The following is a 57,671-nucleotide window of genomic DNA, read 5'->3' as shown; positions in this document are numbered from 1 at the left end:
CCCCGGAAAGGTTTGCAATGGCAAAACAGCTGCCAAAGCGCGACCTTGAGAACGTGGGCCTGGGCGTCACGGGCGCGTGCGTAGCGCTCGTGACGCTTGTCGTTGCCGCGCTCATCTTTATGGTCGCCCAAAAGGGCCTCTCGGCTTTTCTCAAGGACGGCGTTTCGGTCGTCGAGTTCTTTACCGGCACCAAGTGGGACCTGGCCAACACGGCCAAAAACGGCCTGCCCTATACCGGCGCCCTGCCCCTGATCGTCACCTCGTTTGCGGTCATGGTGCTCTCCACGCTTATCGCGCTGCCCATCGCCATCGGCTCTGCCATCTTTGCGGTCGAGATTAGCCCTAAGTTTGGCTCCAAGGTGTTTCAGCCGCTTATTGAGCTTTTGACCGGCATTCCCTCGGTCGTCTTTGGCCTGGTCGGCTTTCACGTGGTCGTCGGTCTTATGAAGAGCGTTTTCCACGTGAGCACGGGCCTGGGCATCTTGCCCGGCGCCATTGTGCTGGCCGTCATGATCTTGCCGACGATGACCACCCTTTCGGTCGATGGCCTGCGTGCCGTGCCCGATAGCTACCGTCAGGGTTCGCTCGCGCTGGGCTACACCCGCTGGCAGACCATCTGGCACGTGGTGCTCAAATCCGCCATGCCGTCGCTCATGACCGCGGTCATCCTCGGCATGACCCGCGCCTTTGGCGAGACGCTCGCCGTGCGCATGGTTATCGGCGGTATCGAGGCCATGCCGACGTCGCTGCTGTCGCCGGCCTCCACCATCACCACCACGCTCACCACGTCTATGGCGGTCTATGCCGAGGGCTCGGCCCAAGACGACGTCCTGTGGGCGCTCGGTCTGCTGCTGATGGGCATGAGCCTCATCTTTATCCTGATCATCCACCTTATCGGCCGCAAGGGGGCGAAGGCTCGTGGCTAGCACGCGCATTCATATCGACGAGGCGAGACTCAGGCGCGTCCAAAAGCAGGACCGTATCGCCACGGGCGTGCTGACGGCAATCGTCGCCATCGTCATGCTCATCGTCGTCTCCATGGTGGCCTATATTCTGTTCGAGGGCATCTCGACGCTGTTCCAGCCGGGATTTCTCACGCAGCCCGCGCGCGCCAACGGAACCCAGGGCGGCGTGCTCTATCAGCTGTTCGACTCGTTCTATCTGCTGCTGATCACCCTAGGTATCTCGGTGCCCATCAGCTTGGGCGGCGCGGTTTTCCTGGTTGAGTACGCGCCGGACGGACCCATCCGCGACATCGCCTCCACCGCCATCGAGACGCTGTCCTCGCTGCCTTCCATCGTCGTCGGCATGTTCGGCTTTCTGGTGTTCTCGGTGCAGCTGGGCTGGAAGTACTCCATCATCTCCGGCGCCGTCGCGCTCACCATGTTCAACATCCCCATCCTGGTGCGCGTGATCCAGCAGGCGCTCGAGGACGTGCCGCAGGCCCAGCGCGATGCGTGCCTGGCCATGGGCCTCACCCGTTGGGAGGCCACGCTGCACATCCTGATCCCCGAGGCCATGCCCGCCATCGTGACCGGTATCGTGCTTTCGGCCGGCCGCGTGTTTGGCGAGGCCGCGGCGCTGCTCTTTACCTCGGGCATGAGCTCGCCGGTGCGTCTGAACTTCTTGAGCTTTAACCTGTCGAGTCCCACTTGCGCCTGGAACGTGTTCCGCCCCGGTGAGTCGCTCGCCGTGCACATCTATAAGATCTACGGCGAGGGCAGCCCCGAGGCACAGCAGATTGTTTGGGGCACCGCGGCACTGCTGATGATCTGCGTGCTGCTGTTTAACGTAGTCGCCCGTATCGTGGGCAAGCAACTGGCAAGGAGGATGACGGCCGAATGAGCGAGATAAATGCAACGCCCGCAACCGAGGCGGCCGCGTCCGAGACCCAGGACTTTTTGTCGAGCGTGGGGGAGAGCGAGAAGCGCGTGCGCGTAAGCGGCAAAGCCGTGAGCGACGAGGTCGTGCTTTCCACCAAGGATGTCAACGTGTACTATGGCGACCACCATGCGCTGCACGATACGTCGCTCGACTTTCACAAGGGCGAGATCACGGCGCTCATCGGGCCTTCGGGCTGCGGTAAGTCGACCTTTTTGCGCAGCCTCAACCTTATGAATCGCGAGATTCGCGGCTGCCGTGTGGAGGGCGAGATCAACTACCGCGGGCGCAACGTGAACACCAAGACCGAGAACACCTACGAGCTGCGTCGCTCCATTGGCATGGTGTTTCAGCAGCCCAACCCTTTCCGCAAGTCCATTCGCGACAACATCACGTTTGCGCCCAAACGCCACGGCATTACTGACCGCGACGAGCTCGATCGCATGGTCGAGGAAAGCCTGCGCGGCGCGGCGCTGTGGGACGAGGTCAAGGACAAGCTCGACAAGAGCGCCTACGCGCTTTCGGGCGGCCAGCAGCAACGCCTGTGCATTGCGCGCACGCTGGCGCTCAATCCCGATGTGATTCTGTTTGACGAGCCCTGCTCGGCGCTCGACCCTATCTCGACGCTGGCAATCGAGGACCTGATGTCATCGATTGTTGCCGATCGCGCCATCGTCATCGTGACGCACAACATGGAGCAGGCGTCGCGCGTGTCCAACCGCACGGCGTTTTTCTACATGGGCGATATGGTCGAGTACGACGAGACCGACGAGATTTTCCAACGGCCCAAGGATAAGCGGCTGAATGATTACCTCACCGGCATGTTCTCCTAGTCCGGGACATGCTTGAGGCCCGCGGCGGCCATGCTTGCCGCGGGACTGATTGGAGAGGCGGGTCATCTCTTGCGGGAGATGGCCCGCCTTTTTGCTCTGCGACCGAAACGACCACCACAAAGGGGACAGGCACCTTCGTGGTGGTTTGGGGTGGGGCTCGCTGCTATCATGGACAACGTTGAATTTCTACGAAGGAGCAGGGCATATGGCGATTCTTTTGGGATGCGATTCCGTCAGCCTAGAGTTTCCCACCAAGCATATTTTCGAGAGCGTGACGCTCGGCGTGGACGAGGGCGACCGTATTGGTATCGTCGGTAAAAACGGCGATGGCAAGTCGACGCTGCTGAGTGTGCTCGCCGGCACACTGGAGCCCGACGACGGCCGCGTGACGCATCGACGCGACACGACGATTGGTTTGCTCGGCCAAAAGGACAACCTGGTCGATACCGACACCGTGCATCATGCCGTCGTCGGCGACACGCCCGAGTACGAATGGGCGTCGAGCCCGCGTACGCGCCAGATCCTGGCCGGCCTTATTAGCGATGTGCCCTGGGAGGGCACGGTGGGCGAGCTTTCGGGCGGTCAGCGCCGCCGCGTGGACCTCGCGCGCCTGCTGATCGGCGACTACGATGTGCTCATGCTCGACGAGCCCACCAACCACCTGGACATGCGCACCATCAACTGGCTCGCGCGCCACTTAAAGGCCCGCTGGCAGCGCGGCCAGGGCGCCATGCTCGTGGTCACGCACGATCGTTGGTTCTTGGACGAGGTCTGCACCAGCATGTGGGAGGTCCACGACGGCCAGGTCGACCCCTTCGAGGGCGGCTACTCCGCATATATCCTTCAGCGCGTAGAGCGCGACCGCATGGCCGCCGTTACCGAGGAGCGCCGTCGCAACATGGCGCGTAAGGAGCTCGCATGGCTGAGCCGCGGCGCACAGGCGCGCTCCACCAAGCCCAAGTTTCGTGTGGAGGCCGCTCGCGAGCTCATCGCCGACGTACCGCCCGTGCGCGACGAGCTGGAGCTCAAGCGCCTGGCGGTGAGTCGCCTGGGCAAGCAGGTTATCGACGTGGTCGACGTGGACGCCGGCTATGCCGATACCGACGGCGCGCCCAAGCAAGTGCTCTCCGACGTGACCTGGCTCATTGGTGCGGGCGACCGCTATGGTCTTTTGGGCGAGAACGGCGCCGGCAAGTCCACACTGCTCGATGTGATTCAGGGCAAGATCGCGCCCCTGCGCGGCCGCGTGAAGATTGGCCAGACGGTGCGCTTTGGCGTGCTGTCGCAGCAGCTCGAGGAGCTCGAGCCCTACATGGGCGACACGATCCGCGAGGTGCTCAGCAACTACAAGAAGTACTACGTTATCGATGGCAAGGAGACCTCGCCCGAGAAGCTCTGCGAGCGTCTGGGCTTTACGACGCAGCAGCTCTGGAGTCGTATCGGCGATCTTTCGGGCGGACAGCGCCGTCGCCTGTCGCTGCTGCTGACGATCCTGGACGAGCCCAATGTGCTCATCCTGGACGAGCCCGGCAACGACCTGGATACCGACATGCTGGCGATTGTCGAGGACCTGCTCGATGGTTGGCCCGGCACGTTGATTCTGGTAACGCATGACCGCTTTTTGATGGAGCGCGTGACCGACCAGCAGTGGGCGCTGCTCGACGGCCACCTGACGCACATGCCCGGCGGCGTCGACCAGTACCTGCGCCTGTGCAATGCCACCGCCGAGGGCGAGCCCGTGGGTGCGCCGAGCGCCAAGACCGGCACGTTCGACACCGGTGCCGCGGCAGCTGCGGCCGAAAAGCCCAAGGCGAGCGGTCAGCCCAATGGCCTTTCCAATGCCGAGCGCCAGAAGCTCCGCCGCGAGGTGAGCTCGCTCGAGCGCAAGATGGAGACGCAGCGCGCTCGCGTGGAGGAGGTCGAGGCCGCGATGGCTCAGGTCGACCCCACCAACTACACGGCGCTGGGCGAGCAGCAGGCAAAGATCGACGAGGCTCACGCCGCTATGGACGAGCTGGAGATGGCGTGGCTCGAGGCGAGCGAGAAGCTCGAGGGCGAGGAGTAGACGAGGATGATCAAAGCCGCATTTTTCGATATCGACGGCACGCTACTGAGCTTTAAGACGCACCGGATTCCGGCGTCGGCGCAGCAAGTGCTCGACAGCTTTCACGAGCAGGGGATCGCGTGCGTGATCGCCACAGGCCGTCCGACCTACCAGATGCCGGATTGGCTGTTCGATCTTGGTTGGGATGCGTACATTACGCTTTCGGGCCAGCACTGTTTTGATGCCGAGGGCGTCTACCGTAGCTGCCCGATTGACCCGGAGGACGTTGCGGTGATTGTGGACCAGGTGGCCGAGGGGCGCTACGACTCGCTGTGCATGCAGGGCGAGAACTCGTTTGTGAACCGCCTGTCCGAGCGCGTGGTGACGGCCGGTAACAACGCGGGAATCGTCTACCACGAGGAGCCGTTTGAGCACGCCTTCGATGCGCCGGTTTACCAGTTTTGCGCCTTTGTGGATCCTGCCGACGAGCATATCGTGACCGACGCCGTGTCGCATTCGCTCACCACGCGCTGGTGCGACCTGTTCTGCGACATTATTCCGGCCAACGGCGGCAAGGACCTGGGTGTGGCGGCGACGCTGGAGCGCCTGGGCATCGACGCGAGCGAGGCGATCGCCTTTGGCGATGGCGAGAACGACCTGTCGATGTTTGCCGCCGTGGGCACGAGCGTGGCCATGGGCAACGCGCAAGACACGGTAAAGGCTGCGGCGAGCTACGTGACGACTGCCGTGGACGACGACGGAATTTACAACGCCGCAAAGCACTTTGGGCTGCTATAGCTGCGGCTCGGCACTTGGGGACGTTCCTTTTCTGCCGGCAGTTGGGGACGCCCCTTGCGCGTTGTGTGCCGCGTCGCCCGGCCGGACAGCCACGCATGCTACAGGTTCTTGACACCCATCGCGCGCATGGCGTTCAGGATGGCGATGATCGCCACGCCCACGTCGCCAAAGACGGCGAGCCACATGTTGGCGATGCCAAGCGCCGCGAGCACCAGAATCAGCAACTTAATGCCCAGTGCAAAGATGATGTTCTGCCGAACAATCGTCATGGTCTTGCGAGCCACGCGGATTGCACGGGAAATGTTGGACGGCTTGTCGTCCATCAGCACAACGTCCGCTGCCTCGATTGCGGCGTCGGAGCCCATGGCGCCCATGGCAATGCCCACATCGGCACGGGTGAGCACGGGCGCATCGTTGATACCGTCGCCCACAAAGGCGAGCTTGCCCTTGCCCGATTCGGTCGCCAGCAATGCCTCGACGCGCTCGACCTTGTCACCTGGCAGAAGCTGCGCGTGGAACTCATCGACTCCCAGCTGATTGGCCACGGCGGCGGCCACTTCCTCGCGGTCTCCCGTGAGCATGACGGTGCGCTTGACGCCGGCGGCGTGCAGCTCGCGAATCGTTTGCTCGGCATCGGCCTTGACGGTGTCGGCAATTACGATGTGACCGGCATAGACGTCATCGACCAGCACATGGAGGATAGTGCCGACGACCTCGCAATCGGGCGCTTCGATGCCGACCGCGGCGAGCATCTTGGCGTTGCCGACGACGACGTGCTTGCCGTCGATGTTCGCCGTCACGCCATGGCCCGCGTCGTTGGTGGAGTCGCATACACGCTTGGGGTCGAGTTGGCCCTGGAAGGCGGCGCGCACCGACTGCGCGATGGGGTGGTCGGAGAACGACTCGGCGAGGGCTGCGACTTCAAGCAGCGATTGCTCGGTATAGCCGCCCTCGGGGTGCACCGCGACGACCGAGAACGTGCCGTTGGTGAGCGTGCCGGTTTTGTCGAAGACGACGGTATCCACATCGGCGAGCGCCTCGAGGTAGTTGGAGCCCTTGATGAGAACTCCCAGCTTGGACGCGCCGCCGATGCCGCCAAAGAAGCTCAGTGGCACGCTAATTACGAGTGCGCACGGACAGCTGACGACGAGGAAGGTCAGGCCGCGTAGGATCCAATCGGACCAAGCACCGGTCACCAGGCCGCCGCCGAGCGCGAGCACCGCTGCCGCGCCGGTGACGGCGGGCGTGTAGACGCGGGCGAACCGTGTGATGAAGTTTTCGGTGCGCGCTTTCTTCTCGCTGGCGTTTTCCACGAGCTCCAGGACGCGCGCGACGGTGGACTCGCCAAAGGGTTTGGTGGTGCGTACGCGGATAAGACCCGTCATGTTGATGCAGCCGCTGATGATATCGTCGCCGGTCTTGGCGGTACGGGGGACCGACTCGCCGGTGAGGGCGGCGGTGTCGAGCTGGGTTACGCCCTCGACGATAACGCCGTCGATGGGCACGCGCTCGCCGGGCTTGATGACAATGACGGTGCCGACGGCGATGTCATCGGGAAAGACCTGCTCGAGCGTGCCGTCAGCCTGCTCAACGTTGGCGTAATCGGGCGCGATGTCCATCATGGCGCTGATCGATTTGCGGCTCTTGCCCACGGCGTATGTCTGGAACAGCTCGCCGACCTGGTAGAACAGCATAACGGCGGCGCCTTCGGCCATGTGCGGGTCGGTATCGGGGAAGAGCACCGTGGCAAACGCGCCGATGGTCGCGACGGCCATGAGGAAACTCTCGTCGAACGCCTTGCCGCGGCGGATGTTGCTGAATGCCTTTTGGAGCACGTCGTAGCCGGCAATCAAAAACGGCACGAGGAACAGCACAAAGCTGGCGTAGATGTTGCCGGGCTCTCCAAATGCGATAGTGAGGGCGCCGAGCTCATCGAGGGCGTACACCACGACAAAAATACCCAGCGCTACCAGGATGCGGTTGCGTTTATGCTCGAGTGACTCTTTTTTCTTGCGCTTCTTCTTTTTCTTCTTGGGGTCGGCGGTGGCCATGACTCGTATCCTCCCATTTGAATGTATGAACACTCGCTCATGTAATTTCGCGAGCAAAGGCCGCGGCAAGCGCGGCCTTGCGTATCAGCGTATGCGCAGGCTAGAGAATGATCTCGCAGTCCGGCTCGGCGTCGGCGGTGAACTCCACGACGCGATCGAGGACCTCGTCGAACTCAGCGTCGTCGGCTTCGAGCGTCAGCTTCTGAGTCATAAAGTTGACCGAAACGGATTTGACGCCCTCGAGCTTGGCGAGTTCGTCCTGAAGCTCACGCGCGCAGTTGGCGCAGTCGATCTCGTCGAGCTTGAACTGCTTTTTCATGATGGGTTCCTTTCCCTGTATTTGCGGCTTGGGTGCAGGCCGCGCTGGTACCGTGGTTGGTCGCTATTCGCAGATGTGGCTCATGCCTTGGTTGAGCATGGTGTAGACATGATCGTCGGCGAGCGAGTAGAGGATGTTGCGCCCGTCGCGCCGGAATTTAACCAGGTGCGACTGTTTGAGCGTGCGCAGCTGGTGCGACACCGCGGACTGCGAAGTCGCAGTCGCTTCGGCGATGTCTGCCACGCAGAGCTCGCGGCCCATGAGAGCGTAGAGGATCTTGATACGCGTGGTGTCGCTGAAAACCTTGAACAAGTCGGCAAGGTCGTACAGCAGCTCCTCGTCGGGAAGGTCCTCGGGCGAGCAAGTGGTGGGGATGTCGGGCACGATGGCGGTGTCGATGTCGGTCCTTATTTCATCGGCGTGTTCGCTCATTGCAATATCCTTTCATATGAACATGTGCTCATATAACTTACTTCCGAGTATATGAGCGCATGTTCATATGTCAATATAATTTGCGAAATTTTTTGCTGTCGATTGGCCCCAGAGGCGGCTAAGGGCATTGGTTGGTGCTGATAAGGCCGCCGATGCCAACGTGGGTATCCTAGCGACGTGCAAAAACGGGAGTTTTCAGCATCGACGAGGGGTTATTTATTGCATGATACGGCGTCGTTTGCCGCCACAGGGCTTTACTGGAGTGCAAATGGCAATAGATATTCCTCAGCTGTTGCCTAACTTACATCGAAAACAGCGGCTTCGGTGCAAAATGGGGCAATTCGGCCGCCCTCGGATACTCGGCTCTGCTGAAAACTCCCGTTTTTGCACGTCGCCGGGATACCCACCTTGTCAGTCCGCCTCTGTTCTGGCCCCGTACACCCTGCCTTCGGGTGTGGAGGTGCTTGTTTGGGCGAACTCCGGGCAATCCAGCTCGATGACTTGCATGTCGTCGATGGCCGGGACATCGTTGATCGTCGGGTCGTCCAGCGAGATGCCCTCGAGCACTGCGCGCTCGAGCTCAAGTGCATTACCCTGCGCTGCGTCTTGACGGAGGAGCTCCTCAATACGCTTCTTTTCCTCGATAAATCTCCTGAGCACAAATTGTCGCAGCTCTTCTTGCTTGATTGCGAAATCTTTGGGCAGGCGCGATGGGCGAATGCCCTCCTTTCGCTGGATTGCCTCCATAATCCTGGCGAAGGCGCTGGCGTGCATAAAGGAATAGCGACTGACGGTAATGATTCCGTAGCCCATGGACGCCAGCGCGTTCTTGCGCTCTTCGTCAATGGCGCGGTCTTCTTCGGCATCGTGCTGAAATCCGTTGTATTCGATGTCGGTTCGGGATCGCTTGAGATATGCATCCATATAGAACTTTTCGCGCCGCGTGAGATTCTTTGCAGCAGCTGTGACCTTTACTTCGTAGTCGGTCTCGATCTCGCTAATGCCAAGACCGCCCTCGCGCCTGGGTAGCGTGAGCATCATGACAAACGCCGTTTCCATCGGCGATCGGCATCCGTCCCGCACGCATTGGATGGCTTTTCGGGCAAGTTCGAGGCCCTTGCAGTCGATGAGGGAGTTAAAGAAATGTTTAAGGCTCGAAGTCGAGGTGAGCGCGAAGCGCTCGGTATAGGATGTCGAGGCATCGTGCCCAAGGGAATAGGCGCCACACAGTTCGAAGTAGTACTCCACAAGTTCTCGAAAGGGAAGATAGGTTGCGGCCTGAAGCGCACAGAGTTCGACGCCGACAATATAGATGTCGTCGGCAAGCTTGATAAAGCGCGAGCCCGCGAATCGCTTGGATGATACGTGGCACTTGCAGCCCGTCATGCTGCGCACGTTTGCGCGCTCGAACACCGTTGTATCGAGCGGGGCATCGTTATCCAGAGCGACGTTGTGCCTGGCGAGCCAGTCGGCGGCAGAGTCGAGCAGCTCCTTGCTGGGGCGCGCCCCGTAGATCTTGGCAGGGCTGCAGGGCTCGGTGCCAATTGCGGATACCGAGTATGCGGCTTGGTAGACCGCTTTTGCCGTGTTATGTGAAAGTACGATACTCATACAGATAGCATGGCAGACCAGGCAGCGGGGTTCGCAATGAATGCCAAGGCAAAATGGCGCGGCATAACAAAAGCTGTCCAAGCGCTTGACGTCAATGATGGAGAAAGATGCTATTTGGAGCATTGTCGCAGCTCGCTGGCTACGCAGACCTCCACAACTGATGCTGGTCAGCATCGTTTTGATGCAAAGGCGGCGTCAACAAAAATGTGCAATTTGGCTTGAACATGCGCAGATGAAGTTCTTGGTTATGCGGCGGCTAGACATCGGGGGCTGGAGGGCCGCGTTGTACGGCGCGAAAAACAGGTCGATATCCGCTTGGACATCGGCCCGTATTGCGTCGCTTGAGAGGAGCGCCTCGGCGTGTCGCTTTTGCGCGGGGCGCTATGGTCCGGCAAGTATTGCTCGCGAATGGCGCCTCTGCTTGGCAATCTACTTGGCAAACAGGTTCTTGAGGTTGAACTCGGCCTGCACCGTGCGGAGCATGAGGTCGGTGTCGTCGAGGCCCAGGTGCTGCTCGTTGGCGTCGGGCGCGAGGGTGCCGCGACGGCGTGCCCAGTTCTCGAGCGCGGCGGGTGCGGATTCGTGGGGGAGCGAGCGCACGTCGGCGTCCAGACTGCGGCAGATCTGGCGCGAGTCGATGACGATAATCTTGCCGGCTCGGCGCGCCTCGGCATAGCCGTCCAGATGGATCTTGAACCAGCTGTCCTCAAAGGCGGCGTTGTGCGCCATGTACGGGTATTTCTTCATGAGCTTGAGCAGCTGCTTTTGCAGCTCCTTGTTCTCGCGGAAGGGCGTTTTGCCGTCGATGTCGTCCCAGGTGATGTGGTGGATATTCGACAGCGGCACATCTTCGCCGCGGTAGATATCGGGCAGGCCGCAGTAGTGTGCCTCGGCGTCGTGCGGGACGGCGTCGCTGGTGAGCTCCATGATCTCCCAGCCCACGTTGATGATGTAGCCGCGCTCGGGTGCACGGCCGGTGGTCTCGATGTCGATGCCGAGCACCGTGCCCTGGATGGGCTTGCGGGCGTACGCCACGCCGAGCGCATCGCGGTCGCCGCGGATCTCGCGCATGACGGATGCGGCGGTGCGCTTTTGCATCTTGCCGATGGCGGCGCAGGTATCGGCGTCGGACAGGCCGCGCGAAAGCGTCGCGGGCGTCACGTTGCGCAGGCGCGCCTCGCCAATCTGGTCGCATAGGTCGCGGTTGCGGTCGGCCAGGTCGCGCACGGTGGCAAAGTCGAAGCCAGGGTCGCCCTCGGCGGTAAAGTACTCGGTCTCGAGCACCTTGAGGGCCTCTTCGCCTTTTTGACGCTCGGACTCCATGGCGGCGTGATCGCCATAGATGAACATGGGGATAAACGGCTGGCGCTCGTATTCGAGTGCTTGCGAAACGTTCATATACTGCTCCTTGGACGGGCCGCGTCGTGCGGCTCGGGGTCATTGAGATGTGGCGAGATGATAGTTTACCACAGGCAACTATTGGCATCACGCCTAGGACAACTACAATACCCTAGTTGACCGCTAGGACTTTTACAATGCTGCCGAAAGACACGAAAGGTTCCATCCGTCATGGATTTGCTGATTGATATTTTGCTCGACGCCGGCAAGGACACGCTCTCGCTGGTGCCGTTCTTGTTGGTGACATATCTGGCCCTCGAGACGTTAGAGCATGTGGCAGGCGATCGTGTCAACGGCGCCATCAAGCGTGCCGGCGCCGCTGGCCCCGTGGTTGGCTCGTTGCTGGGCATGGTGCCGCAGTGTGGCTTTTCGGCGATGGCGGCAACGCTGTACGCCGGTCGCGTCGTGACGTTGGGCACCCTGGTGGCGGTGTTTCTCTCGACCTCCGACGAGATGCTGCCACTGCTGCTTGCCGAGCAGGTTCCCGTGCAGACTATGGCGATGCTTTTGGCTTCGAAGGCGCTGATCGCGCTGGTCACGGGCTTTATCGTGGATGCCGCCATTCGCGGCCTGCGTCGCAACGCCCGTGCTCATGCGGCGATCCGCCGTACCGTGTTGGGAACCGCTGCCAATCCGGCGCACGTTAACTGCGCGCATGACGATCACAGCGGCGGTGACATCATCGACGAGGTGGCCGAGGCGGGCGTGAGCGCCGACCACATCCATGAGCTGTGCGAGCGCGATCATTGCGGTTGTGATGAAGACGAGGCCGACCGTGACCACGGACATGGCCACGACCACGGACACGAGGGCGAGCACGAACACCACCACGGTCACTCCCACTCACACAAAGGCGCGCCCGTCCTGTCGATTATCCGCAGCGCGATCTCGCACACCGTGCAGGTTTCGGTATTCATTTTTCTGGTGACGCTGGTCCTAGTCGCCGTGCTCGAGACCTTTGGCGAGTCCGCAATCGAGCAGTTCCTGCGCGGCAACGAGACGCTCGCCGTCCTGGGTTCGGCGCTTGTCGGCCTCATTCCCAACTGCTCGGCGAGCGTGGTCATTACGCAGCTGTATCTGGAAGGCGCGCTGCAGCTGGCACCGATGCTCGCCGGCACGCTCATTTCTGCCGGCGTGGGTTACCTGGTACTGTTCCGCACCAACCGCAGCGCCCGCGAAAACGCCGTGTTCCTGGTCATGATGTACGTCATCGGCGCCGGCTGGGGTCTTATCCTTTCCGCCTTTGGCCTCTAAGTAGATGTTTGAGGTATCCCGTAAAAACTGGGGCATGCCTCAAACATCTACCGCCATGACCGGCGTCGGATGCGCGCCAATCGCCAAAACAAAAAGGTAGATTTTTAGGCATGTCCCAAAAATCTACCTTGGTTAGCGCAGCAGGTCGGTGAGGTTGCGCTTAAAGCGGGCGCGGTCTTCGCTGGTGAAGGCTGCCGGTCCACGGGTGCGACCGCCGGCGCGGCGCACTTTCTTTTCTTCGTGACGAATAAACAGCTGCATATCGATGGTGGCTTTGTCGTACACGCGCCCGCGCACGCCGATGGCGGCGGCATCGCGACCGAGCACCATGCTCGCCAGGCCAATGTCCTGCGTCACGACCACATCGCCTGCCTGCAGGCGTTCGACAATGGCAAAGTCGGCGCTATCGGCGCCTACGCTCACGTCGAGCGTTGTGACCCAAAAGCCACGTTGCGCGTGCTCGGCATCGCGCGGGTCGTCACGGCGAATGTGCCGCTCCAGGTTTTGCGTGCTGTTGCCGGCGACAACCACGGCAACACCCGCCCGTCGCGCGCAGTCGATCGACTCACGCGTGACCGGGCAGGCGTCGGCATCAATAAACAGCGTTCGCGGCATCTAGTGCACCAGCTTGCCAAAGCGGATAGCGCGAATAACCAGCGTCACGCCAAACACCAGGAGCGCAGCGCCGGTAAAGATGACGAGCATCTTTGCCGACCACAGCGGGTAGATGAACACGAACACGCCGGCGATGATGGAGAGCGCGCCGCTCAGGATGGCGAGGGCGCGGTTGGAAGAAAGCTCGGACTCCAGAATCGACATGATGCCCTCGACAATCCAGCCAAAGCCGGCCACGACCACCACAAGCGTGCTGAGCGTCGCGGTCGAAAGCGCCTGGTTGCGCAGGATCACCACGCCGCCCAAGATGATGAGCAGGTTGGCGAGGATGCTCGTGACGCGCCAGCCGGCGGGCAGCAGCGGCTCAAAAATGGCGGTGAACAGCCTGACGCCAGCCGTGATCACAAAGTAGAAGCCCAGTACGGTCGTCAAAAAGACGAGGGTCTTAGCGGGTGCAAACAGCAGCGCGATGCCGGCGATGAGCGCGATGACACCCGTGGCGGCGTAGATCCAGCGCACGGCTTTAATCGCCTTGCCTGCCATGCTTTTCTCGTCAAATCCAAACAGATTCGATTGCTGGTCGTCATTCTTAAAGATGCCCATGAGGCCTCCTTTCTGTGCGGCGTAAGCCGCGATCGTTACAACCAGTATCGCCTAAAGGAGCTGGCGTATGGGCCGGGGAGGGCGAAACGCAGCCCAAAGGCCCCGATTTGTTTCCGTTGTTCCCCACGTCGCGATTTTCTATTCAACAGGTGTAGAACATTGCAGCTCTGTTCGTTATTGCCTGCGTTTTAGGTTAGATTTTCCTAAGAACAATTGGCTTTTTGGGGGTCCCTATGAACGAAGCAGTTCCCGTGGTGCCGTCGAGCGCCGAGTCGATGGCAAAGCAGGGTTGCGAAAAGCTTGGTCTGGATGCGTTTGATGCGCTGGTCCGTCGCGCCCGCACATGCCGCCGTTTTGACGAGTCCATGCGCGTGCCGCGCGAGTTTTTGCTCGAGCTGGCAGAGCTGGCGCACCTGGTCCCCTGTGGCGCCAATGCTCAGCGCTTGCGTTTTCATGTGGTGAGCGGTGCCGAGGACTGCGCTCGCGTGTTTGACGAGCTCGCATGGGCCGGGGCGCTCAAGGACTGGCCGGGTCCTGCCGAGGGCGAGCGTCCGACCGGCTACATTGCAATTCTTGCCGAGCGCACCGTTCCCGGCAAACCCGCCGCGCCTATCACCGAGGTCGACACGGGCATCGCGGCTCAGACGATGATGCTCGCCGCGCGCAGCGCAACGCCCGAGGTGGCGGCTTGCATGTTCAAGGCCTTTACGCCCCGCGCGATCGATGCGATGGGGCTCGACGGCGACAAGTACGAGCTCAAGCTGATCATGGCTTTTGGCGTGCCGGCCGAGACCCAGGTTATCGACGCGATCGATTCCAACCCCGACGGTTCTATTAATTACTGGCGCGACGAGGCGCAGGTGCATCACGTGCCCAAGCGTCCGCTTGCCGACGTGCTGGTGTAGTCGCGTCGTTGCGGCGCGATCCGGCGGCAAACCACCACAAAGGTGCCTGACCCTTTGTGGCGGTGCGAGGGGAGGGCGTGTGTCCGATCTGTATTTGGTTCGGCATGGGCAGACCGAGCTTAACGTGCAGAACATTTTGCAGGGCTGGCAAGACTCGCCGCTCACGGAGCGCGGGCGCGAGCAGGCACTGGCGACGCGCGCGGCGTTTGAGGCGCGCGGCATCTCCTTTGACCACGCGTATTCGTCTCCGTTGGGTCGGGCGCGCCACACGGCCGAGCTGATCGTTGGCGAGGATCTTCCCATAGAGCCGGTCGATGATTTGCGCGAGTGGCGCCTGGGCACGCTGGAGGGCACATCAAATCGCGATATGCCGCCGCAGCCCTGGGGCGATTATCCGGTGGCCTTTGATGGCGAGTCGGAAGGCGAGCTTCGGGCGCGCATGGTCGCGGCGCTGTCCCGTATTATGGCCCGACCGCAGCACGATCGTGTGCTTGCGGTCTCTCATGGCTCTGCCTGCCAGGAGTTTCTTAGATGCGTGAGCGGCGGGGGAGAGCAGCCCGACAACGGTGCCGTGCTTCATTTTGGCTATTGCGACGGGGCGTTTTCGCTCCTTGATTGGTAACGAACGAAAGGACCCCTATGAACAAAGATCTGTATCTGGTCCGTCATGGACAGACAATATTCAACCTTAAACGCATTATTCAGGGGTGGAGCGATTCTCCGCTCACGCAGTTGGGCTGCGAGCAGGCGGCGCGTGCCGGTATGTTCTTGCGTGCGCGTGGCGTTGAGCCCGATCACGCCTACACCTCGACGCTGCACCGCACCGAGCAGACTATCGCCAGCCTGTGGCCGGGCCTTGCCTACGAGCGTCTGGATGGCCTGCGCGAGTGGTTCTTTGGCGACTTTGAGGCCGAGCGCGTGATGCTGATGCCCGAGCGTCCGTGGCGTGACTTTTATCGTCAGTTTGGCGGGGAGGGCCAGATGCAGGTACGTGAGCGCATGGTGACGACGTTGACCGATCTTATGCGACGCCCGGACCATTCGTGCGTGCTCGCGGTGAGCCATGCCTCGGCCATCAAGGAGTTTTTGGACCACTCTAGGGGCGCGGCGGCCGACGAGCGCGAGCGCGTGCCGGGCAACTGCTCGGTACTGCACTTTGCGTTTGACGATGCAACCGATACGTTTGAACTGGTCGAAGTCTTTACGCAGGAGGATTACGCGCGTGAGCTGGGGCTAGAGCCGCTCGTGGCGGCAGCGGGCCCGCGGCGTGGATGACGCTGGCGTTGCGGCGCGGTTTGCCGGCGTAATTGTTTGATGCGAAAGGGGCGGGGATGCATGCGCATGTATCCCCGCCCCTTGCTTGTTGAGCTGCCGAGTCTTTGTGCTGGGCGTTTAGGCCCCGTTAGAACCGTGCGATCTGGTGAGTGAGCAGACCCGTCGGAACCTGCGGCGCGCCGCCGCTGACCTGCGCGGCGGGGAACAGCACGGCCACGGTAAAGTTGAACGGCTCTTTGCCCGTGTAGGTGCCGGCTGCGCGGGCCTCGTCTGCCAGGAGCTGCGACGCCCCTGCCAGCGCGGCAGCGTAGGCGGGGTCGTCTGCCGGCGCCGGCTCCGGTGCCTGATCGAGCATGGCTCGGATGGCGGCAACGGCGTCCTCGCGCTTGACTTCCCATACGCGATGCGTAATGCCTGCGGGATCGGTGACGGCGTAGAGCGATGCGCCCTCTTTGGCGGCGCCCAGGATGATATCCATGACGGGCGACGCCTCGTAGGCGAGCGACACGGGGCGCGGCTGCACCTTGAGCTCGGTGATCGCGCGCGCGGCGCCGAGTGCGTCGACGCTCTCGGCGGCGGCCTCGTCGCTACCCGTCAGCACGTTAACCGGGCAAATTGCCACAACGCCCGTCACGCGCCCTGGCTCTCCGGAGCATTCGTACACGTAATACGCCGCACCCGGATCCTTGAGCATGAGCCCATCGGCAATCGCACCGCGCAGGGCTTCGTTGTCACTCAGAATGCTGTCCATCGCAGGCAGCGCCTCGAGCGCACGGTCCTGAGCCGGGCGGATGCAGGGAAACGGAAGAGCTTTCATGGACAGTCCTAACGCGCGAGTCGGTTTGTTTGCGGCTTATTATGCCCCAACTTGGCTATTCACGCCCCAGAGCGTGTTGTTGGCGAGCGCGATCAGCACCCGCTGGCATCGAACGATGTCGGCGTGGGGCACATATTCGTTGGGCTTATGGGCGAGCGCGAGCGAGCCTGGGCCATAGCTCATGCAGTTGCGGTTACCCGTCTTGCCGGCAATGACGGCAGTGTCGGTGTAGCCGGTAAAGAAGCCGACGGTCGCGTCCGCGCCTGTCACGTCATCGGCGGCACGCTTGAGCGCGGCTAGAAGGGGAGAGACCGGATCGCGCTCGATGGCGGGTCGGTCGCCTGTCACGGTATAGCTTCCATGGCAACCGGGGACTGTGGCTTCGGCGCCGGCGATGGCCTGCTCTACCATGCGCGTCGCGGCGGCCGTATCGGTCGGCGGCGTCAGGCGCATATCGACCCAGACCTTGGCGCGGTCGGGCACGACATAGGGGCGATAGCCGCCCTCGATCTGTCCAAACGTGATGGTCGAAGCCCCCAGCTCATCATGCACGGGCAGCGCCGCGAACGCATGGCGCAGCGCACAGACGGCCTCGGCCATGGCGGCGACGGCATCCGCTCCCTTCCAGGGCTGGCTCGCATGCGCCGTGACGCCGGTCATCTCGATCTCGAACCATGTGCGACCCTTGTGCGCCACCTGAATCTGTCCGTCGGTGGGCTCGGTGTCCAGCACCCATTCGCGCGAGCCGACCCAGCCGGCATCGATGGCGGCCTCGGAGCCGCGCATAAAGTCCTCTTCGTCGACCGAGCAAATAAGCGAGAAGCCGCGGTGGGGCAGCTCGCCCTCTGCCGCCACGCGCTCGAGTGCGTGGACAAGCGCGGTAATGGCGCAAGCCAGGCCGCCCTTCATGTCACAGGCACCGCGGCCATAGAGTTTGTCGTTGCGCACAACCGCCCCGAGTGGCGGTGTGTCCGCGTTCCAGCCATCTCCTAGGGTGACGGTATCCATATGGCAGATGTAGATGAGTCGCGCCTCGTCGCTCACACCCGGCACGGTGACCATAAGGTTGCGGCGCCCGGGGAGTACTTCGAGCTCTGCAACCTGCACGGCATCGAGCGCAGGACTATCAAGCTGCGCCAGCTGCTGTTCAATGAGCCTCTTAATGAAGTGTTCGATCTCGCCTTCGTAGGCGCCCGGGTCCGAGCTATCAATCTTCACGAGCTCCTGCGTAAGCCGCCAGGCAAAGTGCTCATCAACCATATGCAACCTCACAATCAGTTTGTTTCCAAAACCGATTGTAAGCCACCTGGAGGATTCTCGACGTGTGCGTAGCAGTATTAACCGTTCACAGGCCGAGCCATCGCGTTTGGCGTCCGGGCAGGCTCACAAACGAAGCAATGGGTACGTATCCTTCATGGATGACATGCTGTGCGACATATCTGCCTTTCGGTATCACCGGATACCTCCACAGGTCTTGGCAATAATGCCGGACCTGCCCGATTCTGCGGACGATCCGCGCAGGGAACGCCTTTGTGAGCACCCGCTCCTCAAGCATTTCCTGGGCACTCCGCTACACGTGTTGGCGCAGGGCGTCTGCGGGCGCAAGGGCGGCCGCATTGTCAGGCATGTTTGGAACGGGGAGAGGCCGTTTGGCTCCGTGCGGCAGACAGAGTTTGGCCTTGATGTTGCGTCCCCGCTCTTTACCCTGCTGACCCTGGCTTCCTCGGTCTCAAATGAGCGCCTGATCATGTGCATGTATGAGATGTGCGGCACCTTTGCCGTGTGCAAGATTGCGCCTCAGGTAAAGTCGGCACTTGAGCAGGCGTATGGGAGCCGGTGGGGTGACGCACGGTTGGGCTGGGAAAACGTAAAGGATGCCTCGGGGAATCCAACGGACCTGTGGAAACGACCGCCCTTGATTGAGCTCTCTGAACTAACCGAGTACGTCGATAAGATCCAGGGGCTCCGCGGTGCTAAATCGTTCACGCGTGCCGCGAAATGCATTACGGGGGTTGTGGCATCGCCGCTCGAGGTCCAGGCTTCGATGCTGTTTGGCCTTACGAGGTTGCGCGGCGGCGAAGGGCTGCGCCTTACCAATAACGTTGAGATTCGCATGACGCGCAGCGCCCGCCTGATTTCGGGGCTTGATAGGCGCTACGCCGATATCCTGCTGGCAAATAAGGACGGCAGCCGAGAGTGCCTGGTTGAATGTCAAGGTAAAGCCATTCACGGATCCATAGAATCCAAGATCTCGGACTCCGATCGAACGACGGCGCTGCAAGCGATGGGATATCCTGTCGTTCTGATGACCTATGGTCAGCTGGTCGACTCCGATGCCTTCCGCGTGGTGATGGAACTCATCATGTCCTATCTCGATGTGCCGTTGAAAGACAAGACGCCGCGGCAGCAGGAGCTCGAACGGCGGCTTCGTGAGGAGATTTTTATCGATTGGGCGGGAATGTAGCCGTGCGGGTGGAAAACGGTCGCGTGAGCTAGGGTTTGGTTACGAAAAGGCTTCAATTTCGCCTTTGGAGGGCCCTAAAAATGCTATCTAGAATAAGTTGTTTCGGAAAATAGACAGTCAACTTACATTCGGCACAGAGAGATCGATTTTTACCTACTAAAGTCCCTGATAAAGCTGTTTATCAGAGCAGGTGCGCTCAGTGATTTAGGCATGACTGTCGATTATCCGAAAAAACTTATTCTGGATAGCATTTTTAAAACCAGCCGGAGCAACGAAATCGGCCCCCGTTTCGCGAAAACGGGGGCCGAATGAGCTTCATTGCCTGTCTGGCAGGCTTGGCGCCGACGCTACTTGATCACGCGTACGCGATACATCGACGGAATCTGCTTGAGCGCCTCGATGGTGCTGCTGTCCAGGTGCTCGTCCGTGTCGAACATGGTGTAGGCGTTCTCGCCGGCGGACTCGTTGGTCATACGCTGCACGTTGGCGTTGTCCTTGGCCAGGATTGCCGTGATCTGGCCGATCATGTTGGGCACGTTGGCGTGCAGGCAGGCAATGCGGCTTGCGGCGCGCGCCTTGCCCATGCTGCAGGCGGGGTAGTTGACGCTGTGCGCGATGTTGCCGTTCTCCAGGTAGTCCTTGAGCTCGCTGATGGCCATATCGGCGCAGTTGGCCTCGGCCTCGCCGGTGCCGGCGCCCGAGTGCGTGGTGATAAACGTATTGGGCATCTTGACGGTCTTGGGCGTGGCAAAGTCGCAGCTAAACCAGCTCAGCTTGCCCGCGCGCAGGGCTGCGTCGACGGCGTCCTCGTCAATGATGGTCTCGCGCGCATAGTTGATGAGCACGGCGCCCGGGGCCAGCAGGTCGATCTGCTCGATGCTGATCATGCCGATGGTGTCGGCCTTGCTGGGCACGTGTACGGTGAGGTAGTCGCAGCCGCGGCAGAGGTCCTCGAGCGTGCCCACGCGCTGCACCTCGCGGCTCAGTACCCATGCGTGCTCGACGGAAATGAACGGATCGTAGCCGTAGACGTCCATGCCCAGATCGACGCAGGCGTTGGCGACCTTGGAGCCCACGTTGCCCAGACCGATGACGCCGATGCGCTTGCCCTTGAGCTCACGGCCCACAAAGGCCTTCTTGGCCTTCTCGGCGTCGACCTGAATCTCGGGGTCGTCGGCGTTGTCTCGCACCCAGTTCATCGACTGCACCACGCCGCGGCTCGAGAGCACCAGCATGCCCAGGACGAGCTCCTTGACGGCGTTGCTGTTGGCACCGGGGGAGTTAAAGACGACGACGCCCTTCTTGGCGTACTCCTCGATGGGGATGTTGTTGACACCGGCGCCGCAGCGGGCGATGGCGCGGATGCCCTCGGGCAGCTCGTAGCCGTGCAGGTCGGTGGAGCGCATCAGGATGGCGTCGGCCTCCTCGGCGGTGCCCACAAACTCGTAGCCCTCGCCAAACTCGACCTTGCCGTCTTTGGTTATGTCGTCGATGGTTTTGATCTTGCGCATGAAAAACTCCTTAGCGGGTTTGTTTATAACAAGTGGTTTGAAGTGGCTGGTCGGCCCGCGGGTTGCGGGCTAGTTAGATCGCGGACTCAAACTATGCTGCGCTTCGAAGTCCTTCATGTACGAGGCCAGTGCCTTCACATCTTCCATGGTTACGGCGTTGTAGACGCTGGCGCGCATGCCGCCCACCAGGCGATGGCCCTTGACGTTTTGAATCTGGTGCTCGGCCGCGCCTGCGACAAAGGCCGCGTCGAGTTCGGCGTCGCCGGTGCGGAAAGTGACGTTGGCGATGGAGCGGCTGTCGGCCTGCGTGGTGCCATGGAACAGCTCGCTGTGCTCGAGCAGGTCATAGAGCAGGTTGGCCTTGGCCCAGTTGCGCTCGGCCATGGCGGCTAGTCCGCCGGTCTGCTCAACCCAACGGAACACCTTGCCGCACACGTAGATGCCAAAGGTGTTGGGCGTGTTGAGCATGGAGCCCTTGGCGGCTTGGGTCTTAAGGTCCATGTACTGCGGCGTCTGCGCAAAGGCGGGGCCATCTGCGATGAGGTCGCCGCGCACGATAACCACGGTCACGCCCGCGGCGCCGGCGTTTTTCTGCGCGCCGGCGTAAATGAGCCCGTAGCGCTCAACGTCGAGCGGCTGCGACAGAAAGCAGCTCGAGACATCGGCGACCAGCGGCACATCGCCGCAAGCGGGCAGCTCGTGGTACATGGTGCCAAAGATGGTGTTGTTCTGGCAGATGTAGACGTAGTCGATCCCGTTGCCCGCGGCCTCGGCGGCAATGCGCGCGTTGATATTGGCCATGGTGGGAATGCGGTCGAAATTGGTGTCCTTGGAGCTCGCGAGCAGCACGGCCTCGCCGTACTTGGCGGCCTCCTTGTACGCCTTGTTGGCGAAGTTGCCGGTCACGACGTAGCCGGCGCGGCCGCGGCGCATGAGGTTCATGGGGATGCCCGCAAACTGCAGCGTGGCGCCGCCCTGCAAAAACAGGACGCGGTAATTGTCGGGGATGCTCAGCAGGCGGCGCAGGGTTGTCTCGGCGTCGTCGATGATCTGCTGGTACATGCTAGATCGATGGCTCATCTCGAGCACGGACATGCCGCAACCGCGGTAGTCCATCATCTCGTCGGCGATCTCGGCGAGCACGCTTGTAGGCAGCGCAGCCGGGCCAGCTGAGAAGTTGTGCACACGTGCCATCTTCTAGTTCCCCTCGTAGTCGTTTGAACGTTCGGGATACTTTAGCACAGTGGAGCGCCAGGCGCGACCGCATCACGGTAAAACTCGACTGCGCCGCTATGATTTACAGGATGGTTACATGGGGGACTACTTGAGTAGTTTGAATCTACTCAAAGGGTTCTTTCGATGGTCCTCGATTGCCAGGATGCTGATGTTTCGCTGCTCAACATCCACGTGGTAGTACACACCGTAGTGCGCGCAAAAGAAGACCCTGCAGTCAATGGGCGGAAAGGCCGCCTGATAGTAGGGGTCGTATTCTTCGCCAAAATAAGGATGCTCGGCTAGAAAGTCGATGAGGTTGCCGATTCTGGCGTAGACTCGCTCCGAAGGAATCTCGGCATAGGCATAGAGTGCCTCGTCAGTCATGACAACATCAAAAGGCTTATCAAGTTCGTCGAGCTCCGAGTAGAACTCGACGTCTGCGTTATCCAATTTCATGGCGAGCCGCCCTGATGCGATCTGCATCTGCCTTGGCCTGTTTCCACGGTCGCACACGACCGTTTACTAAGTCGTCGTAGCCACGCGTGATGGCTCGCTGGATGCGTTCTTCGCGCTCCTGAATGGCGGTTAGTGCGCGCGTCTGCTCGTCATAGGCCTCGGCATCCATGACGACAAGCGATGCCGATCCGTTTTTGGTCAGGTAGACGGGCTCTTTGGTTTGGTGGCAGCTATCCGCTATGGAACCAAAGTTGCGTTGCAGATCTGAAATAGGCTTTACGATAGGCATATGAAACTCCTTACATAGAATCATATGTATAGTTTTATCTTGATTATAGCGTAAAGACAAATGAGGACATGAGCGAGCAACCTTGCTTGTCCCATCTGGTGGCAGAAAGACGTGTATGATGCGCGGCGCGCCCGCGAGACAGGTCCATTTTAATTGCCTTGGTGCCAAGGAAAATGAAAGGGCCTTCAGGCGTTCGCGATCGCCGTTCACCGATTAAAACTACCGCTCATCAGCATATGCACAGTTGATTTATTGCACAACAAAATGTTGCTAAACAAAAACGTTCGCAAGTGGCGTATGAAGTAATCATTGGCATAATTCTTCCTTTTTTCCAATACAGCTAGTGGGTTGTTTGGGGAATATCGGGGGGTCGTTTCTGTATGGACAACAATGCTGTGAGTGCAACAAACATTTCAATGGACGTAAACGCGTACTACGAGTCGCTCATTCTGGATGCGGTCGCGCAGGCCGATGCCCCACTGCACGAAGCGCTGGTGCGCTCGAGCGTGTATCGCACCATCAATGACTCATACGAACGTGCACTAGCCCAACTAGTTATAGGTGGCGAACTTTTATACGCCAACGGCGAGTACAGCATGGCGCCCGCTGCGGCCAAGGAGGTGGCGGAACCCGCAGGGGAGCCGGTGGCTGCTGATGCCATTGAGCTTGAGGCTGTTAAAAGCGAAGGTGCCGAGGGCGAAAACACTGGGGACGAGGACGTTGACGGCACCGTTGTTGATGATGAAAACGTTGAGTCTGAAGAGGCTGCGCCTGAGGCCGTTGAGTGCGATGCCGAAGAGCCCGAAGCCACAGAGCCTGAGACACTTGAGCGCGCGGCGGCGCCGTGGGCCGACGACGCCGATATTGCAGAGCTCGAGGCCGTTGAATCCGTTACTCCTGAGGCCCCTGCACCTAAGGCTTGCGGTCCCATTTCGTTGCGTGCAGATTCGACCCTTGTGCAGTTGAAGGTTAATGAGCGCAGCTGGCCTATTCCCGTTGCCGTGGGTGTTTCGTATGACAAGAAGCCGGCCGACGGTCTGTCTCTCATGGGATACGAGTCGCCGACGGAGCCTGCAGAGGTGGCGGACGAGCAGCAGGAGTCGGCTCAAGTCGAGCAGCAGGAGCCGGTGCAGCCTGAGTGTCCCAGGCTCACGCTGTCTTTCGAGCCGCAGCAGCTGGTTATTTCCTTCTCGGATAGCCTTGAGGCCGAGGCCGCCACCGAGCTCGAGCAGCCCGCGCTTGTGCTCGAGTCTGAACTTGAACCCATTAAAGAGACCGTGACCGTCGCGGACCCCGAAGCCGAGATTGCGCCCATTTCTGAATCCGAACCAGAGCTCGAACTTGAGCCCGGCGTCATGGCTGCATCTAAGTTTGAGCCTTCCGAGGACGCCGTTAAAAAGCTCGAGCGTCCCAAGTACCTGAGCGGCTGGGACGACCCGCGCTGTGTGTTTGATACCGAGACCCAGGTTGCCTTTCTCGACAAGCATGAGATTCACGATGTGTTTTGCCTTGTGCGCAAGTTGGGCAAGGCTGAGGACGAGACCTTACGCATTGCTTTCGAAAAGCATCTTACCGCCTATGCTTTGCCGCTATCTCCGCAGTATCGCGCGCAGGCGCCAGAGCTCGGCAGACTCTCGGGCAATGCGAGGCTGACATTTGACATCTATGGTAATCTGCGCAGCATTGGGCGTGATTACCGTGCCTACGCGAACATTAAAGGACCGATTAGCGAAACACTTAGCACGGTGTATACGAGTGGCGGCGCGCCGTTATCGCTGTGGAACCTTTCGATTACTCCGGCAATTCAGCGTAAATTAAAATGGACCCTTAAAATCTACGACCTGCCTACGCTGCTCACCTACAATGCTACGTCGTTACGGAAAAGCGGCCTCGCATCTTCTGAGGTTGGTTCGATTATCGATGCTTTAAATGAGTGGCCATCGGGTCGTTTGCAGCTGGGAAAAACCAAAGACGAAATGGAACTTGCCCGTCTGGCTGCAATAGGGGGCTGGTATCCAGCTGCCGGCACGCCGCTCGAGCGCGTCGAGGCAGTTAACCGTCTTGTCAGGGATACCATTAACCGTCTGCAGCGCGAAGGCCTTGCCGTAAACGAGCCTTCGTTCCGTCTACTCTTTTGTACCAGGCTGGCGGGTAGGCTTGCGACGGGCACTAACGAAGAGGACGCTGTCAATTCGGCGCTCGCGAGTCTTAAAAGTGAATATCCCGCCTTTAGTGCAGCGGTAAAAACGTTTGAGCGTCTGAACTTTGAGCTGCCCCAGGATCAAGAAGATATTGAGGCCAGCAATACGGAATCTAACTGCGAAAATGCAAATTCGGCAGACGACGTTATTACGTCGGTCGATGAGGTTCAACCGGGCGGCGAGGTGGATGCTCAGACGGAAGCGCTTGAAGCGCAGTCCGCTCACGAGTCTGAGCAGCCGCCGGTGCAAGATCTTACGCTGGAACAGGCGCTTAAGCTTGCCGTGGGCCAGGACATTGTAAAGTTCAATAGATGGTTCACGGATCTCGCATACCAGGACCGCATCCTGATGGGCTATATGCTCATCGATGACAAGCCGGCTCGCTGGATGGATAACCTTGGCAAGTCTGCTTGGAAAATCCGCGAGCGTTACGATGCCCTTATGGCGGGGCGACCAACGTTTGACGTCGATACATTTGGTCCGCTCTTTCATACGTATAAGCTTTCCGCCAAGGAGTTTTACGGCCTAACGCAAACCGCACAGCCTGCATTCCTGTATATGAAGCGCGTATACGGACAGGGCACCATCCCGCTTAAATATGCAAGGGTCGATAAGGACCTTGCGCCGTCTGTATGCGATGCGGTTCGCGCGTACTTTGCGAGCATGGAAACCGAAAACGCTGACGAACCGGTCGAGGAGAAGGCCGCGCCGGTGGAGCAGGCTGTCGCGCCGACACCCGAGCCCGAGTCAGCGACCGAGCCCGATCCTGCGACCGAGTCCGAGCCTGCGACCGAGTCCGAGCCAGACCAGATGCCTGACTCTGCCGCTCCGGAGCCAACTGCCGTCCCGGTCCCACAACAGCCGGCAAAGCCCTTTACCAGCAAAATCGAAGACCTCACCGGCAAAGGCCCTATGTCTATCGAGGCGTGGCTGGCGTTGCTGCCCGCCGACGATGCCGACCTGCTGCGCTGGGTCTTTAGCGACAAGCCCCTTATGGATTACCCTCGCAAGCCGGCCGGACTCGGCCCTCTGCGTCGACGTCGTGATGACCTGATCAGCAACCGTCCGCAATTGGACGAGGATCAGTTTAGTTCGTTTTACATGTGTTACGACCTTACCGTGGAGACGTTTTGCGAGATAACGCAGGCGTCTCCGATGGCCTTTGGCTATCTGAAGGCCATTAAAGTCTCGAACAGGTTTAGTCTTCGCCGAGCCGCCAATGATCCGACATTGCCGCAGGAGTGGCGTGATAGGATAGCGCAGCTGCACCGCCGTCCTGCCGCGGATACGCTTCGAGCGCCTGTAAACATCGAAAAGGATAACGCCTCTCAGCTCGAGCAGATTGCGCGTAAAAAGCTGGGCAGCTTCTCCACGCGCGGTGCCGCGCTGCGTGCCTTTGCCGAGACCGGAGCTGTTGAGGAATACCACACGCTCAAAGACATCCGCATCAAGTACCAGCGGTTTTTGGATGATAACAAGTGCGGCTTTAAACAGATGTTGGTGATGCCTTCCGAAGACACCAAGTGCTTTAACGAATTACGCGGCACCGGAAGTTTTTTGGTGGCGCGTGGCAACAAGATACGCTCCTACAAGGTCGACAGCCGCTTTACGTCCGAGTTGCGTCAGATCCTGACGCTCGCCGCCGGGCGCAATATCGAGTGCGGCGCGGGTCTTATCCTGCGCGAGAACAAGGAGTTGTGCGACCTATACGACGTGCGTGATGACGAGGAGCTCTACGAGATTATCCGCACGTACGTGCGCCCGGATACGGTGCACGGTTTGCGGACGGTTGTGTCCCCCGTGATACGCTTGGGCGAGACGGATCGCAAGCGTCAGATGCTCGATGTACTGCGCGACGCGGGCACCGAGCTGTCGCGCGAGGAGTTTGCCCAGCGCTACGCGGACAAGTACTGCATAGACACGAAGACGGTTCGCAGCAACTACCTGCGCGACATGAACGCATATCTACGCAACGATCGCTACTCGTATGTCGATGTCGACCTTTCTGCCGAGCAGCAACAATTCATCAAGGACATGGTGCCCGAAGACTACGTATCGCTGCCGTACGTCAGGGCGAGCTTTATTGCTAAGTTTGGCTCCACGTCCGGTCGTCTCATTAACGATCAGACGCTCGCGCCCCTGGGCTTGGAGGTCTCGAGAGACCTGATTGTTAAAAAAGGCGTTGACCTGCGGAAATCGTTTGAAAAACTGCTTATGTCGCGCGATAGCTTTGCCTATGGGGCGCCGGGGTTTGGTGATGAAGTCATTAACCACCAGGACTTTAGGCTGGCAATAGCTCAGCTGCTACGCAACTTCACCTTTATCGAGTGTAATCACGGTTCATTTATTTCGCTCAAGCGCCTAGAGGAGTCGGTGGGAATTGGACGTACAGACCTAAGCTCGTATGCATATGCCGTTTCTGGTCGTACGGAGTCGGGCGTGCCATTTACAGTGGCAAGCCTGCGCAAGCAGGGCTTTGAGCACAAGCTCGATGCTGTGGCAGAGGAGTGCGGCTTTGACGAGGCGTTTTTCGACTCGATTGTTGTGTACGGGCTGCCGCAAGAACAGATTAGGCGCACCCGCTTAGGCGGCACCTACATGTTCTGCCGAAAGGAAGGGAGTTTCTCCATTGCCGATGCGGTCGAATATGTCGCCAAGCAAAAGGGCCCCATTGGTGTAGACGACCTTATCGATGTGTTCCAGGACGATTACGGTGTGGTCTTTACCCCTTACGACATCATCAGGGCGGTCAAGGACAAAGACCTGTTCTACAACGAGGACCTCGACATGGTCATGCCCAACAAGGAAGCGAATGCAGCTTACCTGCGCGAGCTGTATATCAAAAACAACCAATAGGAGGAGTCAACATGAACCTGCTCGAGATGATCGGCGACGGCGTCAACATTAAGCCGACCGGTGCCAACCACAAGATCGTGATCGACGGCAAGCCCGAGATGTATCCCGTCTACAGCATTAAGCTCGAGTTCCTGCGCTATAACGTGCAAAACGACCGCATCGCCTCGTGGATTAGCCGCTATAAGGCCGAACATGGCGAGGGTGCGTTTAATGAGCTGGACGTCGCGGCCTGCAACGACATCATTGAGGGTTTTATCGTCGACAGCAATAAGGATGCCATCGAAAAGACGCAGCGTAGCATTGCCCTGCGTTCGCAGGAGCGCCCCGGCGTGGTGCTGGCCGACGGCCTGATCGTCGACGGCAACCGCCGCTTTACCTGTCTGCGTCGTCTTGCCGCCGAAAACCCAAGTTTTGGCTGGTTTGAGGCAGTTATTCTTCCCGAGAGCCTGGGTAACGATTCCAAGAAGATCAAGATGCTGGAGCTTTCGATTCAGCATGGCGAGGAAGAGAAGGTCGGCTACGATCCCGTCGACCGCCTGGTGGGCATCTACAACGACATCATTAGCTCAAACTTGCTCTCGAAGGAAGAGTACGCCCAGTGCATTGGCGTTGAGCCCAAGGAGCTCGAGAAGGAGATTGTAAAAGCCCGCTATATGAACGAGTTCCTGGAGTTTGCCAACGCCAAGGACCAGTTTCACCTGGCGCGCGAGCTCAAGGTTGCCGGCGTTATCAACGACCTGCAGGGCGTGCTAAAAAAGTGCAAGAGCGACGATCAGGAAGAGGACGTTAAGAACATCGTCTTTGCCAACATGATTGCCGAGCCGCAGGGCGACATCGTGCGCTTTGTCCGTAAGATCAAGCCGATTCTGGAGGGCCCCGATGCGGATCGCTTTATCGAGCGCGAAAACGAGCTGGCCTTTGAGGTTGCCGAGCGCCTGAAGAACAAAGAGATCGTGACCTCGACCGACATCGCCGAGATTCGCGACGATGTTCAACTGGCGACAGCCTTCCGTGAGGTTATGGAGTCGGCCGAGAACACCACCAAGATGAACAAGGCCCTCAAGTCGCCTTCGCTCTCGATCATTCGCGCCATCAGGGATCTTGATCAGGTGGAGGAATCGACCTTTGGCTTGCTGCCTGCGGACGAGATTGCCAATATCGCCGCCGAGGTCGCCAAGCTCGAGGCCAGGGTGCATATGATCAAAGACAAGATTGCGTACAAGATGGGCGGCGAGGAAGCCTAAATGAAGCTGCGCCTCTCGTATAGCGACGGCATTTCCGTCGTGCCGCTCGACATGACGGTTGAGCAGCTGCGCCGCGAGCCGGTCTGGAAGATTCGGCTTTCGGCACTGCGCCGCTATGCGCCGAGCTATCGAGAGGCGGACGTGCTCTTTCCGCTGGCGATTGACGACCCGGGCGCCAAGCGCATCGTCGAGCTGCTGCAGCAGGCGGCAAGCTTTGGTGTGGAGTGCCAGGTGGACCCGGACCTGCTGCGAGGCCTTACGGCGCGTGAGGACTATCTGCGCGAGAAGGCGCGCGTGGGTCTGCTGATCAAGGCGCACGATGAATCGGTGGCCTATCGCTTTGATGAGTTCTGCCAGGCAGAGGACACCCTGATGCAACGCCCACTTAAGGACCGCCAGCTGTGGGACGCGTTCTTTATGAGCGCCATGGGCCGCAGCGCCAACTTCTCCGTTCCCGGTTCGGGCAAAACGGCATCGGTCCTGGGAACCTTTGCGTACCTGCGCGAGCGCGACCTGGTCGACCGCATCATCGTGCTTTCGCCCAAAAACGCTTTTGGCTCGTGGCGCGACGAGTGGGCCGCCTGCTTTGGCGCCGACCGCCCGCTGCGTTCGCTGTGCTTCCACGACCCCGAGTTTCGCGGTCGTTCCACGCGCGACAAGTACAGCACCCTGCTGTTCGACTACAAGCGCTACGACATGATCCTACTCAACTACGAGTCGGTCGCGCTGGGGGAGGCGGCCGCGCGCATTGCGGCCGATCGCGCCCTGGTGGTGTTTGACGAAGTCCACAAGGTGAAGCGTGTGGGCGGCAAGCGCGCAGCGAGTGCGGTGCAGATTGCCGCGGCGGCGCCGTACTTTATCGCGCTTACCGGTACGCCGATTCCCAACTCGTTTGAGGACCTATACAACCTGCTCCACTGTCTATGGCCGCGCGACTACAACTGGTACTTTGGCATGAGCGCCAATGCCCTTAAGTCGACGAGTGAGGACGACGTTGAGCATATTAACGAGTCCATCGCGCCGTTCTTTTGCCGCACCAATAAGCATCAGTTGGGCGTGCCGCAGGCCAACGAGGACCATCTGGTCGATGTGCCGGTGGAACGCTGGGAGCAGCAGCTGTTCCAAAAGGTGCTGCGTACGCTTTCGGGTGAGCCGTTCGAGATGATTATTCGCCTGTTGCAGCTTTCGTCCGATCCGCGCATGCTGGCCGAGGACCTGAGCGCCGGCGACTATGCCGACCTGTTTGACGGCGAGGTGCAGACGGGGGCGGGCAAGGCACTGGAAGGTCTGCAGGTGGATGACCGGCCCACAGCCAAGATGGTCGCCTGCCTGGATCTGGTCGCGTCGCTGGTAGCCCAGGGCAAGCCTGTCATCGTGTGGTGCATCTTTAAGCGCAGCATTCGCAACGTGGTGCACGAGCTGCACGTGCGCGGCATTACGGCCCGTGCCATCAGTGGGTCGACCGATATGCCCACGCGCGCCCGCATCATCGATTCGTTTAAGGCGGGGGAGACGAGCGTGCTGGTCACCAACCCGCACACGCTGGCAGAGTCGGTCTCGCTCCACAGCGTGTGCCATGACGCCGTCTACTTTGAGTGCAGCTACAACCTGGTGCACCTACTGCAGTCCAAAGACCGCATTCACCGCCTAGGTCTGCCGCAAGAGCAGTACACGCAGTACCACTACCTGCGCGCTGTGTACGAACGCCGTGGCGGGTCCTGGTCGCTCGACCGCAATATCTACGAGCGGCTGCAGCACAAGGAACAGGTCATGCTCGACTCGATCGACCGCGGCACGCTGGAGCCCGGCTATACCGACGAGCGCGATCTGGAGCTGGTGTTTAAGGGCCTGTTTGATGACGGGGAACAGCGGAACGAGATCAACGACCAGGACGCCGCGGGCGATACGCAAGAACGCAAGGAGATGTAAACGATGCAGAAAGCCTTTCCCATCTTTGCCATGGAGCTGTTTTGCGACGGTTGGCTGTTCTTAACGCATTCCGACGTGACGTGGGATGGGTCGTCGCACGCCGTTAAGCGTATTCGTATCAATGCTGACAAAAGTGAGCGGCTCCTGAGCCATGCGCGCGAGCACTTTACGGATGTTCCGAGCAACATCGATTTGTGCCAATACGTCGGTGCCACGTTAGAAGAGCTCGAGAAGCATGCCGAGCCGGTTGTTCCCCGCGACGTTGTTTCGTCCCGTCTGCAGTTGCTGTTTGAGGGCGACCTGACGCCTATCACGCTGGTGCAGCTCATGTGCGTGGGCGACTGGATTTCGGTGCGTCAAGGCAATGAGGGCGAGATTCGCGTTACCTACGACGAGCGTCTGGCTCAGCAGATTTCTGGGTTCGGCCTGTTTATGGCGAGCTTTGTCGAGTCGCTTTGCTCTCAGAGCAAGATGCTGAGCGACGGATCGGTTGCCACGGTGTTCGAGGCAAGGCCGGCAACGGAGCCGGGGATCTGCGCGTTTTTGGAGACGGGTGATGCGGTTTCCGCGGAGCCCGAACCCGAGGAGGCGCTCGACGTTGAACGGGAGCCCGAGCCTGAACCTGAGCCAGAGCCTGTATCGGAAGCCGCCCCTACGCCCTCTGCAAAAGAGCAGGAAAAGCTGCGCATTGCAAGGGAGGTAAAGGCCGCGCGCGACAAGATGGAAGAGCTCGACAAGGCACGTGTTGCTTTGCTCAACCAGCTGCTTGTGCTGCGCCATAAGCATGAGCAGCTTTCCGATCAAAGTGGTTGGAGGGCAATTGTCGAGATGGAGGAAGTCGGCAGGCAGGTCAAAGATCTCAGCAGCCATGTCGACCAGATTGACAAGCAGCTGAGCGACGCGCGCCTTGCCTACGCCGAGACGCGTGCGGCGTCGCTGCAAGCGCTTAAGGAGCTGGGGCAGTAGGACAGCAACAACCCTCACGACCCGGTACTTAAACGGTATGATTGGAAGCACGTTTGCATCGCCCCGATGCAAATAAAAAGGCCCGAACCCTTGGAGTGTGTCCTGTGGATAACACCGACAAAATATCGCTGGGAGGCGTGCTCACGCGCGAGCAGTTTTTGCTGCCCGAGATGCGCATCGTCGCCGCGTTGCGTCTTGATGGCGTGAGCGACGACGAGATCATTGCGCGCGTTAAGCACGACAACCTGTTTCAGTATCCCACCGAGCGCATGCTGGCCGACCGCGCCCGCGTGTGCCTGCGTCGCTTTGATGCCGTAGCGCTCGACGAGGCGCAGTGCGCTGCCCGCGGTATCGACAAAGACACCGCCGATCAAGCGGTCACGCGCATCATGGACCTCATCGCCAACGGCATGCCCGACCAGGCGGCCCAAGCCAACCTGTTTGTCATGATGTGCCGCTACACCATGGTCCGCGAGCTCATCCAGGTGGAGATCGGCGAGCGCATGGCCGGCTTCGACTACAACTTTACCGACGTTGACCTTAACGCGTTTGTCACCCGTTTTCAGGTTGAGCACGCCGAGGCTGTCAAATGGTCGGACGCCACGCTGGGCCGTATAAAAAGCACCCTGCGCCAGATTCTGCGCAGCGCCGGTTTTAAGGCATCGCAGCGAACCGATACGCTCCAGCCCCTGCTGCTCGACCTCGACGTGGAACAGGCCATCCGCGACCTGGGCGATATGGATGCCCTGGCCGCACTCACCGGGCAGGTGATGTAGACATGGCAATAAACCAGCCGCACATTCGCCCGCGCAACCGCGCCGAGCGCATACATGAGGACTTTGACCATCGCCGCGAGGCGCTGCGCGAGCGCCTGCAAGACCAGGACTTCTTGGCCAACAAGGGCATCGGTAACGAGATCGGCTTCTATACGTTTTGCTACGACCCCTCGCTGGAGTTTGAGTGCCGCGCCTACGTGGACGAGCTCATGGCAGATGCCCAGGCCGGCAAACTGCCGTGCAACCTGGAGGTCTTTAACCTGTACGACGTGATGCTCGAGATTTGCGAGCAGCGCCGTATTTTGCGTGCGATTCCCCGGCGTGAGGCAAAGGTCGGCTCGGAGGCCCAGATCAAAGAGCTCCAGAAGCCCTGTAGCTCCAAGAGCTTTGCCCAGTACCTCTTGGAGCATACCCAGCCGCATCAGCCCGGCGACGTGATCTTGCTTACGGGCGTGGGCGAGGTCTTTCCGCTGCTGCGCGTGCACAACCTGCTCAACGACATGCTTGCCGATTTTGGCACCGTGCCCGTCGTCGTCATGTACCCCGGCAGCTTTGACGGCCGCCAGCTCAAGCTGTTCAACAAAGAGAACGCCAGCAACTACTACCGCGCGTTCGATATTTCTTAGGAGCGACAGATGATTATCCAAGACCTGTTTTCCAAGGACATCAACCGTTCCATCAATGGCGTCGTTAAGGTGCAAGATGCCAGCGACGAATCGGTGCGCCAGGAGCTCGACGAGTACGTGGTGACGCGCGAGCTGCAGGGTCATTTTGCGCACTTCTTCGAGGCGTACGACAAGGCCCTCGACGTTCCCACCGACAATATGGGCGTGTGGATCAGCGGCTTCTTTGGCTCCGGTAAATCGCACTTCCTCAAGATGCTCTCGTATCTGCTGCAAAACGATGAGATTGCCGGCAAGCGCGCCGTCGACTACTTTGATGGCAAGATCTCCGATCCCATCGTGGCCGCTCGGGTTCGTCGTTGCTGCGAGGTTCCCACCGAGGCGATCCTGTTTAACATCGACAGCAAGGGCGGCCAGTGGAAAGAGGGCGACACCTCGCGCACGGCTCTGCTGCGCGCCTTCGAGCGCGTGTTCTTTGAGCACCTGGGCTTTTTTGGCGAGGACCTTAAGCTCGCGCGCCTGGAGCAGCATATCGATAGCAAGGGCAAGACGCAGGAGTTCCGCGCCGCCTACGAGCGCTTTGGTGGCGGCAACTGGCTCGAGGACCGCGAGAGCTATAGCTACTTTGAGGACGATATCGTCGAGGCCCTGCAAGAGGTGCTGGGCATGAGCGAGCAGGCCGCGCGTCATTGGTTCGACGGTACCGAGGACGACGCCATCGCTGCCGATACCTTTGCCAAGATGGTCAAGCAGTATGCCGACAAGCGTGCCGAGGAGTGCGGCGGCGAGTTCCGCCTGCTGTTCATGGTCGACGAGGTGGGTCAGTTTATTGGCTCCGATGCCGACATGAGCACGAGCCTTATGCTGTCGCTGCAGACGCTCGTCGAGGAGCTGGGCAGCCGTTGCGGTGGCCGCGTGTGGGTTATGGTGACCAGCCAGGAGGCCATCGACGAGGTCGCCATGATCGTGGGCGACGACTTCTCCAAGATTCAGGGCCGCTTTAACACGCGCCTTTCGCTTTCCAGCTCCAGCGTGGACGAGGTTATCCAGCGCCGCGTGCTGCAAAAGAACGATGCCGCCTCGGCAAAGCTCCAGCAGGACTATGAGGCCCAGAGCACCGTGCTCAAAAACGTATTCTCCTTTGACGGTTCGCGCGGCGACCTGATTGGCTATGCCAGCCGCAACGACTTTACGGCCAGCTACCCGTTTGTGAACTATCAGTTTAAGGTACTGCCCGACGTTATGACCGAGGTGCGCAAGCACGGCGTCAAGGCCAAGCACATGTCCACGGGCGAGCGCTCCATGCTCTCGGCCTTCCAGGAATCTGCCCAGGCCATCCAAGACCAAGAGGTTGGCGCCTTGGTGCCGTTCTGGCGCTTCTTCGATACCATCGCCAAGGACCTGGAGCACGGCGTGATCCAGGTGGTCACGCGCGCCGAGCGTGCGGCCGAGGACGGCCATGGCCTTAAGGCCCAGGACGTTAAGGTCCTAAAACTGCTGTATCTGATCCGCTATATCGACTACATCAAGTCCAACGTTGAGAACATTTCCATCCTTATGGTCGATGGCATGGATGTGGACAAGGCCGCCCTTAAGGACGGCGTCAAGGAATCGCTTAACCGCCTGGTGCGCGAAAACTACGTGGCACGTCAGGGCGATGCGTACAATTTCCTTACCGACGAGGAACAGGATATCTCGCGCGCCATTAGCGAGACGCCGGTAGATGCTGCCCTGATTATCGAGGACATTAAAAAGTTGCTCTTTGGCGGTATCTATACGGCTACCAAGTTGCGCGTGGGCGACAACGACTTTCCCTTTGACCGTTATGTTGACGACTCACTCTGCGGCGCTGCCCAGGGCGGTATGAAGCTCAACGTGGTCACGGTGGCCGATGACCTCTCGCGCGCCGACGATGCCGAGCTCGCCGTTAAGTCTGCCAATATCGCGCTGGTGGTGCTGGCAGATGACATCGACTACTTCGACGATCTGCAGAATGTGGCCAAGATCACTAAGTACCGCAAGACCATCAACACCGAGGCTCTGCCGCCTTCGACCCAGCAGATTATCAAAAAAAAGAATGACGAAGCTACTTTCCTTAAGCGCGAGGCGACCAAACTGCTGGAGGAGGCCGTGTTGCGTGCCCGCGTGGCCGTGAACGGCTCCATGGTTAACATCCGCGCCACCAAGCCTGCCGACGTGTTTGAACAGGTCCTGTCAAAGCTGACGGATGCTATCTTTACCAAGGCCGACTACATTGCCGATCCCGCCAAGACCGACGAGGACATTCGCGCTACGCTGCGCGGTGCCAACCAGATGGCGCTCGACGGACAGAGCTCCCAGAACGCCCGAGCCGAAAAAGAGGTTGCGGATTTTTTGCATGCCCAGACGCGCCTGTCGCTGAATACGACCATGGGCGACCTGCAGCGTAAGTTCCAGGGTGCTCCCTATGGCTGGCTCCAAATCGACATTGCCAACGTGGTGGCGCAGCTGGTGGTTTCACAACGCGCGACCATTACGGTTGCCGGCGCCAATATTGCCCCCTCAGACCTGCGTATGGTTGCCTACCTGCGCAGGGATGCCGACAAGGCACAAGTGCGCGAGCGCGTAAAGATGAGCGACGAACTCATCAAGAAAGTCAACAGGGTGCTGCGCGAGACCTTCGATGCCAAGCGTGATATTTCCAACGAGGACGAGCTTACCGCCACGGTGGTCGATACACTTACGGGCTACAAGAACGAGTGCGTGGAGCTCACGAACAACAACTTTACGGGCTTGGCCCCAGCCTACCCGTACCCGGGCCTAAAGGTGCTGGAAGATGGCATTACGCTGACCACGCGCCTGCTGGACAACCAGAACGATGCCCAGGCGCTCTTCAATGCTTTCGTAAAGGCACAAGACGATTTGGACGATTGGAAAGAGGGCTACGACCAGGTCGTGTTCTTCTTTGAGAGCCAAAAGCCCGTCTTTGATAAGGCCGTTGCGTTTATGGGCCTTATGAAGGACGAGGGCTTCTACATGGACTCTAACGCCCAGGCGGTTGAGGCCAACAAGCGTATTGAGCAGATTCTTAAGAGTCCGCGTCCGTACCGCGAGATCTGCAAGCTCCATGACCTGATGGAGCCCGTCATGGCTGCCCATAAGCAGATGGTCGATGCCAAGCGCAAGGAGATGCTGGACGACATAACCGCACAGATGGCCCAGGTGCACGAATATGCCCAGAGCCAGGACGGCTATGCCAAGCTGGCCGAGCGCGCCATTGAGGACGCGGGCCGTATGGCTAAGTCGTTTGAGAGCCGCGTTCACGCTGCCACCAAGGCGAGCGAGCTTGCCGCGCTGAAGCAGCAGCTGATTGAGTATTGCGATCGCGCATGCGAGAACATCGATAAAGCTATCGATGAGGAGAAGGCCCGCCAGCAGCGTGAGAGCCGATTCGTAGAAGTCACGCCCAACGGTGAGACCGTTACTACGATCAAAGACCCGGGCAACGATGCTTCGGCGACCGTCGAGCCTGCACCCGCGCCTGCTCCCAAGAGGATTAAAAAGCTGCGCCTGGCCGACCTGGGCGAGCGCAAAAAGCTACAGAGCGAAAGCGATATCGATGCCTACCTTGGTCAGCTACGCGCTCGTCTGCTTGCCGAGTTGCAGGGCAACGACGCCATCCGCCTGAGCTAACCAAGGACCACCGGGGAAGGGGAGGCCGCCATGAACGATACCGCCATCAAGAACTACTGCATCTGGGCCCGCAACGAGCTCATCGCCGGCGTCGAGGCCCGCATGAGGCTCTATGGCGTGGCCGAGGGCGCAGAGCCCGCCGGCGCGACGGCGGTGGGCGGGCGCGCCCTGTCCCCGGAGGAGACCGGGTGGCGCGACGCCCTGCTGCGCGCCGCGGCAGAGGAGGGCGTCGAGCACCTGCGCGACCGCGCCGCCTACACCTGGTTCAACCGCATCGCCGCCGTGCGCTACATGGAGGTCCACGACTTCCTGCCCTCCCGCGTGCGCATGTTCACCCGCCCCGCGGCGGACGGCTCCTGGGAGCTGGGCAGCCAGGCCGCCGACGAGGCGCTCGACGTGGAGATAGAGGGGGCGGACCCGGTGCGCGTCGCCGAGCTCAAGCAGGCCGGCGAGGACGGGCCGCTGTTCCGCTACCTGTTCCTGGCCCAGTGCGCCGAGCTCTCCGGGTGCCTGCCCGGCGTGTTCCAGCCCGTGGACGCCTGCATGGCGCTGCTCCTGCCGGCAAACCTCATGGATGCGGACGGCGTCATCGGCCGCATGGTGGGCGACATCGACGAGGAGGACTGGGAAGACGTCCAGATCCTGGGCTGGATGTACCAGTACTACAACTCCGAGGTCAAGGACGCCTTCTTCGCCTCCAAGGCCAAGGAGACCCCCGACACCATAGGCCCGGCCACCCAGCTGTTCACGCCCGACTGGATCGTGCGCTACATGGTGCAGAACTCGCTGGGGCGCCTGTGGATGCTCAACAACCCCGCAAGCCCCCTGCGCGACCAGATGGAGTACTACATCGAGCCCGACGAGGCGCACGAGGACTTCATCAGGATCGCCGGCCCCGAGGACATCTCGCTCTGCGACCCGGCGTGCGGCTCGGGCCACATCCTGGTCTACGCCTTCGAGCTGCTGGCCAAGATGTACCTGGAGCGCGGCTACCGCGAGCGCGAGATCCCCGGGCTCGTCCTGTCCAGGAACCTGCACGGCATGGAGATCGACCCCCGCGCCGCCCAGATCGCGCGGCTGGCGCTGGCCATGTGCGCCCGCGAGCTCGATCGCCGCTTCTTCGGCCGCGGCGTGCAGGCCGACATCGCCGTGCTCGCCCCGGTGGCGCTGGGGGAGGGCGACGTGCCGCAGGGCAGCGCCCTGGCAAAGAAGAAGGACCTCCTCGACGCCCTGGCGCACCTGGACGAGGCGGGCTCGCTGCTCGCCCCGGGCGAGGGCGACCTCGCCGCGGTCCGCGAGGCGATAGAGCTCACCGGCGCCGACGGCCTGTTCGGCAGCAGCTCCAGGGAGAGGCTCCAGCGCGCCCTGGTCACCTGCGAGGCCCTGGCCCGCCGCCACGACTGCGTGGTGGCCAACCCGCCCTACATGGGCAGCTCCAGCTTCGGCCCCTTCATGTCCAGGTGGGTCAAGAAGAACTACCCCGACGTCAAGAGCGACCTGTGCACGTGCTTCATCGAGCGCGGCTTCAACCTGGCGAAGGACCGCGGCTACGCGGCCATGATCACCATGCAGAGCTGGATGTTCCTGGGCAGCTTCGAGAAGATGCGTTCCTCGCTCATCGGGTCCAAGTCGATCCTGTCTATGCTGCACCTGGGCCCCCGCGCTTTCGACGCCATCGGCGGCGAGGTCGTCAACGTCACGGCCGATGTCGTCTACAACGGCCGCGCGGCATGCGAGGGCGCCTACGTGCGCCTCGTCGACATCAACGGCAGCGAGGCCAAGCGCCAGAAGGCTCTCGAGGCGATTCGAAACCCCGACTGCGGCTGGTTCTACCGCCGCGACGCCGAGACCTTCACGCAGATCCCCGGCACCCCCATCGCCTACTGGGCTGGTAACGGTATGCTCGATTCTTTTTCGATGCTTACGAAACTAAAAGATGTATCAAGGCCTCATATTGGAATTCAGACTGGGGATAATGCCCGATTCATCCGTTCCTGGTGGGAAGTGTCTCGTTCGATAACCAATTGTGCAGCAAGCGATAAAGCCGCATCAATGAAATGGTTTCCTGTTTGGAAGGGGGGAGCCTTTCGAAAGTGGTTCGGCAATCTTGAAGAGGTTGTTGAATGGGAAAATGACGGCAAGAATGTCATCGGAAATGCCGAGGCAGAGCATCGCCGCGTAATGGATCTTCCTGCAAAGATGAAGCTGTGTCGAACGGTCTGCTGGTCAATGATTTCTTCTGGAAAGCCATCCTTCCGCCTGTTTCCTGAGGGCGGTCTCGTTGAACATGCGAGCTCTGGTTTCTTTGACACCCGCGTGTCTTTAATGTCAATCGTTGCTCTCTGCAACAGCTCGGTTGCTACTTCGATGCTTGATTTGATTTCCCCGACACTAAATTATGAAGTTTCCAAAATCGGTTCATTGCCACTTGCTGATGGCGTCGAGAACGATGCTTCGATTGAATTGCTTGCAAATCAGGCGGTCGATATTGCGGAACTAGATTGGGATTCGTTTGAAACCTCTTGGGATTTCAAACGCCATCCGCTTCTCTAGCCAAGTTTGATTAATCGCTCATGAGGACTGTGGGGTGCGTTCGTCCTTGTTTTTTTGACAATGTAGCCCAAGCCTTTCATCTCTGTATATACCGATCACCGACCAATTTTATTTAAATCAGGATTGATAGCCATGAACGATACCGCCATCAAGAACTACTGCATCTGGGCCCGCAACGAGCTCATCGCCGGCGTCGAGGCCCGCATGAGGCTCTATGGCGTGGCCGGGGGCGCCGAGCCCGCCGGCGCGACGGCGGTGGGCGGGCGCGCCCTGTCCCCGGAGGAGACCGGGTGGCGCGACGCCCTGCTGCGCGCCGCGGCAGAGGAGGGCGTCGAGCACCTGCGCGACCGCGCCGCCTACACCTGGTTCAACCGCATCGCCGCCGTGCGCTACATGGAGGTCCACGACTTCCTGCCCTCCCGCGTGCGCATGTTCACCCGCCCCGCGGCGGACGGCTCCTGGGAGCTGGGCAGCCAGGCCGCCGACGAGGCGCTCGACGTGGAGATAGAGGGGGCGGACCCGGTGCGCGTCGCCGAGCTCAAGCAGGCCGGCGAGGACGGGCCGCTGTTCCGCTACCTGTTCCTGGCCCAGTGCGCCGAGCTCTCCGGCTGCCTGCCCGGCGTGTTCCAGCCCGTGGACGCCTGCATGGCGCTGCTGCTGCCCGCAAACCTCATGGACCCCGACGGCGTCATCGGCCGCATGGTGGGCGACATCGACGAGGCCGACTGGGAGGACGTCCAGATCCTGGGCTGGATGTACCAGTACTACAACTCCGAGCGAAAGGCTGAGGTTGATGCTGCTGTCAAAAAGGGTGCGAAGGTTCAAGCGAACGACCTCGCCCCTAAGACACAGCTCTTTACCCCCGACTGGATCGTGCGCTATATGGTCGATAACTCCCTCGGCCGCCTGTGGATGCTCAACAATCCCCAAAGCCATCTTCGAGAGCAGATGGCGTATTACATCGAGTCCGATGCGGAGCACGAGGACTTCATCCATATCTCTGGTCCTGAGGACATTACGTTCTGCGACCCGGCGTGCGGCTCGGCACATATCCTTGCCTATGCATTCGAGCTGCTGGTGCAAATGTATCTTGAGCGTGGCTACCCCGAGCGTGAGATTCCTGAGCTTGTCTTGACGAAAAACCTGTACGGCATGGAGATTGACCCACGTGCCGGACAGTTTGCCAGCTTGGTTCTAGCCATGTGCTCCCGTGAGCACGACCGCCGTTTCTTTAAGCGCGGTGTATCTGCGAACATTCTCACCCTGAAGCCCGTCGTATTCGAAGAGGGCGACCTTCCTGAAGGGTGCGCGCTTGCCAAGAAACGTTCCCTCTTGGACGCCCTTGCCCATCTTGACGAGGTCGGATCGCTCCTTGTTCCCGATGGCGCGGATATCGCGGCGATCAGCGAGGCGATTGAGCTTTGCGGCGGCTTGCAAAGTGGCTTGTTCGCCGGCAATACGCAAGAGAAGCTTAAAGATGCGCTTGCCGACTGCGAAGCGCTGTCTTCGAAGTTCTCGTGCGTGGTCGCTAATCCTCCTTACTTGGGTAGTTCTGCATTCGATCCATTCATGTCTAAGTGGATAAAGAAGAACTACGCCGACGTGAAGAGCGACCTGTGCACATGCTTTATCTCGCGCATTTTCTCGCTCACGGAGGAAGCAGGCCTTGCGGGCCTTGCAACGTCGAATAGCTGGATGTTCTTGTCGTCTTACGAGAACCTACGCCAGCAATTGGTTGCCACCAAAACTATTGATAGCTTGGTGCAGCTTTCTGTCCACGGATTCCATGGTATCGCTGCCCAGGTATGCACATTTGTAATTAGGAACAAGCACGTCGCAGGCTATCGCGGTGGCTATATCAGGCTGAATGATTTTGATCATTGGACGCTGCAGGAAGGTAAGACCCTCGAGGCGATCCGAAACCCCGACTGCGGCTGGTTCTACCGCCGCGACGCCGAGACCTTCAAGCAGATTCCCGGCACCCCCATCGCCTACTGGCTTGGGCAAGGGGCACGTCTTTCTTTCAAAGAAGGATTACCGCTTTCCGCAATCAGTTCGCTTGCTCAGGGGTTAAAGTGCGGTGATACTGATCTCTTTGTTCGGTGCTGGTTTGAGTGCTCGTATCGGGACATTCTTGGCGTTGCAGGGAATCCATCTCGGGCCAAGTGGCATTTTATGCTTGACGGGGGCGACTACAGGAAATGGTCAGGAAATCAGACCGACGTTGTTAACTGGTCAGATGATGGATATGAGATTAAGACTAATAGGGATAAAAATGGAAAAGTTAGAGCACGTGTCCAAAATGAGAGGTTTTATCATAGAAACGGCACATTAACCTGGTCCGCACTTACAAGTGGTCCAATTAGCGTTCGAGCCTGTTCGGATAATTCACTCTGTGGCGGAGCGGGCTATTACATTGTTCCGAACGACCAAGAGGAAAGGCTTTTCATTCTTGGGTTGCTTAATAGCTCTATAGCGCAATATCTCAAGCTAGGACTGAGTCAGACTCTCAATAATGAAGTTGGAGACCTTAAGCGCATTCCTGTTTGTAGACAAGATTCTTCTAGCGATGAAATTGCGGAAATAGTTCAAGAATCTTATCTGGCATCCGTTTCTGACTGGGATTCGTTTGAAACTTCATGGGATTTCAAACGCCATCCGTTGGTGTAGGTGTTTGTGATGACCCTAACTGAGCAATACGCATTCCTAAACTGGCGTATGGACAAGCTGGATCGCTCTCAAAACTATGCAATGATGGCAGAAGGCTATTGGAAAGCTGCAATTAGGCTCCTTGATTCCCTCTTGGGTGACAACGCAGGACACGACGCTGACGCAATAGTCTTTCCAATACTGTTCGATGCTCACCAGTCGTTGGAGCTGTACCTCAAGGCAACTCGAATAGCCGTTTGTGAGGCAAAAGGTGCCAATCCATGGAGCGTCAACATTAAATCTATCCACGATCTTGATAAATTGACGTCTTCTTTGAACTCGGCTCTTGGCATCGGTGACGAGCGGCTCACGAGAGCCAAGGAAACAACTGCTTATTTTGAGCTTGTTGACCTTTTGGAATCTGTTGGCGATGATAGCGAGGGCGGCTACTACGTCGACTTCGCTCGTTATCCGGAAAAGGAATCCGGCAAATCATACGTTTTCGTAAGAAGCGACAGGTTTGTATTAAAACTTGAAGAGTTAAAGGGCATTATTAACGACGGATGCCAGTTTATGGAAGGATTTTACTGGCTTTGGCAAGAACGGATCGATACTGTTCGGTGCATGAAAGCTGATTTGGAGTAAGGATCATATTCATAGAGATCATGGCGGCATAAATGAACTAGAGCACCATTCAGAAGGAGTCTTGGCTGGATTGTCAGACGAGTCATTGGGCCTTGCGGCTGGTTTGGGATATATCTCAAATTCATATGTATTTGTGCGTGCGGGTGAATGTTGTGATTAACCAGGGTCGAACCACGGCTTTCGAGCTTTCAAGATTGATTGCGCGAGGTCTCGAATTGGACATCGCTATTTACAAAGAGGTTGGACGGGATGCGTTCTTTGAATTCAGCCCTGATGACGATGCGGTATATGTTGCGAACGTTCCTTTGCAGGATATTGAAGAGAAGGAGAAAAAAGCTCTAAACACCGCTGTTTCTTATGAGATTTTGCTGTCGAAGGCAAGGGAAATAGCCAGGGATTGTTCGTATGGCATGGATTATAGGGACTGCTTTCTGTATTGCGTTTTCGCTACACTCCATGAGTTTGGACACTTTGATACCCGTCAGCGTCTTTTGGCTTCCGATTATATGAGGCTCGCAAACGAGCGTGAACGTCTTCTTGCGCAGCTCAAGACCAAGCTTCAAATAGCTTCCAACCTTAATCGTGACGAAAGAGATAGTTGGCGCGAATACGAGCTCGGCTATAGGAACATTCCTTTTGAAAAAATTGCCGATGACTATGCCGAGAAGCTGATGCCTGAGGTTCTTGCTGCGCTCATTGCAAAGGATTGAGCTTATGAAACAAAATGAGTCACTTGAGCTTCGCTGCGAAATGGCGACCATGCATGACTTCTTTCTAAACAAGATTGACGATTCAATTGAGGGAGGGCTGTATTTTGAAGCGGCTTGGTTAATCTATTCATGTCTCGAAAACCGGTTCTTTCGCGTCCTAGATAAATACAAGCGTAAATGTAAGTATTGCATTAAGGGTGGCAAATGCCGCAAGGGGAGTAATCAGCTCGCGATATCGACCAAGGTCAATTGTGTTGAGAGACTGCACAAGGCAAAGGTGGAGTGCATTAGTGAATCGTTTTCGAACGAATTATTTGATGAGGTCAAGAAATGGATTAAATTGCGTAATAATTTAATGCATAACCTCTTATCTCTTGAACATTACGAAGACCATTTCGATAACGATTTTAAAGATCTTGCTTTAAGCGGGAAGAGAATCGTCGAAGACGTTTACGGAGCTTGTGCAAAATTCAGGGAGTCGTTCTTCCAGCCTGATTATGAATTTGTATTTCCGGAGTCATGTATGGAGGAGTGTCCCTGTAAACCTCGAAAACAGAAGACGGCTGAGACTGGGTAGCTATTATGACGCTCTGCTAGGCTTCTCTTCTGGGCACTTCCGATTGCTGTCTTTGTTATGTACATAGATGTATGTTTTCTGTCTCAAGGGAAAGCTGTTCAGGCGGCAACACCGGCGCTCTATCTTCCGTTTCTGGAGGTCATGGTGCAGAATACCGGCCATAAGAAAAACGATTCAACCGCTTTACAAGGGGACTTCTCTTTACGGGATGCCCTCTATTTTTATGTCGTGACAATCGAAAAGTATTGCATTGCCAGCCGGTGTTATATTCGACCCCAACGGTTGTAGCTCAATACCTACCGCTCGCACTTGTTGCTCAACAAATGATGAGGTTGATGGGCTAAGTTGATGGCAGTGTTCGGCCAATGCGAGGGGATAGAGGGGATCGAAGTCCTCCTCGTAAACGCCCCAAAGGAAGTCGAATATCTTCAGAAACCTAAGCGAAAGGTTAATCCAAATGGATTTGGTGACTTCTTTTTTCCACCTGCTGTCCGATTATTGCGTTTGCTTTGACGATGGAATGATCACTTGGGACGGTCATCATCACGCTGCGACCGGTTTGCATGTCGATAACGAAAAGGTGCCCGAGCTTACCGAGTTTGCCACGCAGGGCGGCTTTGATGATCTGAATGATTACCTCAACTGCTTTGTCGACGGTTTTCTGAATAACCTGGTTGAGGCCGATGAGGATCTCATTGTTCCCAGGAGCGCAATCCACGAGGCGCTTTACCCTATGCTTCGAGAAGGGGATTTGACGGGCCTTGTTTTGGCTGATTTCTGCGGCTGTAACAAGGCGCTCGTAATCGACAATCCGGCCCCCGATGCGTATTGCGTAATGTATGACACGCGAATCGCTCGCGGTATTCCGCAGTTCTTCAACTTGGTCACACGCATGCTTTGGGATATGCGCCAAGGGCTGCGTAGCCAGCAAGGCGCCTCGTTTAAGGTGACGTTTGTTGCGGCGAGGAACGTCGATTTATCTATGCTGGTCGTAGACGACGTGACGGACGTTCCGGGCGTGCAGGAAAAGCCGGCAACGATGATGGTCTACTCTGCTCCGACGATTCAGCTGGACACCTCGGCCTCAGACGGATGCGGCGCGGCGTCTGCCCCTGCGGGAGGGGAGCGGCCTGGTAACGCAGGCGGTGATAAGAAGGTTGCTGCAAACGAGGGCGACCGTGTATGGGGCAATGCGTTTTCCGTGGCGCTTCCCGATGGCTGGATTGTCGATTCCGACCCCAGCCAAAAAGATACCTTTGTTTTAAGCCCCGCTTCGTCCAACAGGCGCATGGAAGGGGCTCAGGTTCTTTATTCGTGGCGCCCTGAAACACCAGAGGAAATGCGCATCATGGACCAGCTTGAGGTTCGTCGCGCTGTGGTTAGGAACATCCACTTCCCTCCCATAAACAACATGGTTCCCAGAGGACTTGAATATCACGAAGTTCAGGGTGATGGGTGCATTGTCGCTGTCGTTCAGGTTGGCGTGGGACTTCCTGGCATGGATACGGGGATTGGCCTGGAGTTCTATGTCTACCCTCTATACCGTGACAACGACTGCATGCGCGTGACGTTCTATTCATGGGATCGGGATCGTGTTGATGAGGCCCGCACGTTTGTCGATGGACTCGCGTCGACCGTTCGTCTTAATAAGGTGGAGCCTCTCAGTTGGGACATTGCGTTTAAGAAATGCTTTGAAACTAAGGTCGAGCCTGAGGAGTTCAGGGAGCTTGCATTCCAGGGCGTTTCTCTTTTGATTTCTATTCGCCAAGGTGTTTATACGTCAGCAGTATACGAGACCAGTTTGCTAGACGGTAATACTGCGCTTGATAGGGAGAATGCCGGTTTAAAGGCTTTGGCTCAGCTAAATGCGGATTCCGAGCGTTATCTGGATCGCATTCTTGACGCGGTCGATGCCCAGGAGCGCTTCTACGGAAAAGAGAGCTCCGTATATCAGGACATTCGCTCTACCGCAGCTAATGTTATTGATGTTGCTTTACTGAGGGCATCTAATTGCGACCTCGAAGACGGGCGTAACGCAGAGGCCATCCTTGCCCCTTCCGAGCACATGCGTGAGATTCGCGCCCGCATTGGACTGGACCCGGCGCCGGCGCCCGTTGCGCCGGAGAAGAAGGCCGCGCCGGAGAAGAAGGCTGCTGCGCCCGCCAAGGAGGAGAAGGCGGCTGCGCCCGCCAAGGAGAAGAAGGCTGCTGCGCCGGCTGAGGAGAAGACCGCAGAGCCTGCCAAGGAGGAGAAGGCGGCTGCGCCTGAGAAAAAGAACGACGTGGTCATCGAGAAGAAAAAGGCCGAGGACGAGAAGCCTCAGCCGTTCCAACCAAAGTCTTGGGCAGAGGACGAGACGAGGGATAGGGTCTACGCGCTTGCCGATCGATGCAATGAGATGCGCGGCGATTATTTTGACGCCAAAGCGAACAAGGCGAGGCGCCAGCGCGAGCTAGATTCGATTGTCGACGATTTGAATGAGGCAATCTCAAAATTCGATTACTTTCGGGACCTAGAGCGCAAACGAGAGCAGCTGGCAGAGCTAAGAAACAACCTTAATAATGAGGCCTCTAGCTGCGAGAAAGAGCTTCAGTCGTTTGGATTGTTCGACATTAGCAATAAACGTCAAGCAAAGAAGAAGCTCTCGGATCTTACCGAGCATATAGAAAAGGTCGATTCCAGCCTTAAGGCGATCGAGGTCAAACTCTCCAAGGGCTCAAGTAAGCTCGTCAAAGCAAAGGTCGATGAGTTGCGACAGCAAAAGAGCGATGCCCAGCTAGCGTTTAAAGAGGCCGAAGCGAACTTCGAACAAATAGAAGCCGAAAAGAAAGAGCGCAGGGCTAAGCTCGAAGCATTCTGTGCCAGCGTGCCAAAAAGTGACCGATTTGATGAATGCTATTGGGATGCCGATTGGCAGATGCGACAAGCGTACGATCGCAAGAGGAAGGCTAAGACCGATCCGGAAAACAAGCGGCTTGCGAAGCAGTTTGCGCAAACAGTTGACGTTGGGGAAGTATTTACTTTATATGACATGATGGACGCTGTTGACGGAATAGATACGTTCTCAAAAGCGGGCGTTGTTTGCTATATGTATGACAGGACTCATTCAGTAAAAAAGGTTGCTCCGATTAACAATCGCACTGCTTATGTGTTGACCGATAAAAGGTTCATGGATATATGGGACGATTGATTTTGAAGCAGAAGTCGGATGTATTTTGCAGGGGCATCTCTAGGGATGCCCCTCCCGTTTTTATGTCGAGCCAGCATTGGATTCAGGCATAAAAAATGCCGGGGGGAAGCCCCCGGCTCTTGGAGGTCCCTCTATTCGAGGGTACCAACCTTTTTATACCACGAGACGAGGAGTCTATTCAAGTAGAAATTATAATGACCAAACACATGTTCGTCAATCTGCCTGGGGTTTTAGGAATATGCCGTGGTCTGGTCTGAGATAGTGGGTCATGTTCGTTCGTGCTGTTTTGGTTGGGGTGCTGCGGCTATGGCCCTATGGCTACCGCTCGCACTTGTTGCTCAACAAATGGTGGGGCTGGTGGAGTAAGTTAATACATACTGGCTGCGCAGCGGGGTTCGCCTGTAGTGGGCGTGCCCTCAAAATGGTGTCTCAGAATGCTCTGCATAGGGCGCTATAAGCTTTGCCGTCGGGTAGACTTGTCTATGTTGACTTAGCTAGTTTTATTGGGCTTTTAATCGGTCCTGATTGGATGGGATAGAGATATGGCAACGTTGCTCGCCGATAAATACGAGGCTCGCAAGGCCGAGGTCAATGCTCGCTTTGAGCAGCTTCGCGCTAACGAGGAGGAGCTCAACCGAATCTTTGCCAAGATCTACAACATGGAGGGCGAGGTGCCCATCGAGGTCGAGGACAAGTACGTCTCGGTGGCGCGCATCTTCGATACCGCCGACGAGATTCCCGAGAGCTACAAGGGCAACAAGTACGTGCGCACCAAGCGCGACGAGATTACCTCGCTTATAAGCTATGCCGTGGGCTGCATGTTTGGTCGCTATTCGCTGGACGTGGACGGTCTGGTCCTCGCCGACCAGGGGGCCACGGTTAACGACTACCTGGTCAAGATGCCCGATCCCGATCACGTGACCTTTATGCCCGATGGCGACAATGTGCTGCCCATCACCGATGACGAGTACTTTGACGACGACATCGTTCGCTACTTTATCGACTTTGTGCGCACCGTGTACGGCGAGGAGACGCTCGAGCAGAACCTAGCCTTTATTGCCGAGGCGCTCGGCGGCAAGGGTACCTCGCGCGAGGTAATTCGCGCCTACTTTTTGAAGGACTTCTTTAAGGACCACTGCCAGACCTACAAGAAGCGCCCCATCTACTGGTTGTTCGACAGCGGCAAGAAGAACGGCTTTATGGCTCTGGTCTACATGCACCGCTATACGCCCGATCTGCTGGCGCGCATTCGTACCGACTATGTGCACGAGCAGCAGGAGCGCTATCGCTCGCAGATCGCCGACGCCGAGGACGCGCTGGCCACGGCCGAGCGCGGTGAGAAGGTCGCGCTGACCAAGCGCATCAAAAAGCTGAAGGACCAGCTGACCGAGACCGTTGCCTACGAGGAAAAGCTGCATCACCTGGCCGACCAGATGATCAAGATTGACCTGGACGACGGCGTTAAGGTCAACTATGCCAAGTTCCAGGATGTGCTGGCAAAGATAAAATAATGCACACGTGATTACGCGTTACGCGAATTGTTTTGACCGGTATGACAGTGGGATTGTTAGATGGCAAAGTTCGATGTAATTGAAGAGCTGGCGGCGCGCTTTGAACAGCCGCTGCCCGATTGCCGTGAGCGCCGCGTGGTGGTGTGGCACGACGCGGAAGGCGAGTTTGCCGCCACGTTTGCCGAGCTTGCCGAGGGCGGCTTTGGCGAAGCGGTAGAGCAGCGCCTGCCGCGTCCGGTGCGCTTTGTGGAGGCTTGCGACGGGCATATGTTTGAGGTCAAGCGCCTTATCGCCCGCGAGGACACCACGAGCGACATGCTGGTGTATCGCCAGCAGGGGCGTGGCGGCCTCGAGGGCGATTGGCTGGCCGATGTTGAACTGTACGCCGATCAGTTCTCGGCGGACTATCTGTCGCTGCTGGCCGATCAGCTGGGGGCCTCGAACGCGCGGGATATTCGCAAGGCACTGCAGGCGCACAAGTCGTTCTTTGCCGCCAAGGGCCGCGTCGCCAAGTTTTCTAAGTGCATGCCCGCGCCTGCGTGCGCGGCCGATGTTGAGCTGGGCCTGCTGGCTGCCATGTTTGGCGGCTCCGATCCCAGCGCTGCCACCATGCCGTTTATTGTGCGCGCATGCCTGACTATGCTGCTGCGCGATGGCCCGGAGGCACTGGCGGAACTGGCGCAGAAGTTTGAGGCCGCCGATAGCCTTGCAGCCTTTGTGCGTCAGCGCACGGGCTTTGAGGGTACGCTGTTCGAGCGCGATTCGCTCCAGGATTTTGCCGCCCATGTGCTGCTGACGGCCTCAGCCTCGCTGGTGCCGGCGGCTGCGCTGCAAAAGCTTTCCAACCATATTGCGCCTGCCTATGCGCCGTATTGCATTGCCGTTGTCCGCGAATGGGCGGGCGATGCTGCGGCGTCTGATGACCTGCGCGAGATTTGCGAGCTGGTCCAGGACGCGTGCGGCCTGCGCCATGTGTTTGGTGCTCTGCCTACCGACGATCTGCTGCGCCTGGATGTATTCCCGTGCGTTGATGAGGCCATTTTGAGCGACCTGCTCGCCTCGCTGGCGCAGGGTGCCGATCGCGTTGACGAGGCGCGTCGTGTTGCCGCGGCCCGTCGCGACCTGTGCTGGTACGACGATGTCGCCTGCTACTACCAGGTGCTTTTGGCGCTGGCCGACATGGCAGCCTTTAAGCGCGACCATGCGGGTGGATTCCATATTGCCCAGGCGGCCGAGGTATGGGAGACCTATACCACAGATTGGTGGCGCATGGATGCTGCATACCGCGCGCTGCGCCAGGCCAACGAGCGCTGCAAGCTGCGCGGTGTCGACCTGTTGGAGGAGCCCGAGCGCCGCGCGGTCGAATGGGCCGAGAACAACTACGTTAACTGGTATCTGACCGAGAGCAACGCGTGCTGGGCCAATGCCGCCCAGGCGCAGTGGCGCGATGCCGGCTATGTTGGGGGCATCGCTCGCCAAGACCTGTTTTATTGGGAGACGCTGCCCACGTATACCGGTAGTGCCAAGGCCAAGGTGGTCCTGATCAGCGATGCGCTGCGCTACGAGGTAGCGCAGGACGTGGCTGCCGCTTTGGAGCGCGAGCGCGGCGGCGAGGTGCGCATGGGTAGCGTGCAGGCGATGTTTCCCTCTATTACCGAGATGGGCATGCCGGCGCTGTTGCCGCATCAGGCCATGACGCTCAACATGGAAACGGGCGCCGTGCTGCTCGATGATATGCCGACGGGTTCTACGGTCGATCGTCAAGCGGTTCTGCAGAAGGCCGCGCCTACGGGTCGTGCCCTGAGTGCCGCAGCGTATCTGGACATGTCTGCCGCCGACCGCAAGGAGCTGCTCAAGTCCAGCGAGATCGTGTACCTGTATCACAACAAGATCGACGCGACGGGGGAGAAGCTCGCCACCGAAAGCGATGTGTTCGATGCGTGCGCCGAGAGCGTGGACGAGCTGGTCTCGATCGCCAAGCGCGTGTGCACCGACGCGCCAGGCGCCCGCGTGACGATTACGTCCGACCACGGCTTTTTGTACACGGCCAACGAACTGCCGGAATGCTTGTTCCTGGGCAAGAACGACCTGCCCGACGATCCGGTGCTGTTTGGCAAGCGCCATGCGGTGGTCGCTCAGGGCGACACCTTGGCTGATATCGCTAACGGCGCGGACGGTAGCCCGTGTTTAGCCATGAACATGGACCATGTGGTGCCGGGCGGCGGCTACGTTGGCTTGGCTCCGCGCGGGATCGTGCACTACAAGCGACCCGGCGGAACCAAGCGCTACGTGCATGGCGGCGTGAGTCTGCAGGAGCTCGTGGTGCCGGTGGTCGGGTATCGCCGCCTGAGTGCGTCCTCAAAGGAATTCGTTGATACGCAGACTGCGAAGCTGCGCGTGCTGAGCGAGAGCCGCCGCGTTACCAACTCGCTGTTTGGCATTAAGTTGCTGCAGGAGGAGGCCGCTACGGGCAAGGTGCTGCCGTGCGAGTACGAGCTGGTGTTTACCGACGAGACCGGCAACGAGGTGAGCGATGTTGCTCGCGTGCATGCGGACATGACTTCGCCCAACCCGCAGGACCGCGTGGTCGAGGCTCGATTTACGCTTAAGACGGGTGTGTCGTTTGGGTCCGGCTCGTCCCATTTGCTGGTTTGCCGCGACGCCCAGTCGGGCAAGATCGTTTGGCGCGAGACGTATACCATCGCCGTTTCGTTTGCCCCTGTTGCTGACTTTGGTTTTTAGGAGTGTGCCCTATGATTGATAGCCATGACGACAATCTGTGGGAAGTTCCCTCGATTGATGTGGGTGTGCCTGCGGAGGCTGCGGCGTCCGTTGAGGCTGCGGCGCCTGCCCCGGAGCCGGTTGCTGCCGCGCCCGTTGAGGCTGCGGTGAACGCCGAGGACGAGTCCTCGACCGATGGCTATGACCAAGCTGTGGCCGAGGCTCCCGAGGATGAGGGCTACGACATGGACGGGCTGGACGGCAAGCTGCTCGAGCACTTTGCTGGCAAGATCGTGCGCAAGGACCTGACTGCCCTTATGAAGCGCGGCGCCAACGTGCCAACCTTTGTGCTTGAGTATCTGCTGGGCATGTACTGCTCAACCGATGACGAGGAAGCCGTGGCAGAGGGCCTGGATCGCATCCGCAGGATCCTCACCGATAACTACGTGCGTCCCGACGAGTCCGAGCGCATTAAGTCCAAGATTCGCGAACTGGGCCGCTTTACCATCATCGATAAGGTGACGGCCAAGCTCGACGAGTACAAAGACATCTACGTGGCGTCGTTTGCCAACCTGACCATCGAGCCGTTTGTAATGCCGGCCGAGTACGTGCGCGACTATTCCAAGATTCTGCAGGGTGGCATTTGGTGCATTATGAGCATCGAGTATCGTCATCCCGTGGATGAGGAAGACGAGTTTGGCATGGAGGTCTTTGGCGACGATGCGCCGCGCCGCTCCAAGGCCAAGCGCAAAAAGCGCGGCCCCGAGGACTCTCCGTTTAGTGTGGCGTCGCTCACGCCCATCCAGATGCCCAACCTGGACCTGGATGCCATGATCGACGAGCGCCAGTATTTCTCGCGCGACGAGTGGCTCAACATGCTGTTGCGCTCCGCTGGCTATGAGCCCAGCGAGCTTTCCGAGAAAGAGCGCATGCACTTTATCGAGCGTATGGTGCCGCTCATCGAGCGCAATTACAACCTGTGCGAGCTGGGTCCCCGCGGCACCGGCAAGAGTCACATTTACAAAGAGGTCTCGCCCTACGCCATCTTGCTCTCTGGCGGCCAGACCACCACGGCCAACCTGTTCGGCCGCATGAACTCCATGCGCGCCGATCGCGTGGGCCTGGTGGGCCACTGGGATTGCGTGACGTTCGACGAGGTCGCCGGTATGCGCTTTAAGGACACCAACGCCGTGCAGATCATGAAGGACTACATGGCGAGCGGCAGCTACGCGCGCGGCCGCGACCAGATTAACGCCGATGCCTCTATGGTCTTTGAGGGCAACATCAACGACACCGTGCAAAACGTCCTTAAGACCACGCACCTGTTTGATCCGTTCCCGCCGGAGTTCAACAACGATTCGGCCTTCTTCGACCGTATCCACTATTACCTGCCGGGCTGGGAGATTCCCAAGATGCGCTCGAGCCTGCTGACCGGGCATTATGGCCTGATCACCGACTGCCTGTCGGAGTTTTGCAAAGAGATGCGCCGCAAGGACTTTACGCACCATATCGACCGTTACTTCCGCTTTAACAGCGACTTTAACAAGCGTGACGAGATCGCCGTGCGCAAGACCTTTAGCGGCCTGGCCAAGCTGCTGTTCCCCGACGAGGCCATGGACAAGGACGACGTGCGCTGGCTGCTGGATTACGCCATCGAGGGCCGTCGCCGCGTAAAGGAGCAGCTCAAGATTATGGCGGGCGTTGAGTTTATCGACGTTAACCTGGGCTATATGGATGCCGACAACCCGCAGGACGTGCACGTGGTGCGCGTGCCCGAGCAGAGCGAGGACACGCTGATTCCCGACGGGCCGCTGCTGTCCGGCCACGTGTTTGGCGTGGGCAGGTCGCAGGGCGGCGAGGTTGCCGTGTACAAGCTGGAGAACAAGGCCGTTGCCGGCGAGTGCAAGTTTAAGCACGAGGGCGTGGCCTTTAACAAGCCGGTGCGCGATACGCTGGAGGCCGCGTTCGACAACTTTGTGAACCTGGCGAACCGCGTGGCGCCGGGGATGCACATTGGCTCCAAGGATTATCTGCTGTTCTACAACGACCTGCAGAGCAAGGGCCTGTCCGAAGAAGTTTCACTCGCCGAGTTCGTGGGCCTGTGCTCCGCGGCGTGCAACCGCCCGGTGATGCCTGCGCTGGCGATTCCGGGAATCTTGCGCATGTCGGGCTCTATGGACGAGATCCGTGGGCTCGAGGACATTATGCGCGTGGCCAAAAACGCCGGCGCCAAGCGCGTGATTTTGCCGCTGAGCGCCATCGCCGGCCTGCAGAGCGTGTCGTCCGAGATTATCTCGGGGTTGAGCCCGGTGTTCTACATGGATGGTGACCCGGTCGACGCCGCGAAAAAGGCACTGGATCTGTAGGAGTGCGGGTGAGTGGGGCGTTCGGTGTTCGGGTGCACCGCGTACATGTTGGTGCGTAGTGCGTGAGGAGGCCTACCGTGGCAGACGAGCGTTCTGTTGGTGAGCTGCTCGACGAGCTGTTTGGCTTTGAGTCGGTAGCCAAGCGCCAGGTGGCGCTTGAGCAGTACGATCGCGGGGAGCTGGTGCGCAAGGCGCGCTCCCGCGAGCTGCTGAGCGTGCTTAGGGGCGTCGAGGCTGCCGAGCGCGCTGCGCGCGACTCTGCCGTGCGGGCTGTTGATACGTACGTGCGCCGTGTTGAGGGCACTGCGCTTGAACGCGCTCGCAAGCAGGTGGGCATTGTCGGTCCGCTGCAGATGGAGCGCCGCTATGCTGCCTTTTTGCGCATGGATGACAAGGCCGAGCTACTGGCCCGTTTGGAGCAGACGCTCGCGTTTATCGAGGTAAAGCTGCGTGCGAATACGGCGGACAAGGTCCGCGCGGCGTACGATGCCGCGGGGGCTATGGTGCTACGGGACGCGGCGCGCCTGAATGGCGTGCGCGTTGTGGATGCCGTGCCTTTGGATGCCGACCTGCTGTGTACGCAGCTGGAACAGTTGCGCTGTGCCGCCGATGCGACAGACCTTGCGGGTATGATCACAGCGACGTTTAAGTCCGAGCTGAGTGCGACAGGGTCGCAGGGCGCCAGCGGGTCTGCGAGTGATGTTGCTGGCGATGTTGCTGGTGACGTGGCGTTGGAGCGTGAACTTACCAACGTGCGCGGCGCTGCGCAGAGGGCGCGCTTGGCCGCGCAGGCGTATCGGGCCGAGCGCGCCGCCCGCATTGCAGGGAGCACGGTTGAGCCTTCGGGGCTGCCGAAGCCTGCGTGCGTTGCGTGCGAGGCGGCGTGCGATGCCGGTTTGCTTTTCGAGTTGCTCGCTCAGGTTAAGAAGTCGTTTGAGACCTACCGTCGTATTGTTGCCGACGGCGGGTTGTTCTGCGCGTTTGGCTCTGGCTCGCCGCATGGGATTTGCAGGGGCTCGAGCTATTTCGACTACGATTCTCGGCTTGACGAAGACGTGCTGGTGGGCGAGTACGACGGCGCTACCAGGCATGATGTTCGGCGTGAGGTTCCGATTCCCGAGCTGGTGGATGAGGCTTCTGCCGAGGGCGGCGACTCGCTCGAGGTTGCCGTGGCACGCATGCGGGAGTTTAACGGGCGCCGCTACGATGGTGTGCTGGACGAGGACCCCGCGCGTCATGTGAATGCGTTTTGGTATGGACTCAAAAAGCTCAGCCAGTATTGCGAGGCCGCCGTGCGTGTGGACGAACGCGCTTGGGATTGCTTTATCGATAAGGTGCAGTTCGCCTACGATGAGCCCGTGGGGCGTTTGGCTGTGCAGATGGACGACAAGCAGATTGCGGCTTTTGTTGCTGCTGTGGATAAGCTTAGCGCTGCTGAGTAGGGACCTGGCTCGGCAGGAGGTTTCACCATGAAGATAGACGTTGATGTAGACCAGCTGCGCGAGAGTCTGCTCGATCGCGCGGGGAGTGCAGCAGGCGTGGGCTTTCCGGCTGCCATGCTCGACGTGATGGATATCGAGGACGAGTCGCCCCAAGAGCTCCTAGCCCGAGCCGAACGCGAAGGCCTCGACCTCCGTGATTTTGCCGCGGGCGACGATGACTAGGGTAGCTAATTTGAGACGGAGCGTCTGCTCCCGCAGCTGCGCGAAAATGCATGATAAGCCGTTCCAATGGAGCCTAATGAGGTCGCGACCGTTCTATTTTGACCGCACGCCGGCTAAGTGAGTAGGCTTTATTGGAAATCCCGAGCACACGACTAATTTGCTTCAATAAACCCGCAGGTCACAGACTTGTACTTTGGTGACGTGGTCGGCGATTCGGTAAAAGTCTACTCACTTAGTTTTGAGAGGCGCTAATTGTTCGCAACGAGACCCCAGCCGGGGCGATTGGTGCTCAAATGTAGTCAATTCGGGATGGCTGTCCCTTGCCGCTACGACGCCAGCGTGGCGATGACGGCTTTGTCGCCGGCGTATATATGGGTGTTGCCGTCGGGGATGATCGTTTGGCCGTCGCGCTTGAGCATCACGACGATAAAGGGGTGCTTGCCTTGTGGCACGTCGCGCAGGCGCTGGCCGGCCAGACGCCCGTGGGGAGTCACGGTGACCTCGCGCAGCGTAACCTCGGCACGCTCTTCAAACGTCGGGGCAGCCATCACCAACAGGTCACCTTCCTTGATCACAGTATCCCCGTTGGGAAGTACCGGATGTGCACCGTCGCGCAGCACCAGGACGACGAGCATGTTCGTAGCGTTGCCAATATCGGCAAGCGAGCGCCCGGCAAACGGATGCCCCGCGCCAACCTTGAGCTTAACAAACGACATGCCGTCCTCGTCGCGGTAGTCGTTAAACGTGCGGCGTACATCGCCGGCCGCATCGATCATGTCGAGCTTTTTCGCCACCGCCGGCAGCAGCGAGCCCTGCACCACAATGCTCGACACGGCAATCACAAAGACCAGGTCAAACAGGTCATGTCCACCGGGAACGCCGGCCACCACGGCAAAGAGGCTAAAGACGACCGAAGCCGCGCCGCGTAGGCCCGCCCAGCTTACGAGCGCTACCTGGCGAGGGTTTGTCTTAAAGGGCGCCAGGAGCAGACCGACGGCGATGGGGCGGCTCACGAAGAGCATAAACGCCATGAGCGCCAGGCCCGGTAGTAGCATTTGCGGCAGGCGCGCGGGCGTCACGAGCAGCCCGAGCAAAAAGAAGATGGTCATTTCGGCCATCTCGGTGAGGGTGTCAAAGAAGTGCGCCAGCTCGACCTTACCGGTGATGTCGCTCGCACCCAGCACAATGCCGGCAAGGTACACGGCTAAAAAGCCGTTGCCGCCCAGATAGCTCGGCAGCGCGTAGGCGACGATCGCCACGGCGAACAAAAAGATGGTCTGCGCGCCCTCGGCTGTTGCGTGTGCGCGCTCGATCAAGCGGCCCGATGCCCAGCCGATGACAAGGCCCAGGCCCACACCCAGGATGATCTGCTTGGCGAGCAGCACAGGGATGTTAATGTCGCCGCCCGCCGCGAGCGTGGCGAGTACCGCGGTGAGCATGTAAGCGACGGGGTCGTTGGAGCCCGATTCGACCTCGAGCAGCGAGTCGGTGCCACCTCTCAGCGACAGACTGTGCTCGCGCAGCACGCTAAAGACGCTCGCTGCGTCGGTCGACGCCACGACCGAGCCCAGCAGCAGGCCGCCGATCCAGTCGAAGCCCAGTGCGAAGTGCGCAAAGGCGCCGGTGATGCCGGCGGTGACGACGACGCCGAGCGTGCTCAGCAGCACCGCGGGCACGGCGACAGGTTTGGCGCGGTCGATGTTGGTGTTAAAGCCGCCGTAGAACATGATGAACAGCAGCGCCGTGCTGCAGACGGTTTCGGTGAGCGCATAGTCGCTAAAGTCGATGTGCGCCGGCCCGTTGACGCCCAGCAGCATGCCCAGCGCGATAAAGATGAGCAGGGTGGGGAAGGGGAGCTTTTTGCCGACGGGTTTGATGGTCAGGCACAAAATGATGACGAGGCCTATAAAGAGAAGTATCTGGTTCATGGATAGTGTCCGCTCCTGGGAGGTTGGCGTGGCACGGTCAGTTATCTGCGGTTATTTGTACCCAAAGATGGTGGGTTATGGGGGTGGATTGCGGGCGTGCGCATTTTCGACACGAGGCT

The 57,671-nt window shown here is 59.2% G+C and carries 42 protein-coding genes; 28 read left to right on the top strand and 14 right to left on the bottom strand.

Translation table 11 applies throughout. The features are described from left to right. The first annotated feature begins 17 nt into the window (after window positions 1-17). The 5 genes from pstC to ACTNDJ_RS01735 all read left to right on the top strand — a co-directional run bounded on the left by pstC (window position 18) and on the right by ACTNDJ_RS01735 (window position 5,556). Window positions 18-926, top strand: coding sequence for a phosphate ABC transporter permease subunit PstC (gene pstC, locus ACTNDJ_RS01755; RefSeq protein ID WP_427795762.1), 909 nt, complete (start codon window positions 18-20; stop codon window positions 924-926). Further along, window positions 919-1,845 (top strand): phosphate ABC transporter permease PstA, encoded by a 927-nt coding sequence (gene pstA, locus ACTNDJ_RS01750; RefSeq protein ID WP_427795763.1) that lies wholly within the window; start codon window positions 919-921, stop codon window positions 1,843-1,845. Before pstC ends, pstA begins: the two co-directional genes overlap by 8 nt. Further along, window positions 1,842-2,714: a phosphate ABC transporter ATP-binding protein PstB gene (pstB, locus tag ACTNDJ_RS01745; RefSeq protein ID WP_427719562.1), complete on the top strand. Its 873-nt coding sequence runs from the start codon at window positions 1,842-1,844 to the stop codon at window positions 2,712-2,714. The genes pstA and pstB overlap by 4 nt, the downstream gene beginning before the upstream one ends. 205 nt (window positions 2,715-2,919) lie before the next feature. Next, entirely contained in the window at window positions 2,920-4,779 is a 1,860-nt protein-coding gene (locus ACTNDJ_RS01740; protein ID WP_441083249.1) for an ABC-F family ATP-binding cassette domain-containing protein, read from the top strand. A gap of 6 nt (window positions 4,780-4,785) precedes the next feature. Beyond that, a complete protein-coding gene (locus tag ACTNDJ_RS01735; protein WP_441063030.1) occupies window positions 4,786-5,556 on the top strand; it encodes a Cof-type HAD-IIB family hydrolase in 771 nt (256 codons plus the stop codon). A gap of 98 nt (window positions 5,557-5,654) precedes the next feature. Here ACTNDJ_RS01735 and ACTNDJ_RS01730 read toward each other — a convergent pair whose 3' ends face one another. The 5 genes from ACTNDJ_RS01730 to ACTNDJ_RS01710 all read right to left on the bottom strand — a co-directional run bounded on the left by ACTNDJ_RS01730 (window position 5,655) and on the right by ACTNDJ_RS01710 (window position 11,367). Further along, the gene (locus tag ACTNDJ_RS01730) at window positions 5,655-7,607 is read right to left on the bottom strand and encodes a heavy metal translocating P-type ATPase (RefSeq protein WP_441063031.1); all 1,953 of its coding nucleotides are present in this window, start codon (window positions 7,605-7,607) and stop codon (window positions 5,655-5,657) included. A gap of 100 nt (window positions 7,608-7,707) precedes the next feature. Beyond that, entirely contained in the window at window positions 7,708-7,926 is a 219-nt protein-coding gene (locus ACTNDJ_RS01725) for a cation transporter (protein ID WP_117583778.1), read from the bottom strand. A gap of 63 nt (window positions 7,927-7,989) precedes the next feature. Beyond that, window positions 7,990-8,358, bottom strand: coding sequence for an ArsR/SmtB family transcription factor (locus ACTNDJ_RS01720; protein WP_427747430.1), 369 nt, complete (start codon window positions 8,356-8,358; stop codon window positions 7,990-7,992). Window positions 8,359-8,769: 411 nt separating this feature from the next. Next, window positions 8,770-9,969, bottom strand: coding sequence for a hypothetical protein (locus ACTNDJ_RS01715; RefSeq protein WP_441083248.1), 1,200 nt, complete (start codon window positions 9,967-9,969; stop codon window positions 8,770-8,772). A 429-nt stretch (window positions 9,970-10,398) separates the two neighbouring features. Continuing rightward, window positions 10,399-11,367, bottom strand: a complete 969-nt coding sequence (locus ACTNDJ_RS01710) for a 3'-5' exonuclease (protein WP_441056284.1) — start codon at window positions 11,365-11,367, stop codon at window positions 10,399-10,401. Between the two features lie 171 nt (window positions 11,368-11,538). Here ACTNDJ_RS01710 and ACTNDJ_RS01705 point away from each other — a divergent pair, with 171 nt between their 5' ends. Beyond that, window positions 11,539-12,621, top strand: a complete 1,083-nt coding sequence (locus ACTNDJ_RS01705) for a putative manganese transporter (protein ID WP_441083247.1) — start codon at window positions 11,539-11,541, stop codon at window positions 12,619-12,621. A 132-nt stretch (window positions 12,622-12,753) separates the two neighbouring features. On the opposite strand, the gene ACTNDJ_RS01700 is transcribed toward ACTNDJ_RS01705, so the two are convergent. Further along, complete coding sequence (locus tag ACTNDJ_RS01700) at window positions 12,754-13,236, bottom strand: YaiI/YqxD family protein (RefSeq protein ID WP_441083246.1); 483 nt, start codon at window positions 13,234-13,236, stop codon at window positions 12,754-12,756. Continuing rightward, on the bottom strand, window positions 13,237-13,839 hold the full coding sequence (locus tag ACTNDJ_RS01695) for an HdeD family acid-resistance protein (RefSeq protein ID WP_441083245.1): 603 nt from the start codon (window positions 13,837-13,839) through the stop codon (window positions 13,237-13,239). It lies immediately after the preceding gene. A 233-nt stretch (window positions 13,840-14,072) separates the two neighbouring features. On the opposite strand from ACTNDJ_RS01695, the gene ACTNDJ_RS01690 reads away from it, so the two are divergent. From ACTNDJ_RS01690 to ACTNDJ_RS01680, 3 genes are all read left to right on the top strand, one after another. Beyond that, on the top strand, window positions 14,073-14,744 hold the full coding sequence (locus ACTNDJ_RS01690; RefSeq protein WP_441083244.1) for a nitroreductase family protein: 672 nt from the start codon (window positions 14,073-14,075) through the stop codon (window positions 14,742-14,744). 79 nt (window positions 14,745-14,823) lie between these two features. After that, entirely contained in the window at window positions 14,824-15,366 is a 543-nt protein-coding gene (locus ACTNDJ_RS01685) for a histidine phosphatase family protein (protein ID WP_441083243.1), read from the top strand. Between the two features lie 17 nt (window positions 15,367-15,383). After that, a complete protein-coding gene (locus tag ACTNDJ_RS01680; RefSeq protein ID WP_441048236.1) occupies window positions 15,384-16,019 on the top strand; it encodes a histidine phosphatase family protein in 636 nt (211 codons plus the stop codon). 127 nt (window positions 16,020-16,146) lie between these two features. Here ACTNDJ_RS01680 and ACTNDJ_RS01675 read toward each other — a convergent pair whose 3' ends face one another. Both ACTNDJ_RS01675 and ACTNDJ_RS01670 read right to left on the bottom strand, forming a co-directional pair. Next, a complete protein-coding gene (locus ACTNDJ_RS01675) occupies window positions 16,147-16,836 on the bottom strand; it encodes a DUF1015 family protein (protein ID WP_441083242.1) in 690 nt (229 codons plus the stop codon). A gap of 39 nt (window positions 16,837-16,875) precedes the next feature. Then, window positions 16,876-18,096, bottom strand: coding sequence for a M20 family metallopeptidase (locus ACTNDJ_RS01670; protein WP_441083241.1), 1,221 nt, complete (start codon window positions 18,094-18,096; stop codon window positions 16,876-16,878). A gap of 397 nt (window positions 18,097-18,493) precedes the next feature. On the opposite strand from ACTNDJ_RS01670, the gene ACTNDJ_RS01665 reads away from it, so the two are divergent. Beyond that, the gene (locus ACTNDJ_RS01665; protein ID WP_441083240.1) at window positions 18,494-19,300 is read left to right on the top strand and encodes a hypothetical protein; all 807 of its coding nucleotides are present in this window, start codon (window positions 18,494-18,496) and stop codon (window positions 19,298-19,300) included. 347 nt (window positions 19,301-19,647) lie between these two features. Here ACTNDJ_RS01665 and ACTNDJ_RS01660 read toward each other — a convergent pair whose 3' ends face one another. The 4 genes from ACTNDJ_RS01660 to ACTNDJ_RS01645 all read right to left on the bottom strand — a co-directional run bounded on the left by ACTNDJ_RS01660 (window position 19,648) and on the right by ACTNDJ_RS01645 (window position 22,771). Then, window positions 19,648-20,811 (bottom strand): phosphoglycerate dehydrogenase, encoded by a 1,164-nt coding sequence (locus tag ACTNDJ_RS01660; RefSeq protein ID WP_441083239.1) that lies wholly within the window; start codon window positions 20,809-20,811, stop codon window positions 19,648-19,650. A gap of 69 nt (window positions 20,812-20,880) precedes the next feature. Continuing rightward, a complete protein-coding gene (gene serC / locus ACTNDJ_RS01655) occupies window positions 20,881-22,005 on the bottom strand; it encodes a 3-phosphoserine/phosphohydroxythreonine transaminase (RefSeq protein WP_441083238.1) in 1,125 nt (374 codons plus the stop codon). A gap of 126 nt (window positions 22,006-22,131) precedes the next feature. After that, window positions 22,132-22,482 (bottom strand): type II toxin-antitoxin system RelE/ParE family toxin, encoded by a 351-nt coding sequence (locus ACTNDJ_RS01650; protein ID WP_217107952.1) that lies wholly within the window; start codon window positions 22,480-22,482, stop codon window positions 22,132-22,134. Further along, the gene (locus ACTNDJ_RS01645; RefSeq protein WP_427794330.1) at window positions 22,469-22,771 is read right to left on the bottom strand and encodes a type II toxin-antitoxin system Phd/YefM family antitoxin; all 303 of its coding nucleotides are present in this window, start codon (window positions 22,769-22,771) and stop codon (window positions 22,469-22,471) included. The genes ACTNDJ_RS01650 and ACTNDJ_RS01645 overlap by 14 nt, the downstream gene beginning before the upstream one ends. A 380-nt stretch (window positions 22,772-23,151) precedes the next feature. Here ACTNDJ_RS01645 and ACTNDJ_RS01640 point away from each other — a divergent pair, with 380 nt between their 5' ends. From ACTNDJ_RS01640 to ACTNDJ_RS01555, 18 genes are all read left to right on the top strand, one after another. Beyond that, the gene (locus ACTNDJ_RS01640) at window positions 23,152-27,828 is read left to right on the top strand and encodes a hypothetical protein (RefSeq protein ID WP_441083237.1); all 4,677 of its coding nucleotides are present in this window, start codon (window positions 23,152-23,154) and stop codon (window positions 27,826-27,828) included. A gap of 11 nt (window positions 27,829-27,839) precedes the next feature. Beyond that, the gene (locus ACTNDJ_RS01635) at window positions 27,840-29,072 is read left to right on the top strand and encodes a hypothetical protein (protein ID WP_441083236.1); all 1,233 of its coding nucleotides are present in this window, start codon (window positions 27,840-27,842) and stop codon (window positions 29,070-29,072) included. Next, window positions 29,073-31,001, top strand: coding sequence for an SNF2-related protein (locus ACTNDJ_RS01630; protein ID WP_441083235.1), 1,929 nt, complete (start codon window positions 29,073-29,075; stop codon window positions 30,999-31,001). A 3-nt stretch (window positions 31,002-31,004) separates the two neighbouring features. Next, on the top strand, window positions 31,005-31,967 hold the full coding sequence (locus ACTNDJ_RS01625) for a hypothetical protein (protein ID WP_441083234.1): 963 nt from the start codon (window positions 31,005-31,007) through the stop codon (window positions 31,965-31,967). Window positions 31,968-32,071: 104 nt separating this feature from the next. Further along, window positions 32,072-32,743, top strand: a complete 672-nt coding sequence (locus ACTNDJ_RS01620; RefSeq protein WP_441083233.1) for a DUF1819 family protein — start codon at window positions 32,072-32,074, stop codon at window positions 32,741-32,743. 2 nt (window positions 32,744-32,745) lie between these two features. Further along, window positions 32,746-33,369 carry a DUF1788 domain-containing protein gene (locus ACTNDJ_RS01615; protein WP_441083232.1) on the top strand — a complete coding sequence of 208 codons (624 nt, stop codon included), beginning with the start codon at window positions 32,746-32,748 and terminating at the stop codon, window positions 33,367-33,369. A gap of 9 nt (window positions 33,370-33,378) precedes the next feature. Beyond that, window positions 33,379-37,038 carry a BREX system P-loop protein BrxC gene (gene brxC / locus ACTNDJ_RS01610; RefSeq protein ID WP_441083231.1) on the top strand — a complete coding sequence of 1,220 codons (3,660 nt, stop codon included), beginning with the start codon at window positions 33,379-33,381 and terminating at the stop codon, window positions 37,036-37,038. Between the two features lie 30 nt (window positions 37,039-37,068). Beyond that, window positions 37,069-39,591 carry a BREX-1 system adenine-specific DNA-methyltransferase PglX gene (gene pglX, locus ACTNDJ_RS01605; RefSeq protein WP_441083230.1) on the top strand — a complete coding sequence of 841 codons (2,523 nt, stop codon included), beginning with the start codon at window positions 37,069-37,071 and terminating at the stop codon, window positions 39,589-39,591. A 132-nt stretch (window positions 39,592-39,723) separates the two neighbouring features. Then, entirely contained in the window at window positions 39,724-42,261 is a 2,538-nt protein-coding gene (gene pglX, locus ACTNDJ_RS01600; protein WP_441083229.1) for a BREX-1 system adenine-specific DNA-methyltransferase PglX, read from the top strand. Window positions 42,262-42,270: 9 nt separating this feature from the next. Next, on the top strand, window positions 42,271-42,885 hold the full coding sequence (locus tag ACTNDJ_RS01595) for a hypothetical protein (RefSeq protein ID WP_441083228.1): 615 nt from the start codon (window positions 42,271-42,273) through the stop codon (window positions 42,883-42,885). Between the two features lie 152 nt (window positions 42,886-43,037). Then, complete coding sequence (locus ACTNDJ_RS01590) at window positions 43,038-43,595, top strand: hypothetical protein (protein ID WP_441083227.1); 558 nt, start codon at window positions 43,038-43,040, stop codon at window positions 43,593-43,595. A gap of 4 nt (window positions 43,596-43,599) precedes the next feature. Beyond that, window positions 43,600-44,172, top strand: a complete 573-nt coding sequence (locus ACTNDJ_RS01585; RefSeq protein ID WP_441083226.1) for a hypothetical protein — start codon at window positions 43,600-43,602, stop codon at window positions 44,170-44,172. A gap of 457 nt (window positions 44,173-44,629) precedes the next feature. Beyond that, window positions 44,630-47,362 carry a hypothetical protein gene (locus ACTNDJ_RS01580; protein ID WP_441083225.1) on the top strand — a complete coding sequence of 911 codons (2,733 nt, stop codon included), beginning with the start codon at window positions 44,630-44,632 and terminating at the stop codon, window positions 47,360-47,362. A 542-nt stretch (window positions 47,363-47,904) separates the two neighbouring features. Further along, window positions 47,905-48,873 (top strand): hypothetical protein, encoded by a 969-nt coding sequence (locus tag ACTNDJ_RS01575; RefSeq protein ID WP_441083224.1) that lies wholly within the window; start codon window positions 47,905-47,907, stop codon window positions 48,871-48,873. Window positions 48,874-48,933: 60 nt separating this feature from the next. Next, entirely contained in the window at window positions 48,934-51,615 is a 2,682-nt protein-coding gene (pglZ, locus tag ACTNDJ_RS01570) for a BREX-1 system phosphatase PglZ type A (protein ID WP_441083223.1), read from the top strand. Between the two features lie 11 nt (window positions 51,616-51,626). Then, window positions 51,627-53,960, top strand: a complete 2,334-nt coding sequence (gene brxL / locus ACTNDJ_RS01565) for a protease Lon-related BREX system protein BrxL (RefSeq protein WP_441083222.1) — start codon at window positions 51,627-51,629, stop codon at window positions 53,958-53,960. 77 nt (window positions 53,961-54,037) lie between these two features. After that, a complete protein-coding gene (locus ACTNDJ_RS01560) occupies window positions 54,038-55,402 on the top strand; it encodes a hypothetical protein (RefSeq protein WP_441083221.1) in 1,365 nt (454 codons plus the stop codon). Between the two features lie 27 nt (window positions 55,403-55,429). After that, a complete protein-coding gene (locus ACTNDJ_RS01555; RefSeq protein ID WP_441056273.1) occupies window positions 55,430-55,624 on the top strand; it encodes a hypothetical protein in 195 nt (64 codons plus the stop codon). A 326-nt stretch (window positions 55,625-55,950) separates the two neighbouring features. Here the strand turns inward: ACTNDJ_RS01555 and ACTNDJ_RS01550 are convergent, their stop codons facing one another. Next, the gene (locus ACTNDJ_RS01550; RefSeq protein ID WP_441083220.1) at window positions 55,951-57,552 is read right to left on the bottom strand and encodes a potassium/proton antiporter; all 1,602 of its coding nucleotides are present in this window, start codon (window positions 57,550-57,552) and stop codon (window positions 55,951-55,953) included. Between the last annotated feature and the right edge of the window lie 119 nt (window positions 57,553-57,671).

The sequence above is a fragment of the Collinsella sp. HCP3S3_D1 genome, from assembly GCF_052064015.1.
Lineage (GTDB): Bacteria > Actinomycetota > Coriobacteriia > Coriobacteriales > Coriobacteriaceae > Collinsella.
Note: the sequence above shows the minus strand (reverse complement) of the source record. Positions and strands in the feature narration are given on the sequence as shown.

Bases quoted from the DNA above. Each gene is read 5' to 3' on its own strand.
- pstC (WP_427795762.1), top strand. From the start codon at position 18: ATGGCAAAACAGCTGCCAAAGCGCGACCTTGAGAACGTGGGCCTGGGC.
- pstB (WP_427719562.1), top strand. From the start codon at position 1,842: ATGAGCGAGATAAATGCAACGCCCGCAACCGAGGCGGCCGCGTCCGAG.
- ACTNDJ_RS01740 (WP_441083249.1), top strand. From the start codon at position 2,920: ATGGCGATTCTTTTGGGATGCGATTCCGTCAGCCTAGAGTTTCCCACC.
- ACTNDJ_RS01735 (WP_441063030.1), top strand. From the start codon at position 4,786: ATGATCAAAGCCGCATTTTTCGATATCGACGGCACGCTACTGAGCTTT.
- ACTNDJ_RS01730 (WP_441063031.1), bottom strand. From the start codon at position 7,607: ATGGCCACCGCCGACCCCAAGAAGAAAAAGAAGAAGCGCAAGAAAAAA.
- ACTNDJ_RS01725 (WP_117583778.1), bottom strand. From the start codon at position 7,926: ATGAAAAAGCAGTTCAAGCTCGACGAGATCGACTGCGCCAACTGCGCG.
- ACTNDJ_RS01720 (WP_427747430.1), bottom strand. From the start codon at position 8,358: ATGAGCGAACACGCCGATGAAATAAGGACCGACATCGACACCGCCATC.
- ACTNDJ_RS01715 (WP_441083248.1), bottom strand. From the start codon at position 9,969: ATGAGTATCGTACTTTCACATAACACGGCAAAAGCGGTCTACCAAGCC.
- ACTNDJ_RS01710 (WP_441056284.1), bottom strand. From the start codon at position 11,367: ATGAACGTTTCGCAAGCACTCGAATACGAGCGCCAGCCGTTTATCCCC.
- ACTNDJ_RS01705 (WP_441083247.1), top strand. From the start codon at position 11,539: ATGGATTTGCTGATTGATATTTTGCTCGACGCCGGCAAGGACACGCTC.
- ACTNDJ_RS01700 (WP_441083246.1), bottom strand. From the start codon at position 13,236: ATGCCGCGAACGCTGTTTATTGATGCCGACGCCTGCCCGGTCACGCGT.
- ACTNDJ_RS01695 (WP_441083245.1), bottom strand. From the start codon at position 13,839: ATGGGCATCTTTAAGAATGACGACCAGCAATCGAATCTGTTTGGATTT.
- ACTNDJ_RS01690 (WP_441083244.1), top strand. From the start codon at position 14,073: ATGAACGAAGCAGTTCCCGTGGTGCCGTCGAGCGCCGAGTCGATGGCA.
- ACTNDJ_RS01680 (WP_441048236.1), top strand. From the start codon at position 15,384: ATGAACAAAGATCTGTATCTGGTCCGTCATGGACAGACAATATTCAAC.
- ACTNDJ_RS01675 (WP_441083242.1), bottom strand. From the start codon at position 16,836: ATGAAAGCTCTTCCGTTTCCCTGCATCCGCCCGGCTCAGGACCGTGCG.
- ACTNDJ_RS01670 (WP_441083241.1), bottom strand. From the start codon at position 18,096: ATGGTTGATGAGCACTTTGCCTGGCGGCTTACGCAGGAGCTCGTGAAG.
- ACTNDJ_RS01660 (WP_441083239.1), bottom strand. From the start codon at position 20,811: ATGCGCAAGATCAAAACCATCGACGACATAACCAAAGACGGCAAGGTC.
- serC (WP_441083238.1), bottom strand. From the start codon at position 22,005: ATGGCACGTGTGCACAACTTCTCAGCTGGCCCGGCTGCGCTGCCTACA.
- ACTNDJ_RS01650 (WP_217107952.1), bottom strand. From the start codon at position 22,482: ATGAAATTGGATAACGCAGACGTCGAGTTCTACTCGGAGCTCGACGAA.
- ACTNDJ_RS01645 (WP_427794330.1), bottom strand. From the start codon at position 22,771: ATGCCTATCGTAAAGCCTATTTCAGATCTGCAACGCAACTTTGGTTCC.
- ACTNDJ_RS01640 (WP_441083237.1), top strand. From the start codon at position 23,152: ATGGACAACAATGCTGTGAGTGCAACAAACATTTCAATGGACGTAAAC.
- ACTNDJ_RS01635 (WP_441083236.1), top strand. From the start codon at position 27,840: ATGAACCTGCTCGAGATGATCGGCGACGGCGTCAACATTAAGCCGACC.
- ACTNDJ_RS01630 (WP_441083235.1), top strand. From the start codon at position 29,073: ATGAAGCTGCGCCTCTCGTATAGCGACGGCATTTCCGTCGTGCCGCTC.
- ACTNDJ_RS01625 (WP_441083234.1), top strand. From the start codon at position 31,005: ATGCAGAAAGCCTTTCCCATCTTTGCCATGGAGCTGTTTTGCGACGGT.
- ACTNDJ_RS01615 (WP_441083232.1), top strand. From the start codon at position 32,746: ATGGCAATAAACCAGCCGCACATTCGCCCGCGCAACCGCGCCGAGCGC.
- brxC (WP_441083231.1), top strand. From the start codon at position 33,379: ATGATTATCCAAGACCTGTTTTCCAAGGACATCAACCGTTCCATCAAT.
- pglX (WP_441083230.1), top strand. From the start codon at position 37,069: ATGAACGATACCGCCATCAAGAACTACTGCATCTGGGCCCGCAACGAG.
- pglX (WP_441083229.1), top strand. From the start codon at position 39,724: ATGAACGATACCGCCATCAAGAACTACTGCATCTGGGCCCGCAACGAG.
- ACTNDJ_RS01595 (WP_441083228.1), top strand. From the start codon at position 42,271: ATGACCCTAACTGAGCAATACGCATTCCTAAACTGGCGTATGGACAAG.
- ACTNDJ_RS01585 (WP_441083226.1), top strand. From the start codon at position 43,600: ATGAAACAAAATGAGTCACTTGAGCTTCGCTGCGAAATGGCGACCATG.
- ACTNDJ_RS01580 (WP_441083225.1), top strand. From the start codon at position 44,630: ATGGATTTGGTGACTTCTTTTTTCCACCTGCTGTCCGATTATTGCGTT.
- ACTNDJ_RS01575 (WP_441083224.1), top strand. From the start codon at position 47,905: ATGGCAACGTTGCTCGCCGATAAATACGAGGCTCGCAAGGCCGAGGTC.
- pglZ (WP_441083223.1), top strand. From the start codon at position 48,934: ATGGCAAAGTTCGATGTAATTGAAGAGCTGGCGGCGCGCTTTGAACAG.
- brxL (WP_441083222.1), top strand. From the start codon at position 51,627: ATGATTGATAGCCATGACGACAATCTGTGGGAAGTTCCCTCGATTGAT.
- ACTNDJ_RS01555 (WP_441056273.1), top strand. From the start codon at position 55,430: ATGAAGATAGACGTTGATGTAGACCAGCTGCGCGAGAGTCTGCTCGAT.
- ACTNDJ_RS01550 (WP_441083220.1), bottom strand. From the start codon at position 57,552: ATGAACCAGATACTTCTCTTTATAGGCCTCGTCATCATTTTGTGCCTG.